The sequence below is a fragment of the Paenirhodobacter sp. CAU 1674 genome (assembly GCF_029222945.1).
Lineage (GTDB): Bacteria > Pseudomonadota > Alphaproteobacteria > Rhodobacterales > Rhodobacteraceae > Rhodobacter.
Genome location: NZ_JARHUH010000002.1, coordinates 223,135 through 279,591, shown reverse-complemented (window position 1 = coordinate 279,591; position 56,457 = coordinate 223,135). Strand labels below are relative to the sequence as shown.

Here is a 56,457-nt window from a genome sequence, read left to right as displayed (position 1 = left end):
GATCGACTCGGCCACCAGTTGCGCGTCCAGCTCGGGCTTGCGCACTTCAACGATGTTGAGGTGCAGTTCCGAATCAGTGAAGTTCGCCAGTTTCTTGCGCAGGGTTTCGATATCGGCGCCTTTTTTGCCGATGATCACACCCGGACGCGCAGCGTGAATGGTCACGCGGCACTTCTTGTGCGGACGCTCGATGATCACGCGCGACACACCGGCCTGCTTGGCTTCGGTGTGGATGAAATCGCGCATTTTCAGGTCTTCGAGCAGCAGGTTACCGTAGTCTTTGCTGTCGGCATACCAGCGGCTGTCCCAGGTGCGGTTGACCTGGAGACGCATCCCAATGGGGTTAACCTTCTGTCCCATTACGCACGCTCCTCGACTTGACGCACCTTGATGGTGATTTCCGAAAACGGCTTCATGATCTTGCCGAACCGGCCACGAGCGCGCGGACGACCGCGTTTCATGACAAGGTTTTTGCCAACCCAGGCTTCGGCGACGACAAGCGCGTCGACGTCCAGGCCGTGGTTGTTTTCAGCGTTGGCGATCGCCGACTGCAGGCACTTCTTCACGTCGTCAGCGATCCGCTTCTTCGAGAAGGTCAGATCGGCCAGAGCCTTGTCGACCTTCTTGCCACGGATCATCGCGGCAACGAGATTGAGTTTCTGCGGCGAGGTGCGAAGCATTTTGGTCTTGGCCATCGCTTCGTTATCCGCCACGCGGCGCGGATTCTGTTCCTTACCCATGGCGATTACTTCCTCTTGGCTTTCTTGTCGGCGGCGTGACCGTAATAGGTCCGGGTCGGCGAATATTCACCGAACTTCTGACCGATCATCTCTTCGGTAACACTCACCGGGATGTGTTTCTGACCGTTGTAGACCCCAAAGGTGAGGCCCACGAATTGCGGCAGGATGGTGGAACGACGCGACCAGATCTTGATCACTTCGCCTTTGCCCGACGCGCGCGCTTTTTCCGCTTTCTTCAGCAGATAGGCGTCAACGAACGGGCCTTTCCAAACAGAACGTGCCATGTCTTAACGACCCTTCTTAGCGTTGCGCGAACGGAGAATGTACTTGTCCGTCTTCTTGTTCGAGCGGGTCTTGTTGCCCTTGGTCCCTTTACCCCACGGGGTAACCGGGTGACGACCACCCGAGGTCCGGCCTTCACCACCACCATGCGGGTGGTCGATCGGGTTCATCGCAACACCGCGAACGGTCGGGCGCACGCCCATGTGACGTTTACGACCGGCTTTACCCAGGTTCTGGTTCGAGTGGTCGGCGTTCGACACGGCACCGATGGTCGCCATGCATTCCTGACGCACCAGACGCAGCTCGCCCGAGGACAGACGGATCTGCGCATAGCCACCGTCACGGCCGACGAACTGGGCGTAGGTGCCCGCGGCGCGTGCCAGCTGACCGCCCTTGCCCGGCTTCAGCTCGACGTTGTGCACGATCGTACCGATCGGCATGCCCGAGAACGGCATCGCGTTGCCCGGCTTGATGTCGGCTTTCGCCGAAGCGATGACCTTGTCACCGATCGCCAGACGCTGCGGGGCCAGGATATAGGCCAGCTCGCCATCTTCGTATTTGATCAGCGCGATGAAGGCGGTGCGGTTCGGATCGTATTCGATCCGCTCGACCGTCGCGGCCACATCGAACTTGCGGCGTTTGAAATCGACAATGCGGTACAGACGCTTCGCGCCGCCGCCCTTGTGCCACATCGTGACGCGCCCGGTATTGTTCCGGCCACCCGTCTTGGTCAGACCCTCGGTGAGGGCTTTGACGGGGCGGCCTTTCCAAAGCTCCGAACGGTCGATCAGAACCAGCCCACGCTGGCCCGGCGTCGTCGGTTTATACGACTTGAGTGCCATGCTCTCTGTCTTCCGTTGCTTTGGACCAAAGGTCCGTTTCGTATGGGGCGCCGTAGCTCCCCGCTCACGTTTCAGTTGCCTGAAAAGATAAAGCTCAACGGGCCCGAAGACTCGGGCCCGCGAGATTTGTAGCGGCTTCTATCAGAGGCCGGTGGAGACGTCGATAGTCATTCCGTCTTCCAGCGTGACATAGGCTTTCTTCACGTCCGAGCGCACGCCGGGGCGGCCACGGAAGCGTTTGGTCTTGCCCTTGGTCACGACGGTGTTCACCGCCTTGACCTTCACGCCGAACAGCGCCTCGACCGCTTCCTTGATCAGCGGCTTGGTCGCGGTGTTCGCCACCTGGAAGACCACCGCGCCGTTTTCGGACGCCATCGTGGCTTTCTCGGTGATGATCGGCTTGACGATCACGTCGTAGTGTTCAGCTTTCGCGCTCATTTCAGACGAGCCTCCAGAGCTTCGACACCCGCCTTCGTGATCACCAGGGTGTCACGCTTGAGGATGTCATACACGTTGGCACCCATCGTCGGCAGAACATCGATACCTTCGATGTTGCGCGCGGCGCGGGCGAAGTTCTCGTTCACGTCGGCGCCGTCGATGATCAGAACGCGCTTCCACCCCAGCTCCTTCGCCGCTTTGGCGAGGATCGCGGTTTTGGCTTCGGTCATTTCGGCAGCTTCCAGCACCACGAGGTTGCCGGTCGCGGCTTTCGACGACAGCGCATGCTTCAGACCCAGAGCCCGGAACTTCTTGGGCAGGTCATGGGCGTGCGACCGCGGGGTCGGGCCTTTGTAAACGCCACCGTGACGGAAGATCGGGGCCTTCTTGGAACCGTGACGTGCGCCGCCGGTGCCCTTCTGGCGATAGATCTTCTTGGTCGAGTAGCTGACTTCCGACTTGCCCAGCGTCGAGTGGGTGCCGGCCTGTGCTTTCGCACGCTGCCAGCGCACCACACGGTGCAGGATGTCCGCGCGGGGCTCCAGACCGAAGATGTCATCGGCCAGATCGATCGAACCGGCCTTGCCGGCGTCGAGCTTGATCACATCGAGTTTCATGCTTCACCCCCTTCGACCGAAACTTCTTCGGCCGGAGCAGCGGCAGCCGCCGCCGATTTCAGAGCGGCAGGCATCGGCACGTCGGCGGGCAGCGGTTTCTTGACCGCGTCCTTGATCGTGACCCAGCCGCCTTTGGCGCCCGGAACCGAACCCTTGACCATGATCAGACCACGGTCGGCATCGGTCTTCACCACTTGGATGTTTTGCGTGGTCACACGCACGGCACCCAGATGGCCAGCCATTTTCTTGCCCTTGAACACCTTGCCCGGGTCCTGACACTGACCGGTCGAACCGTGCGAACGGTGCGAGATCGACACACCGTGCGAAGCGCGCAGACCACCGAAGTTGTGACGCTTCATCGCACCGGCAAAGCCTTTACCGATCGAGGTGCCGGCAACGTCCACGAACTGACCGGCATTGTAGTGCTCGGCCGAGATCTCGGCGCCGACTTCGATCAGGTTTTCGGGCGACACGCGGAACTCCGCGACCTTGCGCTTGGGCGCCACGTTCGCTTTCGCGAAGTGACCACGCATGGCAGCGGTGGTGCGCTTGGCCTTGGCAGTGCCCGCGCCGAGCTGAACGGCGGTGTAGCCGTCTTTTTCGGCGGTGCGCTGCGCGACCACTTGCAGGTTGTCGAGCTGAAGAACGGTAACCGGAACTTGTTTGCCGTCTTCGAGGAACAGCCGGGTCATGCCCAGCTTCTTGGCGATAACACCAGAACGCATCATGCCCCTCCTCAGACTTTGATTTCGACGTCAACGCCAGCGGCGAGGTCGAGCTTCATCAGCGCGTCCACGGTCTGCGGGGTCGGATCGACGATGTCGAGAAGACGCTTGTGCGTGCGGATCTCCCACTGGTCGCGCGACTTCTTGTCGATGTGCGGACCACGAAGAACCGTGAATTTCTCGATTTTGTTCGGCAGCGGAATCGGGCCGCGAACGGTGGCACCGGTGCGCTTGGCGGTGTTCACGATTTCCTGGGTGCTGGCGTCCAGCACGCGGTAATCGAACGCCTTGAGCCGGATGCGAATATTTTGACCAGACATGGTATTCCCTTATCGCAGGGCTTCCAGGTTGAGAGGCAGACACCGCCGCATGCGACGCCTGCATCGAACCGTAATCTCTTGGAGATCAGGGGGGCTCCCTACGGGCTGGCCCTGAGTCTGTCAAGAGCAAATGGCGCGCCTTTCGGCGCACCATTCAATTTCACAGCACTTGCGGTCCGACGGGCCCCGAAAGGCCCGCCTAACGCCGATCACTCGATGATTTTCGAGACGACGCCAGCGCCGACGGTGCGGCCGCCTTCGCGGATGGCGAAGCGCAGTTTTTCTTCCATCGCGATCGGGGCGATCAGTTCGACTTCGAACTTCAGGTTGTCGCCCGGCATCACCATCTCGGTGCCTTCCGGCAGTTTCACGGTCCCGGTCACGTCGGTCGTGCGGAAGTAGAACTGCGGACGGTAGTTCGCGAAGAACGGCGTGTGACGACCACCTTCCTCTTTGGTGAGGATGTAGGCTTCAGCTTCGAACTTCGTGTGCGGCTTCACCGAACCCGGCTTGCACAGAACCTGACCACGCTCAACGCCGTCACGGTCGACACCGCGCAGCAGCGCGCCGATGTTGTCGCCCGCTTCACCGCGATCCAGCAGCTTGCGGAACATCTCGACGCCCGTGCAGGTCGTCTTCTTGGTCGCGCGGATACCCACGATTTCCAGTTCGTCGCCCACGTTCACAGCGCCACGCTCCACACGGCCGGTCACAACCGTGCCGCGGCCCGAGATCGAGAACACGTCTTCGATCGGCATCAGGAACGGCTGGTCGACAGCGCGCTCGGGGGTCGGGATGTATTCGTCGACAGCGGCCAGCAGCGCGCGGATCGAGTTCTCGCCGATTTCCGGGTCACGGCCTTCCAGAGCGGCCAGAGCCGAGCCCTTGATGATCGGAATGTCGTCGCCGGGGTAGTCGTAGGACGACAGCAGTTCGCGGATTTCCATCTCGACCAGTTCGAGCAGCTCTTCGTCGTCAACCTGGTCGACCTTGTTCATGTACACGACCATGTAGGGGATGCCGACCTGACGGCCGAGCAGGATGTGCTCGCGCGTCTGCGGCATCGGGCCGTCGGCCGCGTTCACAACCAGGATCGCGCCGTCCATCTGCGCCGCACCCGTGATCATGTTCTTCACATAGTCCGCGTGGCCGGGGCAGTCGACGTGCGCGTAGTGACGGTTCGCCGTCTCGTATTCAACGTGCGCGGTCGAGATCGTGATCCCGCGCGCTTTCTCTTCCGGCGCACCGTCAATCTGGTCGTAGGCTTTGAACTCACCAAAATACTTGGTGATCGCTGCCGTCAGAGTGGTCTTCCCGTGGTCAACGTGGCCAATCGTGCCGATGTTGACGTGCGGTTTGTTCCGTTCAAACTTTGCCTTTGCCATAATGGCCTCCTGTATCGTGTGATCGCGAAGGAGGCGCCGGGGTTTCCCCCGACGCCCGTATCCTTACGCGTATTTCTTCTGGATCTCGTCCGAGATGTTCTGCGGCACGGCGTCGTAATGGTCGAAGCTCATCGAGAACACGGCGCGGCCCGAGGACATCGAGCGCAGGTTGTTGATGTAGCCGAACATGTTGGCCAGCGGCACCATGGCCGAGATCACGTTGGCGTTGCCGCGCGTGTCCTGACCCTGAACCATGCCCCGACGCGAGGTCAGGTCGCCGATGATGCCACCGGTGTATTCTTCCGGGGTCACCACTTCGACTTTCATGATCGGCTCGAGCAGCTTCGCGCCGGCCTTTTTCAGACCTTCACGCATCGCCGCACGGGCCGCGATTTCGAACGCCAGCACCGACGAGTCGACGTCATGGAAGGCACCGTCGATCAGAGCGACCTTGAAGTCGATAACCGGGAAGCCAGCCAGCGGGCCCGAGTCCATGACGGACTTGATGCCTTTTTCGACGCCGGGGATGTATTCCTTCGGAACCGCACCGCCCACGATCTTCGATTCGAACGAATAGCCTTCGCCCACTTCGGTCGGGGTGATGATCAGCTTCACGCGCGCGAACTGGCCGGTACCACCCGACTGTTTCTTGTGCGTGTAGTCGATTTCGGCTTCACGCGAGATGGTCTCGCGGTAGGCCACCTGCGGCGCACCGATGTTCGCCTCGACCTTGAACTCGCGCTTCATGCGGTCGACCAGGATGTCGAGGTGAAGTTCGCCCATGCCCTTCATGATGGTCTGGCCCGATTCGAAATCGGTTTCGACGCGGAACGACGGGTCTTCGGCCGAGAGACGAGCAAGCGCGAGGCCCATCTTCTCTTGGTCGGCTTTCGACTTCGGCTCCACGGCGATCTCGATCACCGGCTCGGGGAAGGTCATCGTTTCCAGAACGACCGGCTTGGCCACGTCGCACAGGGTGTCGCCGGTGGTGGTCTCTTTCAGACCGGCCAGCGCGATGATGTCGCCCGCATAGGCTTCTTCGATCTCTTCGCGGTTGATCGAGTGCATCATCATCATACGACCGACGCGCTCTTTCTTGCCTTTGGTTGCGTTGAGGATCTGGTCACCTTTTTTCACCACGCCCGAATAGATCCGGGTGAAGGTCAGCGAGCCGACGAAGGGGTCGTTCATGATCTTGAACGCCAGAGCCGAGAAGGGCTCTTCGTCCGAGGCATGACGCTCGATGTTACGGGTTTCCGTCTCATCGCCCGGGGCGAAACCGACATAGGCCGGCACGTCCAGCGGGCTCGGCAGATAGTCGATCACGGCGTTCAGCAGCGGCTGCACGCCCTTGTTTTTGAACGCCGAACCGGCGGTCACCGGCACGAAGGCCATCGCCAGCGTGCCCTTGCGGATCAGCTTGTGCAGCGTTTCCACGTCGGGTTCGTTGCCTTCAAGGTAGGCTTCCATCGCCGCATCGTCCTGCTCGACGGCAAGCTCGACAAGGTTGGCGCGCCACTCGTTGGCAACGTCCTGAAGTTCGGCGCGGATCGGTTGACGGACCCACGAGGCACCCAGGTCTTCGCCCTGGTAGACCCATTCTTCCATGGTCACGAGGTCAACGATACCTTCCAGCTTGTCCTCGGCACCGATCGGCAGGGCGATCGGGCACGGGGTCGCGCCGGTGCGGTCCTTGATCATCTTCACACAGTTGAAGAAGTCAGCGCCGATCTTGTCCATCTTGTTGACGAACACGATCCGCGGCACCTTGTAGCGGTCAGCCTGACGCCACACGGTTTCGGTCTGCGGCTCGACGCCGGCGTTGGCGTCCAGCAGACAGACGGCACCGTCGAGCACCGCGAGCGAGCGTTCGACTTCGATGGTGAAGTCGACGTGGCCGGGGGTGTCGATGATGTTGAAGCGGAACTTCGTGTCCGAAGTGCCCTCGGCGGTCGGATCTTCCTGGCGCTGCCAGAAAGTGGTCGTCGCGGCCGAGGTGATGGTGATCCCGCGTTCCTGTTCCTGCTCCATCCAGTCCATCGTCGCGGCGCCGTCGTGGACTTCGCCGATCTTGTGGGACTTGCCGGTGTAGTAGAGGATGCGTTCGGTCGTCGTGGTCTTGCCCGCGTCGATGTGGGCCATGATGCCGAAGTTGCGATAGCGGGTCAGCGGATAGGCGCGTGCCATTTCGTGGGCTCCTGTTACCAGCGGTAATGGCTGAACGCTTTGTTCGCGTCGGCCATCTTGTGGGTGTCTTCGCGCTTCTTCACAGCCGAACCGCGCGAGTTCACGGCGTCAAGCAGCTCGCCGGCGAGACGCTCTTCCATCGTGTTTTCGTTGCGGTTCTTCGCGGCGGTGATCAGCCAGCGGATCGCCAGGGCTTCGCGACGGGTCGGACGAACCTCGACCGGCACCTGGTAGGTGGCACCACCCACACGACGCGAACGCACTTCGACCGAAGGCTTCACGTTGTCGAGGGCTTCGTGGAACACTTCGATCGGCTCGCGCTTCAGCTTGCCCTCGACGCGCTCCAGCGCGCTGTAGACGATGCGTTCGGCGGCCGATTTCTTGCCGTCGATCATCAGGTTGTTCATGAATTTGGTCAGAACGCGGTCACCGAACTTGGCGTCCGGCAGAACTTCGCGTTTCTCAGCGGCGTGACGACGAGACATCTGTCGATCTCCTTATTTCGGACGCTTCGCGCCGTATTTCGAACGGCGTTGACGACGATCTTTAACACCTTGGGTATCCAGCACACCGCGCAGGATGTGGTAACGGACACCCGGAAGGTCTTTCACCCGGCCGCCACGGATCAGAACCACGGAGTGTTCCTGAAGGTTGTGCTTTTCGCCCGGGATGTAGGAGATGACCTCGAAGCCATTGGTCAGGCGCACTTTGGCGACCTTACGCATAGCCGAGTTCGGTTTCTTCGGAGTCGTCGTGTAGACGCGCGTGCACACGCCACGTTTTTGCGGGCACGACTGAAGGTGCTGCGACTTGGAGCGCTGCACCTTGGGCTGCCGCGGCTTGCGGATCAGCTGTTGGATGGTAGGCATACCGGTTCCCCGTATTTGCTCTGTCAATACTCGCACCCAATAGCCCGGGTGCGCCACTTCTCGACGGCGCCTTGCGCCTATCGCAAAACGCCAAACCGCATTGCACCCCCTCCGAAAAGGCGGCGAATGCGTTGAAATCCAGAGGATCGAGGCTATAGGGCCCGGATCGTGACCACTGAAGTTCGGCTACCCTGCGGACACACTGCGCCCGTCGGGTAGCGGCGCTATAGGGGGAGTCGCGGGGCTTGTCAACTGCGCCGCCCCGTCAGCCCCCGCCCCCGCGCAAGCCATGGTGCCAGCTGACCCGCGAAGATCGCGTGCAGCGCCCAGGCCAGGGTCAGCATGAACAGCGCCGCAAAGACAGCGTCCGAGGCGAAATGGCGCCCGGTGCCGACCCGCTGCACGATGACGAAGACCGGGATGAACACGGCCACGACCCGCCCGTAGATTACCAGCCACCGGGCCAGCCGGGCGCGCCAGAAGCTCAGCGCCAGCCACAGGCAGATGCCCAGAACCACCGCCGCCGCCACCTCCCCCGAGACGAAGGAACAGTTCGCGCTGCACTGATCGGCGAATTGTCCGGCGGGGGTAAACAACCGGTCGCCCCCGAATTCGGTCACATTGGCCGGACGCGCCCGGCCCGACTGCGCCTTCAGGAACCCGTTCACCAGCAAAAGCGGCCCCAGCAGATACAACGTGAAGACAAACCCCCAGACCCGCGCAGGCAGATCCAGCACCGGGCGATTGCGGGCAAGCGCGCGCCACAGCGCGAAAGGTGTGGCCAGGAATACGAGGATCGACACATCCCAAAGCCGCTGGCGCAGGAATTCCCACATCCAGCGGTCTGCCAGCGGCGAAAACCCCGCTTCGGGTCCATGCCAGAACAGCCCGGTGATCGCCAGATCAACGCCCGGCGCGCCACGAAACAGCGCCAGCGCCACCAGCCATCCGGCGATCAGCCAGCGCCCGGTCATCTGATAGTCAATCTGCGGCATCCAGACACTCCGCCTCAATCACATAGGGGGTCAGGCCCTTGCCCGCCCAGGTTCCCGTGCCGTTCAACACCCCCGCGGGCGGCACCGGCCCGGTCCCGCAATCGACCGGCGCCGTCGCGATCAGCAGAAGCTTGCCGCTGAACCCTGCAGGCAGCGCGAAATTCTGCGCATAGTAATGCTCGGGCCGCCCCTCGGGACGCGCCGCATAGATCGGCACGCCGCTTTCGCGCCCTGTATAGAACAGATCGGCCAGCACATCCCGGTTGTCGCTCAGCACCGGCAGGCCTTCGGCCCGGGCCAGCGCCAGGATCTGTTCGCTCATCGCTGTGCGTCCCAGATAACGGTGCAGCAGGGTCTGCCCGTTCACCTCGGGCCAGGGCGCCAGAACCGTCAGCACCGGCAGCGCCACCGCGACCAGCAGGTTGACCGCCAGCGCCAGCCAGCGCCAGCGCGCGCCCATCACCCAGACCGCCAGAACCGTGCCCGCAAAATAGGTCGCCACCGCCCAGTTGGCATAGGCCTTGCCCAGCAGCGATTGCACCAGAACCACCGCCAGGGGCGGCACCGCAAACACCGCCAGCGCGCGCAAGGCCGCAGTGCGCGCCCGCACCAGCCCCCACAGGAAGGCAGCCATGGTCAGCGGACCGAAAACAATGAACTGACTGGCCAGGAACTCGGCCATCGCACCGGGGCGGAGATTGGCGCCGGTGCGCACCCAGCCGACATTGTCCATCGTATGCTCGACCGTGGTCAGATCATGCGTCAGGTTCCAGGCCACATTGGGTGCGATCACCAGACCGAACCCCAAGGCCATCAGCAGTGCATTGCGCCAGCCGGGCCGCAGAGCGGGCGCCACCAGCACCGCCAGAACCGCGCCCGGAATCAGATAGACGGCGGCATATTTCGCCATGAACGCCGCCCCCGCACAAATCCCTGCGGCGAAGGCATCGCCTGCGCGCCCGCCCTGCCCCGCGCGCACAAAGAACAGCAGCGCCCCGGCATAGAACGGCGCCATCACCGTGTCGGTCGAGATCAGCAATGACCCCAGTGCCACGAAGGGCAGCGTGACATAGATCGCCGCCGTCCACAGCGCCACCCGGGCATCCGCCAGCCGCGCCGCCAGTGCCGCCAGAATCAACGCCGTAATCCCGTGCAGCACCGCGCCCGGCATGCGCACCCAGAACGGCGCATCCGACCCGGCCAGATCGGTGACCGCCCGCAGCAGCCAGCCGATCAGCGGCGGCTTCGAATAATAGCCGAAGTCGAAATTCTGGCCCCAGAACCAGTATTGCGCCTCGTCGACGAACAGATCGGTGCGGTTGAACGCCAGCGCCACCAGCCGCAGCCCGGTCACCGCCGCAACGACGGCAATCGCAGGCGCGAGCCAGCCGCGCTCAGAACTCGCGGCGGCGCTTGGCATAGATCAGCCACAGGTTGCGGACGTAGATGAACACGCCCAGACCCTGCCCCAGAATGAATACCGGGTCCTGACGATAGATCGCATAGCTGAGCAGCATCACCCCGCCCGCCAGCGAGAAATACCAGAACACCACCGGCACCACGGAATCCCGGGCGCGCTCGGATGCGATCCATTGCACCAGGAAGCGCCCGGTGAACATGCCCTGCGCGGCAAAGCCGAAGATCACCCACCACAGTTCGGTCGTGCTGTCGACCTTCAGAACCGTCATCAGCCAATGCATGACTTACTCCGCTTTTTCAGAGGCGAAAACTTCGATCGGACGCGATTTCTTGCGCCGCTTCAACAGCCATGCGACCCCGGCCAGATCGACAATGCCGACCAGCCCGCGCTGCAGATTGGAATAGTGCGAGCGCCCGCCGCCGCGCGCGCGGTGGCTGACATCGACATGCGCGACCTGCCAGCCATCGCGCGCAAACAGCGCGGGCAGATAGCGGTGCATATGGTCGAAATACGGCAGCGCCAGAAAGGCCTCGCGCCGGAACGCCTTGAGCCCGCAACCGGTATCGCGCGTGCCATCCTTCAAGATCCGCGCACGCAGCCCGTTGGCGAATTTCGAGGCGAGTTTCTTTGACAGCGTATCCTGCCGGCCGACACGTTGCCCGGCCACCAGCCCCACGTCACCAGACCCCGCGACCCGAAGCGGCGCCATCAGCTTGGGCAGCTCTTCGGGCGGGTTCTGGCCATCGCCATCCAGCGTGCAGATGATCCCGCCGCGCGCCACGCGCACGCCCGAATGCACCGCTGCCGACTGACCGCCCGAACGGTCGTGGCGCAGCACGCGCAACCGCGGCGCCTGCGCCATACGGGCGCGCAAGATCGCCTCCATCCCGTCGTCCGAGGCGTCATCGACCACGATCACCTCGTAATCGCAGACCGGCGCGCAGGCGGCATCAATGCCATCCAGCAGCGCCTCGATGTTCGACGCCTCGTTGCGCGCCGGGATCACAATGGAAACTTCCGTCATAGCACCTTCACCGCAGCCGCCCGGACCGGGCCCCTTCTCTTACCCGCAGGTCCAGTTGATGTAAACTCGCAGGGCCGCACGATGGCGGCACCGCCGGTGCCCGCAAGAATTCAACCGAATTTGGCGAAAAGCTTGGAATAGGCCGGTTTCAACCCGCCGCGCGCGGCCAGCGTTGCCGCAACGTCGCCCGCCTCTGCCGCAGCCAGAAACGCCTCGACCGAGGCGACAAAACCCGCCATCAGCGGCGCATATTCTGCGGCGTCCGCCTCGGGCGCCGGATGGGTCAGGATCTGCGTCGCCAGATAATCAAGCAACCTCGCATCGGCCAGAAGCTGCGCCGCGGCCCCTGCCCCGGACACGCTGTACTCGGTTGTCAGCACCTTCTCCATCGCGGCGTGGTAGTCATTCATCCGGTCCGAAAACCCGATCAGACCATTGCGGGCATGCAGTGCGGCGACCTCATCGCGCACTGCTTCCAGCGTTTCATGCGCCGCCGCCAGATCGCCCGCCGCGGCCTGCGCCGTCGCGCTTTCAATCAACCCGTCCACGGTCTGAAACGTCAGCGGCAGCCCGGCGTCGTCGGCATATTGCGGCGGCGGGGTCTGGCCCCAGCCCGCAGCCAGCCCGTCCCAGGCGGCGTTGAACTTTTCCAGTGCGGACAGGGTTTCCGGGCCTTTGCCCTGATTGCTCAGAAACAGGGCCGCGCGATAGGCGCCATAGGCCCCGCGCAGCTGCGCCTCCGCCTCGGTGAAGGGGCTGGCCGCTACGGGCAGGGCCAGCGTCACCGCCACAAACGCGACAACAGAGCCGGAAAAAGAGCGCATTGTAAAATCCTCCTGGTGCCGGGACAGGGGCGCGATGACCGGCCGCCATCCCCCGACTATCCCTCGCCGCAACAGGCCCGGCAACGGCAAAATGAAAACCCCGCGCGATCGCTCGCGCGGGGTCATGGCCTGAACCGTCAGGCGAAGATCAGTCGCGGCTTTCCGGCGTTTCGACCGCGCCGAGATCGGCATCGTCGAAGCCCGAAGCAACCGGCGCGGCCAGGGCCGCGGCCGCTTCGGCCTCGGCACGACGGGCCTCGATAACCACGTTGTCGCGTTCGGCTGCGATCTTGCGCACGCGGGCGGTCGCACCGCCCGTGCCCGCCGGGATCAGACGACCGACGATCACGTTCTCTTTCAGACCGACCAGCTTGTCGCGCTTGCCCTGAACCGAAGCTTCGGTCAGCACCCGCGTGGTTTCCTGGAACGAGGCCGCCGAGATGAACGAGCGGGTCTGCAGCGAGGCCTTGGTGATGCCCAGCAGAACCGGTTCGCCCACGGCCGGACGCCCACCGCGCGCCTCGACCTTGGCATTCTCTTCCTCGAACTCGGCCTTGTCGACGTTCTCGCCTTTCAGCAGCGTCGAATCGCCCGAATCCAGGATCTCGATCTTCTGCAGCATCTGGCGAACGATCACCTCGATGTGCTTGTCGTTGATCTTCACGCCCTGCAGTCGATAGACGTCCTGCACCTCGTCGATGAGGTAGTCGGCCAAAGCCTCGATCCCCATGATGCGCAGGATGTCGTGCGGCGCCGGGTTGCCGTCCATGATGTAGTCACCCTTCTGCACGAAGTCGCCTTCCTGCACCGGGATGTGCTTGCCTTTCGGCACCATGTATTCAACCGGCTCCAGCCCCTCTTGCGAGGGCTCGATGGTGATGCGGCGCTTGTTCTTGTAGTCCTTGCCAAAGCGCACATAGCCGTCGATTTCCGCGATGATCGCGTGATCCTTCGGACGACGGGCCTCGAACAGTTCCGCCACGCGGGGCAGACCCCCGGTGATGTCCTTGGTCTTGGCACCTTCGCGCGGGATACGCGCCACAACGTCACCGGCCTTCACCTCTTGCCCGTCCTCGACCGACAGAATCGCGTCGACCGACATCGGATAGGTGACCGGGTTGCCCGCCTCGTTGCGCACCGGCTCGCCATCGGCATCGACGATGATGATCTCCGGCTTCAGATCGTTGCCTTTCGGCGCCGAGCGCCAATCGGTCACGATCTTCTGCGTCATGCCGGTGGCTTCGTCCGTCTCTTCGCGCACCGCGATACCCGAAACGAGGTCGACGAATTTCGCCACACCGGCCTTTTCGGCGATGATCGGCAGGGTGTAGGGGTCCCATTCGTAAAGCTTGGCGCCGCGTTTGACCGCCTCGCCTTCCTTCACGAAGATCTTCGACCCGTAGCTCAGCTTGTGGCTGGCCCGCTCTTCGCCCTGATCGTCCACGATCACGACCTGCATGTTCCGACCCATGACGATTTGCTCGCCATTGTCGTTGATCAGCAGGTTCGGGTTGCGGAACTCGATCTTGCCTTCCTGGCTGGCTTCCTGGAACGACTGCGAGCCACCCTGCGCGATACCGCCGATGTGGAAGGTCCGCATCGTCAGCTGCGTGCCGGGTTCCCCGATCGACTGCGCCGCGATGATGCCCACGGCTTCGCCCTGGTTCACCAGCGTGCCGCGCGCCAGATCGCGACCGTAGCACAGCGCGCAAACGCCCTCTTCGGCCTCGCAGGTCAGCGCCGAGCGGATCCGCACCGACTGGATGCCCGATTGCTCGATCAGGTCGGCCTTGCGTTCGTCGATCAGCTCGTTCTTGCGCACCAGCACCTCGTCGGTGCCCGGAACCAGCACGTCATCGGCCGCGACACGGCCCAGAACGCGCTCGCCCAGCGGCGCCACGACTTCACCGTCGTTTACGGCCGCCGAAGCGGTGATCGCGCGCTCGGTGCCGCAATCGTGCGAGCGCACGATGCAGTCCTGCGCCACGTCGACCAGACGACGGGTCAGGTAACCCGAGTTCGCCGTTTTCAGTGCGGTATCGGCCAGACCCTTACGGGCGCCGTGGGTGGAGTTGAAGTACTCCAACACGGTCAGGCCTTCCTTAAAGTTCGAGATGATCGGCGTTTCGATGATCTCGCCCGACGGCTTGGCCATCAGGCCCCGCATCCCGCCCAGCTGCTTCATCTGTGCCGGCGAACCCCGCGCACCGGAGTGCGACATCATGTAGACCGAGTTCGGTTCTTTCTCCATGCCCGCGTCATCGACGCGCACAGCGGAGATTTCCTTCATCATCTCGGCCGCGACGGCATCCGAGCACTTCGACCAGGCATCGACAACTTTGTTATACTTCTCGCCCTGGGTAATCAGGCCGTCCATATACTGCTGTTCGAATTCCTTCACCTGATCGCGCACGCCGTTCACGATGTCCCACTTGGTGTCGGGGATCACCATGTCGTCCTTGCCGAACGAGATGCCGGCCTTGAACGCCTCGCGGAAGCCCATGCCCATGATCTGGTCACAGAAGATGACCGACTCTTTCTGACCGCAGTAGCGATAGACGGTGTCGATGACGTTTTGCACGTCTTTCTTCCGCAGCAGACGGTTCACCAGATCGAACGGCGCCTTGGCGTTCAGCGGCAAGAGCGCGCCCAGACGCAGACGACCGGGGGTCGTTTCATAGCGTTTGAACACTTCGTTGCCGGTTTCGTCGATCTGCTTGACGCGCGCCTGGATCTTGGCGTGCAGATGCACGACCTTGGCGTTCAGCGCGTGTTCCACTTCCTCGACCGAACCGAAGACCATGCCTTCGCCCGGCATGCCCTTGCGCTCCATCGTGGTGTAGTAGAGGCCAAGGATCATGTCCTGCGACGGAACGATGATCGGCGCGCCGTTGGCGGGCGACAGAACGTTGTTCGTCGACATCATCAGGACGCGCGCTTCCAGCTGGGCTTCCAGCGAGAGCGGAACGTGAACGGCCATCTGGTCACCGTCGAAGTCGGCGTTGAAGGCCGAACACACCAGCGGGTGCAGCTGAATAGCCTTGCCTTCGATCAGGATCGGCTCGAACGCCTGGATGCCCAGACGGTGCAGCGTCGGCGCGCGGTTCAGCAGAACCGGATGCTCGCGGATCACCTCGTCCAGGATATCCCAAACTTCGGGGCGTTCCTTCTCGACCAGTTTCTTGGCCTGTTTCACCGTCGAGCTGAGGCCCTTGGCCTCCAGCCGCGAATAGATGAAGGGCTTGAACAGTTCGAGCGCCATCTTCTTTGGCAGACCGCACTGGTGCAGTTTCAGCTCCGGCCCGGTCACGATGACCGAACGACCCGAGAAGTCGACGCGTTTACCCAGAAGGTTCTGACGGAAGCGACCCTGCTTGCCTTTCAGCATGTCCGACAGCGACTTCAGCGGGCGCTTGTTGGTGCCCGTGATAACGCGGCCGCGACGGCCGTTGTCGAACAGCGCATCGACCGATTCCTGCAGCATCCGCTTTTCGTTGCGCACGATGATATCGGGCGCGCGCAGTTCGATCAGACGCTTCAGACGGTTGTTCCGGTTGATGACGCGGCGATACAGATCGTTCAGATCCGAGGTCGCGAAACGGCCACCATCCAGCGGCACCAGCGGGCGCAGTTCCGGCGGAATGACCGGCAGCACCGTCAGCACCATCCATTCCGGGCGGTTGCCCGATTCCAGGAAGGATTCGACGATCTTCAGACGCTTGATGATCTTTTTCGGCTTCAGCTCGCCGGTGGCTTCCTTCAGCTCCTCGCGCAGTTGCTCTGCGGTCGCCTCGAGGTCGATCGCGGCCAGCATCTCACGAATGGCTTCGGCGCCGATATTGGCGGTGAAGGCGTCGGCACCGTATTGGTCCTGCGCATCCAGATATTCGTCTTCGGTCAGCAGCTGACCATAGCTCAGGTCGGTCAGACCCGGCTCGAGGACGACATAGTTTTCGAAATAGAGGATGCGCTCCAGATCGCGCAGCGTCATGTCCAGCATCAGGCCGATACGCGAGGGCAGCGACTTGAGGAACCAGATATGCGCGACGGGCGAGGCCAGCTCGATATGGCCCATGCGCTCGCGACGGACCTTCTGCAGCGTGACTTCGACACCGCATTTTTCGCAGACGACGCCGCGATATTTCATGCGTTTGTATTTGCCGCACAGGCATTCGTAATCTTTGATCGGGCCAAAGATACGGGCGCAGAACAGACCGTCACGCTCCGGTTTGAAGGTCCGGTAGTTGATGGTTTCCGGCTTTTTGATCTCGCCATACGACCACGACAGGATACGCTCGGGCGAAGCCAGCGAGATCTTGATCTCGTCGAACTGCTTGGGCGCGGCCAGCGGGTTGAACGGGTTTTGAGTGAGTTCCTGGTTCATCTGTTATTCCTTGAATGAGGGCAGAGGGGAGGGAATGAGGGCCGAAGCCCTCACTCGTCATCCTCCGCATCCAGGAGTTCCATGTTGAGGCCGAGGCCCCGGACCTCTTTGACAAGAACGTTGAACGATTCCGGCACGCCGGCTTCGAAGTTGTCCTCGCCCTTGACGATCGATTCATAGACCTTGGTCCGGCCCGCCACGTCATCCGACTTCACCGTCAGCATTTCCTGCAGGGTGTAGGCGGCGCCGTAAGCTTCCAGCGCCCAGACCTCCATCTCACCCAGACGCTGACCACCGAACTGCGCCTTACCACCCAGCGGCTGCTGCGTGACGAGCGAGTACGGCCCGGTCGAACGGGCGTGCATCTTGTCGTCGACAAGGTGATGCAGCTTCAGGAAGTATTTCACGCCCACGGTGACCGGACGCGCGAACTGGTCGCCCGTACGGCCGTCGAACACGATCGACTGACCCGACTTGTCGAAGCCCGCGCGCAGCAGGGCGTCGTTCACGTCGGCTTCCTTGGCGCCGTCGAAGACCGGGGTCGCGATCGGCACGCCGGTGCGGACATGCTCGGCGCATTCCACGAAGCGGTCCTGCTCCATCGCGGCGAAGGTCTCTTCGTAGGTCTCGTCGCCATAGCCGTGACGCATCGCCTCACGCACCGGGGTCAGGTCGCCCGAACGACGGTATTCCTTCAGCGCCTCGTCGATCTGGATACCCAGACCGCGCGATGCCCACCCCATGTGGGTTTCCAGAATCTGACCGACGTTCATCCGCGACGGCACGCCCAGCGGGTTCAGCACCAGGTCGACCGGGGTGCCATCGGCAAGGAACGGCATGTCCTCCATCGGCACGACTTTCGACACGACACCTTTGTTCCCGTGACGACCGGCCATCTTGTCGCCCGCTTGCAGCTTGCGCTTCACGGCGACGAAGACCTTGACCATCTTCATCACGCCCGGAGGCAGATCGTCGCCCTGACGGACTTTCTCGACCTTGTCTTCGAAACGGTGCTCAAGGGCGCGTTTCTGCGCGTCGAACTGATCGTTCAGCGCTTCGACTTCCTTGGCATCGCCTTCGTTTTCCAGCGCCAGCTGCCACCACTGACCACGGCTCAGCGTGCCCAGCAGTTCGTCGTTGATCTCGGACCCCGGCTTGATGCCTTTCGGGCCTTTGACGGCAACCTTGCCCAGGATCAGCGTTTTCAGGCGCGCGTAGATGTTGCGCTCCAGAATCGCCAGCTCGTCGTCGCGGTCGCGGGCCAGACGTTCGACTTCTTCACGCTCAATCTGCAGCGCGCGTTCGTCCTTGTCGACGCCGTGACGGTTGAACACCCGCACTTCGACGATCGTGCCATAGGCCCCCGGCGGCAGACGCAGCGAGGTATCGCGCACGTCGGACGCCTTTTCCCCGAAGATGGCGCGCAGAAGTTTTTCTTCCGGCGTCATCGGGCTTTCGCCCTTGGGGGTGATCTTGCCAACCAGAATATCGCCCGGGCCGACCTCGGCACCGATATAGACGATGCCCGCCTCGTCGAGGTTGCGCAGCGCTTCCTCGCCGACGTTCGGGATGTCGCGGGTGATCTCTTCCGGCCCCAGTTTCGTGTCGCGCGCCGCCACTTCGTATTCGTCGATATGGATCGAGGTGAACACGTCGTCGCGGTGGATGCGTTCCGAAATCAGGATCGAGTCTTCGTAGTTGTAACCGTTCCACGGCATGAACGCGACGACCACGTTGCGCCCGATCGCCAGTTCGCCCTGATCGGTCGAGGGACCGTCAGCGATGACCTGACCGGTGGCAACCGTATCGCCCACCTTCACCAGCGGGCGCTGGTTGATGGTCGAGGACTGGTTCGAGCGTTTGAACTTGCGCAGACGATAGATGTCGACGCCCGCATCGCCCATGCCCAGGCCTTCGGTCGCGCGCACAACGATACGCTGCGCATCGACCTGGTCGATGATGCCGCCGCGGCGCGCCATGATCGCCGCCCCGGAGTCACGCGCCACGACCGCTTCCATCCCGGTGCCGACGAAGGGCGCCTCGGAACGCAGCAGCGGAACCGCCTGACGTTGCATGTTCGACCCCATCAGAGCGCGGTTGGCGTCGTCGTTTTCCAGGAACGGGATCAGCGCGGCCGCGACCGACACCAGCTGCTTGGGCGACACGTCGATCAGATCGACGACATCGACAGGATTCAGCATGAATTCGCCCGACTGACGGGTCGAGACCAGATCGTTGACGAACTTGCCGTCTGCATCCAGCTCGGCGTTGGCCTGCGCGACGGTGTGGCGCATCTCTTCGGTGGCCGACATATAGACGACCTCGTCGGTCACCTTGCCGTCTTCAACCTTGCGATACGGGGTCTCGATGAAGCCATACTTGTTCACGCGGGCGAAGGTGGCCAGCGAGTTGATCAGACCGATGTTCTGACCTTCCGGCGTTTCAATCGGGCACATCCGTCCATAGTGGGTCGGGTGAACGTCGCGCACCTCGAAGCCCGCGCGTTCGCGGGTCAGACCGCCCGGCCCAAGCGCCGACAGACGCCGCTTGTGGGTGACTTCCGACAGCGGGTTGGTCTGGTCCATGAACTGCGACAGCTGCGAGGAGCCGAAGAATTCACGAACCGCAGCCGCAGCCGGTTTCGCGTTGATCAGGTCCTGCGGCATCACCGTGTCGATCTCGACCGAGGACATGCGTTCCTTGATCGCGCGCTCCATGCGCAGCAGGCCGACGCGATACTGGTTTTCCATCAGCTCGCCGACCGAACGCACCCGGCGGTTGCCCAGGTGGTCGATGTCGTCGATCTCGCCCTTGCCGTCACGCAGTTCGACCAGGCCCTTGATGCAGGCGATGATGTCGTCGCGACGCAGGGTCCGCTGGGTGTCCGGCGCATCCAGGTTCAGACGCATGTTCATCTTGACGCGACCCACGGCCGACAGGTCGTAGCGCTCGCTGTCGAAGAACAGCGTGTCGAACAGGGCCGAGGCGGCCTCGACGGTCGGCGGCTCGCCCGGACGCATGACGCGATAGATATCCATCAGCGCCTGATCGCGGTTCATGTTCTTGTCCGCGGCCATCGTGTTGCGAATGTAGGGACCGACGTTGATGTTGTCGATGTCCAGCACCGGGATATCGGTGATGCCGTTGTCCATCAGCACCTTGACCGACCCGCCGACCAGCTGACCTTCCTTGTCATACTCGGCCGTCAGCTCGTCGCCCGCTTCGATATAGATGAAGCCGGTGTCCTCGTTGATGATGTCCTTGGCGCAGAAGCGGCCGAGGATGTGTTCGAACGGCACCAGCAGTTCGGTGACCTTCGCCTCGTCGATCAGCTTCTTGACCATGCGCGGGGTCATCTTGTCGCCGGCCTTGCAGATCACTTCGCCGGTGGCGGCGTCGATCAGGTCATAGGTCGGACGGGTGCCGCGCACACGCTCGGGGAAGAATTTCGTGACCCAGCCGCGCTTGCCCTCGGCGCGGTAGTTCACGGTGGTGTAATAGGCATCCATGATGCCTTCCTGGTCCAGCCCCAGCGCATAAAGCAGCGTGGTCACCGGCAGTTTGCGGCGACGGTCGATGCGCGCGAACACCAGGTCCTTGGCGTCGAATTCGAAATCCAGCCAGCTGCCGCGATAGGGAATGATGCGGCAGGCGAACAGCAGCTTGCCCGAGGAGTGCGTCTTGCCGCGGTCATGGTCGAAGAACACGCCCGGGCTACGGTGCATCTGGCTCACGATGACCCGCTCGGTGCCGTTCACGATGAACGTGCCGTTCGACGTCATGAGCGGCATGTCGCCCATGAACACGTCCTGTTCCTTGATGTCCTTGACCGACCGCGCGCCGGTGGTTTCATCGACATCGAACACGATCAGACGCAGCGTCACCTTCAGCGGCGCGGCATAGGTCATGTCGCGGGCCTGGCATTCGTCGACGTCGTATTTCGGTTTTTCCAGCTCGTATTTCACGAACTCGAGGATGGCATTGTCGTTGAAATCCTTGATCGGGAAAACCGACTGGAAAACGCCCTGGATACCTTCGCCGTCCTGCGGCTTGTCGGCATCGCCAGAGCGCAGGAACAGATCATAGGAAGATTTCTGAACCTCGATGAGGTTCGGCATTTCAAGAACTTCGCGGATTTTGCCATAGTAACGGCGGATACGCTTCTGACCAACGTAAGCTTGAGCCATGCTCGTCGTGACCTTTCGTCTTTTCGCAGGCGCGCACACCGTCGGGGCCCGGTGCGCGGCGCGTGGCGATCAAGGGGTCGGCCCCATACTTGCCCCCCGTCCCACCGGAAGGCTCCCGAGCCGTGAACACCGCCTTGGAAAACACTTTCGCGAAAGCGCTCTCCAAGACAGGTTCGGCTGGGCCCGGGGTTGCCCCGGACCCAGCCCTTTTCAGTAGATCGGATGCACGCGCATCCGGTCTGATTACTTGAGCTCGACTTTCGCGCCAGCTGCTTCCAGCTTGCCCTTGATGTCTTCGGCTTCGGCTTTCGCCGCGCCTTCTTTGACTTTGCCGCCAGCTTCCACCAGGTCCTTGGCTTCTTTCAGGCCCAGGCCGGTGATCGCGCGAACTTCTTTGATCACGTTGATCTTGTTCGCACCGGCTTCGACGAGAACGACGTCGAATTCGGTTTTTTCTTCGACGGCTTCGGCAGCAGCGGCCGGGCCGGCCATCATGACGGCGCCACCGGCAGCCGGCTCGATGCCGTATTCGTCTTTCAGGATGGTTTTCAGTTCTTGCGCCTGCAGCAGCGTGAGGTTCACGATTTGCTCGGCGAGTGCTTTAAGATCGGCCATTTTTCCGTTCCATTCTCATATAGGGTTTTCCAACGTCGGGCTTTTCCCAACGAAGGCAAAAGATTGCGTCAGGCGGCTTCCCGCTCCTCAAGAGTCTTGAGGATGCCCGCGATGTTGGAAGCAGGCGCGCCAATGGCACCGGCGATGTTCGAAGCCGGGGCACCGATGCACGACACGATCTGAGCGATAAGCTCTTCACGCGACGGCATAGCAGCCACAACTTTGACACCGGCCGGATCCAGAGCGTCTTTGCCCATGGCACCGCCAAGGATGGCGAACTTCTCGTTCACCTTGGCATAGTCCACCGCGACCTTGGCCGCAGCGACCGGGTCCTCGGAATAGGCAAAAACGGTCATACCCGAAAGAAGTTTGGCCATGCTGTCGCAGGGCTTGCCTTCCAGGGCGATCTTGGCGAGCGTGTTCTTGGCAACGCGAACGGACCCACCCACGTCACGCATGCGCGTGCGAAGGTCCTGCATCTGTGCAACCGTCATGCCTTCGTAGTGGGCAACCACCACGACGCCAGAGCTTTCAAAGATCTGGCCGAGTTCCTCGACCACTTTCTCTTTCTGGGCTCTATCCACAGTTTCACTCCAAGTTTGGGGGTTTCCCCCCGGCTCTCATTGTCCCCGGCCGAAACCGGGGTTCGGGTCCAAGTGGTTCCCGAGAGATCGCCCGAGGCTTGCCCCGGAAATTCTCGTTCCCCATCTCAGGAAGGATATTAAGCCGGTGAACCGGCCCCCTCCGTCTCGGACAGGACGGGGCGTTTCCGCCCCGTCATTCGCCGGGCCGAAGCCCGGCAAATTCTCAGTTGGCGGTCGCCGACGCGAGGTCGAGCGAAACGCCCGGGCCCATGGTCGAGCTGAGCGACACCTTCTTCAGGTAGGTGCCTTTCGCGCCCGCGGGCTTGGCTTTCGACACGGCTTCGACGAAGGCGCGGACGTTCTGCGCCAGCGCTTCTTCGGTGAAGGACACCTTGCCGATACCGCCGTGGATCACGCCGGCTTTTTCGACCTTGAACTGCACTTCGCCGCCTTTCGCCGCTTCGACAGCCGCTTTCACGTCCATCGTCACGGTGCCGACTTTCGGGTTCGGCATCAGGTTGCGCGGGCCCAGGATCTTGCCCAGACGGCCGACCAGCGGCATCATGTCCGGGGTCGCGATGCAGCGATCGAATTCGATCTTGCCCGACTGGATGGTTTCCATCAGGTCTTCGGCGCCGACGATATCCGCACCGGCGGCCTTGGCTTCGTCAGCCTTGGCGCCACGCGCGAACACGGCCACGCGCACCACCTTGCCGGTGCCGTTGGGCAGCTGGACCACGCCGCGGACCATCTGGTCGGCGTGACGCGGGTCGACACCCAGGTTCATCGCGATTTCCAGCGTCTCGTCGAATTTCGCCGAGGCAGCCGATTTGATCAGTTTGACGGCTTCTTCAACAGTGATGTTGTCTTTGCCTTCGAAAGCGGCGCGCGCAGCGGCCGTGCGTTTAGCGAGCTTGGCCATGGCTTACCCTTTCACCTCGATACCGATCGAACGTGCCGAGCCGAGGATGATCTGCATCGCGGCTTCGACGTCGTTCGCCGACAGGTCCTTCATTTTCGCTTCGGCGATCTGACGCACCTGCGCGGCGGTCACGGTGCCCGCGACTTCACGGCCCGGCTTGGTCGAGCCTTTCGGACGGTTCCGCTTGCCGACCGGCTTCAGGCCAGCGGCTTTTTTCAGCAGGAACGAGGCCGGCGAGGTCTTCGTTTCGAAGGTGAAGGATTTGTCGGCGTAATAGGTAATCACGACCGGAACCGGCGAACCGGCTTCCATTTCCTGCGTCTTGGCGTTGAACGCCTTGCAGAATTCCATGATGTTGATGCCGCGCTGACCCAGCGCCGGACCAACCGGCGGGGAAGGGTTGGCCTGCCCCGCTTTGATTTGCAGCTTCAGCTGCCCGATGACTTTCTTGGCCATGTGGCCTCTCCTTTATCACTGTCACACCCTGCGGCGCGAAGTTTAGTGGTGCGGTCCGGGCGCCTTGTCAGACCCCCTCGCCTCCCACGGCTCCCACTCAGGCGGCTTTCGACACCTGGGTGAATTCCAGTTCGACCGGCGTCGGCCGACCAAAGATCGACACCGTGACCTTCAGGCGGCCCGCGGCGTCGTCGACCTCTTCGACCATGCCCGAGAAGCCCTCGAACGGGCCGTCGGTCACGTTCACATTCTCACCCACCTCGAAGCGGATCAGGCTGCGCGGCGCGGCGGCCTCGCCCGATTCATCGACGCGGTTCAGGATCTGGTTCACCTCGGCATCGCGCATTGGCATCGGCCGACCCTGCGGGCCCAGGAACCCGGTCACCCGGTTGATCGAGGTAATCAGGTGATACCCCTTGTCCGTCATGTCCATCCGCACGAGCACATAGCCCGGCATGAAGCGGCGCTCCGACGTGACCTTCTTGCCACGGCGAATCTCGATCACCTCTTCGGTGGGCACGAGAACTTCTTCGATCTCGTCCTCAAGGCCCTTTTCCACGACGGCCTGCTTGATCTGCTCGGCAACTTTCTTCTCGAAATTCGAGAGAACGCTTACCGAATACCACCGCTTCGCCATGCTCTGCCTTGCCTTCTTCCACCGACGGTAACCGCCGAAAATTCCATTACATCAACGGGTTACCCCGCCCGACCCGAACAAAAAACAGCGCGCATCATCCGAATCGATGCGCGCCCGTTGTCCAGAGTTCCGCCCCTTTACCCCCCAAAGCCTTTGATTTCAAGCCCGTTAACGGGCCGAACCGGCATTACGGCGCTGCGGGCGGGCCGCGCTCAGCCGATGATCTGGGCGACGCCGAACCGGATCACCCAATCCACCAGCGAGAAGAACAGCGCCGTCAGCGCCGCCATGACAAAGACCATGCCCGTGGTCAGCAGCACTTCGCGGCGCGTCGGCCACGAGATCTTGCCCACTTCCGAGCGGACCTGGCTCAGAAACTGAAGAGGGTTTGCCATGCGTCTTATCCTTGTTCTGGCGTGCATGACCCCAAGCCATGCGACCGCGCCCAGATACGCGGTTGCGCGGGCGGTTTCAAGCACTTTGGCGCGACACGTCGCAGCGAGATCATGCAGATTTCGGGAAGGACGGCTTGGCAGGGGCTGGGGGACTCGAACCCACGACCCTCGGTTTTGGAGACCGATGCTCTACCAACTGAGCTAAACCCCTGTGCCGTGAGGGGCGTGCTAAAGAAGCCTGCGACGGAAATCAAGAGCGATTTGCAGCAAACTGCGCGTGAACTGTAACCTTGCGCGATTTCATGTGCAGCGGCCCTGACCTGCCCCACCCCGAAGCCGCAGCATGGAGGGACGAAATCCCGTCCGGGCCGGGCAAAACGCCAGAGCGGGCGGAAAGATCGCCCCCACGCATGACGGCGGCAAAATGCAAAAGGGCCGCCCGAAGGCGGCCCTTCCGTCACGATGTGATCGAAATCACTCGATGATTTTCGAGACGACGCCAGCGCCGACGGTGCGGCCGCCTTCGCGGATGGCGAAGCGCAGTTTTTCTTCCATCGCGATCGGGGCGATCAGTTCGACTTCGAACTTCAGGTTGTCGCCCGGCATCACCATCTCGGTGCCTTCCGGCAGTTTCACGGTCCCGGTCACGTCGGTCGTGCGGAAGTAGAACTGCGGACGGTAGTTCGCGAAGAACGGCGTGTGACGACCACCTTCCTCTTTGGTGAGGATGTAGGCTTCAGCTTCGAACTTCGTGTGCGGCTTCACCGAACCCGGCTTGCACAGAACCTGACCACGCTCAACGCCGTCACGGTCGACACCGCGCAGCAGCGCGCCGATGTTGTCGCCCGCTTCACCGCGATCCAGCAGCTTGCGGAACATCTCGACGCCCGTGCAGGTCGTCTTCTTGGTCGCGCGGATACCCACGATTTCCAGTTCGTCGCCCACGTTCACAGCGCCACGCTCCACACGGCCGGTCACAACCGTGCCGCGGCCCGAGATCGAGAACACGTCTTCGATCGGCATCAGGAACGGCTGGTCGACAGCGCGCTCGGGGGTCGGGATGTATTCGTCGACAGCGGCCAGCAGCGCGCGGATCGAGTTCTCGCCGATTTCCGGGTCACGGCCTTCCAGAGCGGCCAGAGCCGAGCCCTTGATGATCGGAATGTCGTCGCCGGGGTAGTCGTAGGACGACAGCAGTTCGCGGATTTCCATCTCGACCAGTTCGAGCAGCTCTTCGTCGTCAACCTGGTCGACCTTGTTCATGTACACGACCATGTAGGGGATGCCGACCTGACGGCCGAGCAGGATGTGCTCGCGCGTCTGCGGCATCGGGCCGTCGGCCGCGTTCACAACCAGGATCGCGCCGTCCATCTGCGCCGCACCCGTGATCATGTTCTTCACATAGTCCGCGTGGCCGGGGCAGTCGACGTGCGCGTAGTGACGGTTCGCCGTCTCGTATTCAACGTGCGCGGTCGAGATCGTGATCCCGCGCGCTTTCTCTTCCGGCGCACCGTCAATCTGGTCGTAGGCTTTGAACTCACCAAAATACTTGGTGATCGCTGCCGTCAGAGTGGTCTTCCCGTGGTCAACGTGGCCAATCGTGCCGATGTTGACGTGCGGTTTGTTCCGTTCAAACTTTGCCTTTGCCATGTCGCGGGCGCCTCTGGTTCGGGGGCCGGAATTGGCCCGAGTCAATATCGCGCGCTACCTATTGCCCCGAAGGAGAAAAATCAAGCCCGCTTCGTGCATTCCCCGCCAGCGCGGCGCAATGCGCCACGCGCCTGTGGCCAGCGCACCATGGCATCGCGGCCGCGCCCGTGCGACGCGGCCGCGGCATCGGCCAAAGACCGGGCTTGCGCCCGGCCCCGTCAGCAGAAGCGATTGTCCCGCGGGAAACCGCGCGGCGCCATCCGGCCGGCGCTGGCCCGCTTGGCCAGCCATTCGCCTAGGTCCGTCTCGGACCGGGTGCGCCCCGCCGGATCTTTCCAGCTCAGCCCGTCTGCAAGCGCGAAAGTGATCGCGTCCGACAGCCCGCCATCCTTGTATTTCTGCAACCTGACGCCTTTGCCGCGGGCCATTTCCGGCAGTTCGTCCAGCGCGAAGACCAGCATCTTGCGATTTTCGCCGACACACGCGACATGATCGCCCACAACCGGGCGGCAAACCTGCGTGCGCGCGCCTTCGCGCATGTTCAGCACCTGTTTGCCCGCGCGGGTCTGCGCCACCAGCTCTTCGCCCGGCACCACGAACCCGTCGCCGTCCGAAGAGGCCAGCAGATATTTCTCGCCGGCTTTGGGAATGACCAGATGGGTGATCTCGGCCTCGTTCGGCAGATCGACGATCAGCCGCAGCGGCTCGCCCATGCCGCGCCCGCCGGGCAGGTTGGCGCCCAGCACGGTGAACGCCCGCCCGTTCGACCCCAGCGCCACGATCCGGTCGGTGGTTTCGGCATGCAGCGCAAACAGCGGCCCGTCGCCATCCTTGAACTTGACCTCGGCATCCAGCGGCTGATGCCCCTTGAGTGCCCGCACCCAGCCCATCTTCGACAGGATCACGGTGATCGGCTCGCGCTCGATCATCGCCTCGATCGGCACATCCTCGACCTCGGCCGCATCCCCGAAACTGGTGCGCCGCGCGCCCATCGCGGTGGCCTTGCCGAACTGCTTTTGCACTTCTTTCAGCTGTGCGGTGATCCGTTTCCACTGCTCGCGCTCCGAGGCCAGCAGCCCCTGCAGATCGGCGCGCTCGGCCATCAGCGCATCGCGTTCGTTGCGCAACTCCATCTCTTCAAGCTTGCGCAGGCTGCGCAGGCGCATGTTCAGGATCGCCTCGGCCTGCACCTCGGTCAGGAAGGCGCGCTCGCCATCCACCACCGCCCAGTTTTCCGCCATCAGCGCGGGCTTGGGCTCGTCCTCGGTGCGGATGATTTCGATCACCCGATCCAGATTCAGATAGGCGATGATATAGCCGTTCAGCACCTCGAGTCGGTGCGCGATCTTGTCCAGCCGATGCTCGGACCGGCGGCACAGCACGTCGCGGCGATGGTCCAGAAACGCGCGCAGCACCTCTTTCAGGCTGCAGACCTTCGGCACCCGCCCGTCGATCAGCACGTTCATGTTCATGTTGAACCGCAGTTCCAGATCCGAGCTGCGGAACAGCATGCCCATCAGTTGCGCGGGTTCGACCGTGCGGGTGCGCGGTTCCAGCACGATGCGCACATCCTCGGCGCTTTCGTCGCGCACATCGGCCAGCGCGGGCACCTTCTTGGTCTGGATCAGTTCGGCCAGCCGCTCGATCAGCTTGGATTTCTGCACCTGATAGGGGATCTCGGTGACCACGATCTGCCACATGCCGCGGCCCAGATCCTCGACCTCCCAACGGGCGCGCAACCGGAACGCGCCCCGCCCGCTGCGGTAATTCTCCAGAATGCTCTCGCGCGGTTCGACCAGCACGCCGCCGGTCGGGAAATCCGGCCCCGGCACCAGTTCGACCAGCGCCTCATCCGACAGATCCGGGGTCTTGATCAGCGCGAAACAGCCGTCGATCAGCTCATGCAGGTTATGCGGCGGAATGTTCGTCGCCATCCCGACCGCGATCCCGGACGAGCCATTGGCCAGCAGGTTCGGGAAGGCCGCAGGCAAGACCACCGGCTCTTCCAGCGTGCCGTCATAGTTCGGGCGGAAATCGACGGCGTTTTCGGCCAGCCCCTCCAGCAATGCCTCGGACGGGTGCGCCAGGCGGGCCTCGGTATAACGGCTGGCGGCAGGGTTGTCGCCGTCGATATTACCGAAGTTGCCCTGCCCGTCGACCAGCGGGTAGCGCATCGCGAAATCCTGCGCCAGACGCGCCATCGCATCATAGATCGCGGCATCGCCATGCGGGTGATAGTTCCCCATCACGTCGCCCGAAATCTTGGCCGATTTGCGGAAGCCCCCGGTTGGCGACAACTTCAACTCGCGCATCGCATAGAGGATGCGGCGATGCACGGGCTTCAACCCGTCGCGCGCATCGGGCAGCGCCCGGTGCATGATCGTCGACAGCGCATAGGTCAGATAGCGCTCGCCAATCGCGCGGCTCAGCGGCTCGGAGGTCAGGGAAACGGGCAGGTCGTCATCATTTTCGCTCATGCCCCCGGGTGTAAAGCGCGCCACGCGCCCGGTCCAGACGGAAACTTTTTTCCCTTGGCGGAACAAATCGGCGGCCCAAGGGTTCCGTCAAGGAAACCGACCAAAAAATATGCTAAAATGAAAAAGTAGTGAGTCTCGGGGGTAGTCAGATGTTCAAGATGACGTTTTACACGTTGATTGCGATATTCTTGGTGCAGTTGATCGCAGGACGTGACGGCGAAGAGGGCGCGCGGATCATGGCGCAAGGCCCCGCGGAAAGTGCTGCGCCCGAAATCGTGCAGGCGTCCGTTGCCAGCCCTGAAACGATCAGCCTCAGCCAATCCGACCCGGTGCCTGCGCCGCTGGTCACACCGGCACGCTTGGTGCGCATGCCCGGCCCCGCGTTGCGCCCCTCCCCCGAACATGCACAGAAGGCTGCCTTGACCGAGGCTTCCGCCGCCGCCTCCCTTTGGGTCGTCACCGCCAACCGGTTGAATGTGCGTTCCGGCCCTTCGACCGGCAATCCGGTGGTCGACCGGATCAGCCGCGGCGAAGAGGTTCTGGTGGTCTCCGACAGCAGCGCGCCCTGGGTCAGGATTCGGATCGAAGGCTGGGTTTCGCGCAAGCTGCTGGCCCCCGCAAACTGAGCGGGCACACCAGTCGCCCGGATCGCCTTGCACAGTTGCACCGCGCCCCCTATCCCGGTTGCAACGATCATTGCGGGGCGCCAGACCATGACCAAGACAATCCTGATTACCGGCTGTTCTTCGGGCATCGGTTATGATGCCGCGCATGGGCTCAAGGCCGCGGGCTGGAAAGTTCTGGCCACCTGCCGGCGCGAGGAAGATTGCGCCCGGCTGCGCGCAGAGGGGCTGATCTCGTTTCCGCTCGACGTTGCCGATCCGGCCTCGATCGAGGCGGGCTTCAACGAAGCGCTGGCCCGGGCGGGCGGACGGCTTGACGCGCTTTACAACAACGCGGCCTACGCCTGCCCCGGCGCGCTCGAAGACCTGCCCGCCGGCGCGCTGCGCGAGATTTTCGAAACCAACCTTTTCGGCCTGCACGACCTGACCACCCGCGCGATCAAGGTGATGCGTGCCCAGGGCCACGGCCGCATCCTGCAGTGTTCCTCGGTGCTGGGACTGGTGGGCATCCGCTGGCGCGGCGCCTATGTCGCGACGAAATTCGCGCTGGAAGGGCTGACCGATGTGCTGCGCCTGGAAATGCGCGACACCAATATCAAGATCGTGCTGATCAACCCCGGCCCGATCCCGACCCGCTTCCGCCTGAATGCGATTCCCCATTTCGAACGCTGGATCGACTGGCGCAATTCGGCCCGGCGCGACCAATATGAAACCTCGCTGCTCAAGCGCCTTTATGAACCCTCGGGCAAGAAGGACACGTTCGAACTCCCGCCCTCGGCCGTCACCCAGGCGATCCTGACAGCACTGACCGTGCCGAACCCGCGCGGCCATTACTATGTGACCAAGGCCACCTGGATTGCCGCCCTTGCCCGCCGCCTGCTGCCCGGCCGTGTGCTGGATTGGCTGATGGCGAAGGCCTGATCGGATAAACCTCTCGATTTTCCTCGCCCGCCCGCTACTGTGGGACCGAACAGGGAGGACAGATGCGCAACGATCCGCTTTTCTACGTCGTTGCCGCCGCAAGCTTTGCCGTGCTGATCATTCTGATGATCGGCATTGGCGGTTTTGCCAGGGGCGGCGATTTCAACCGCAAGCACGCCAACAAGCTGATGCGACTGCGGATCGCGGCCCAGGCGGTTGCGATCTGTCTGATTTTGCTGTTTGTCTGGCTCCGAAAAGGAGGCTGATCCATGGTCGTTCTCAATCGTATCTATACCAAAACCGGTGATGCCGGACAGACCGCACTGGCCGATGGCTCGCGCGTGGCCAAGCACGATCTGCGTGTCGCGGCCTATGGCACCGTGGACGAGTTGAACGCGACTCTGGGGCTGGCCCGGCTGCATGCGGATGACGACACCAACGCCGCGCTGGCACGCATCCAGAACGATCTGTTCGACCTGGGCGCCGATCTGGCCCGCCCGGCAATGGAAAAAGACGCCGAAGCCGGATACCCCGTGCTGCGCGTGATCGAGACCCAGTTGACCAGGCTGGAATCCGAAATCGACGCGATGGTTGCCCGGCTCGAACCGCTGCGCAGCTTCATCCTGCCCGGCGGCACCCCGCTGGCCGCGCATCTGCACCTGTGCCGCACCGTCGCGCGCCGCGCCGAACGCGAGGCAACCGCACTGGCCGCCACCGATACCGCCAATCCCTTGGCGGTGAAATATCTCAACCGGCTGTCCGACTGGTTCTTCTGCGCCGCGCGCATTGCCAATGACGAAGGGCGCGCCGATGTGCTTTGGGTGCCGGGGGGCAACCGCTAGGCCCGCCCGCCTGCCACCCAAACCGGCACAGATTGCGCAAACGGCCTGCGACGTGACGTTGCGACAGGGGATTGCGTCGATTTTATACTGTCCCTCGCTGTTTTGGTCTTGTAACAAAATTGCCGAGAGCTTGTGGCCCGCCCTGTGCGGGCGGAATCAAAGGTAGGGAGACACTCGCCCATGAAGGTACTGGTGCCTGTGAAGCGCGTGATCGACTATAACGTGAAGGTTCGCGTGAAGGCGGACGGTAGCGGTGTCGATCTTGCGAACGTAAAGATGTCGATGAACCCGTTCGACGAGATTGCCGTTGAAGAGGCGATCCGTCTGAAAGAGAAGGGCGCCGCGTCCGAGATCGTGGTGGTTTCGGTGGGCGTGAAGCAGGCGCAGGAAACGCTGCGCACGGCGCTGGCGATGGGCGCGGACCGGGCGATCCTGGTGGTGGCTGCCGACGACGTGCATCAGGATATCGAGCCGCTGGCGGTGGCCAAGATCCTGGCGAAAGTGGTGGCCGACGAGGCCCCCGGCCTGGTGATCGCGGGCAAGCAGGCGATCGACAACGACATGAACGCGACGGGCCAGATGCTGGCGGCGCTGCTGGGCTGGGGTCAGGCGACCTTTGCCTCCGAGGTCGAGATTGCCGGCGACAGCGCGAAAGTGACGCGCGAGGTCGATGGCGGTCTGCAGACGATCTCGGTCAAGCTGCCGGCGATCGTGACGGCCGACCTGCGCCTGAACGAGCCGCGCTATGCCTCGCTGCCCAACATCATGAAAGCCAAGAAGAAACCGCTCGATGAAAAGACCGCGGCCGATTACGGCGTCGATGTCACGCCGCGCCTCAGCGTCGTGAAGACCGCCGAACCGGCGGGCCGTTCGGCTGGTATCAAGGTGGGCTCGGTCGACGAGCTGGTGGCGAAACTGAAAGACGCGGGGGTTCTGTGATGTCGGTTCTTCTGATTGCTGAAGTGAACAGCCTCGACGCGACCGCCAAGGCGCTGAGCGCGGCCAAGAAGATGGGCCCGGTGACGGTGCTGGTGGCCGGTGCGGGCGTCGATGCGGCGCCGTTCGCGGCGCTCGATGGCGTGGCCAAGGTGCTGACCGCCGATGACGCGGCTTATGCGCATGGCCTGGCCGAGCCGCTGGCCGATCTGGTCGTGTCGCTCGCCGGTGGCTTCACCCATATCGTCGCCCCGGCGACGGCCGATGCCAAGAACCTGCTGCCGCGCGTGGCCGCGCTCTTGGATGTAATGGTGATCTCGGATGTGATCGGCGTGGTCGATGCCGACACGTTCGAGCGCCCGATCTACGCGGGCAACGCGATCCAGACGGTGAAATCCTCGGACAAGATCAAGGTTGCCACGATCCGCGCGACGGCTTTCGAGGCGGCGGGCGCGGGCGGTTCGGCCCCGGTCGAGGCCGCGGCTGCGGTCGGCGACAAGGGCCTGAGCACTTGGGTCGAGGACAAGGTGGCGGCCTCCGACCGCCCGGAACTGACCTCGGCGAAGATCGTGGTCTCGGGCGGCCGCGGCGTCGGCAGCGAGGCCGATTTCGCACTGATCGCGGGCCTGGCCGACAAGCTCGGCGCCGCTGTCGGCGCGTCGCGCGCGGCGGTGGATTCGGGCTTTGCACCGAACGACTGGCAGGTCGGGCAGACCGGCAAGGTCGTGGCGCCGGAGCTCTACATCGCCTGCGGCATCTCGGGCGCGATCCAGCACCTTGCGGGGATGAAGGACAGCAAGATCATCGTCGCCATCAACAAGGACGAAGAAGCCCCGATCTTCCAGGTCGCAGACTACGGACTCGTCGCAGACCTGTTCCAGGCTGTGCCGGAATTGACCAGCAAGCTGTGACGCACCAGCCGGGGGCCCTGCCCCCGGACCCCCGAGATATTTCGGGCCAAGATGAAAAGCCACGTCTTTTTCTTGGCAAAAATACTCCCGCCGGAGGCGAAATCGGAAAGCCCCGCCACTCTGGCGGGGCTTTTGCATATGCCGCGCGCCCCGCTTACAGCAACCCCGCCAGCACCGGCGCCAGCGCCGCAGCCACCTCTTCATGCACCATCGGTCCCGGCATCGTGGCCGCCGCGGGTTCTTCCATCGGGCCGAAATGCATCCCGGCAGAGCCCGAACTGCGCGCCGTCAGCGAGGGGTCGACCCTGACCACCGCATCGGCCAGCGGCCGCAGCCGATCCACCATCTCGGACGTTACCAGCAGCGGCTCGCAACCCAGAGCGTCGCGCAACGACGGATCGCGGTAATCGCCCAGCCAGAGCAACACCTTGCGCCCTTCGATCTTGTCCAGCATCGCCGTCATCCGCGCGATCCAGGCCGCCTGCAATTCCGCAACCAGCGGCCCGAAGCGATCCGGTGCCCGTTCGCGCAAAGCCAGCAGAAGATGGCGCGTAAAGTTGAATTCGGTGAAGTCGATCTCGCTGAATACTGCGCGCATCAGGTTCGACGCCCGCAGGAAACGATCATTCCGCCGCGGATGCACAGCGTAGAACCGGTTCGAGACGTTCTGCGCCCCCATCAACTGAATCACCGTCACACGGGCCAGGCGCGACATCTCGCCCACCTGGGGTTCGTTGGCGAAAACGTCGATCCCCGCGTTGAGATAGCCGAAATTGACGACCGGCATCTGCAACTTGTCTTCCAGCAGCGCAGGCCAGGGCTCTGCCACGAATTTTCCATAGGTCTCGGACCCGCCCAGTGCCGCCACGAAAGGCCGCGCAAGATCGCGGCGCGGCCCGCGAAACAGCAGTTTCGATCTGCCATAGCGACACGGAAAATAGTCCAGGGCGCCATCGCCCGCATATTCGAAAGCCATAATCCCACCTCAGTTTTCGACTCACCCAAGGTGGAGATTGCGCGCCAAGCCTTTCGAAAGGGATAAAGCGAAAATACGACACAATCCCTTAAGTGTTCTGTGCCATCGTCCCGGAAAGCCTTGCGCGCTGCACTGCAGCATGCGTATGGTCGAGACGCAATCACATGAGGTGAAGAAATGGCGATTGAAACGGTAGGGATCGTTGGCGCAGGGCAGATGGGCAACGGGATCGCCCATGTTTTCGCGCTGGCCGGTTACAACGTTCTGATGAATGACATCGCGCAAGAGAGCCTGGACAAGGCCCTTGCCGTGATCGAGAAAAACATGGCGCGGCAGGTGTCGCGCGGCAAGATTTCCGAAGCGGACAAGACCGCCGCGCAAGCCCGCATCAAGACCACGCTGACGCTGACCGATCTTGGGCAGACCGATCTGGTGATCGAGGCCGCGACCGAACGTGAATCGGTCAAGGACACGATTTTCGCGACGCTGGTGCCGCATCTGAAACCGACGACGCTGCTGGCCTCGAACACCTCGTCGATCTCGATCACGCGTCTGGCCTCGAAAACCGACCGCCCCGAGAAATTCATCGGCATGCACTTCATGAACCCGGTGCCGGTGATGCAACTGGTCGAACTGATCCGCGGCATCGCCACCGACGACGAAACCTATCAGATCATGCTCGACGTGATCGCCCGGATCGGCAAGACCTCGGCTTCGGCCGAAGACTTCCCGGCCTTCATCGTCAACCGGATTCTGGTGCCGATGATCAACGAGGCAGTCTATACGCTGTATGAAGGCGTCGGCAACGTCCGCTCGATCGACGAGTCGATGAAACTGGGCGCGAACCATCCGATGGGCCCGCTGGAACTGGCCGATTTCATCGGCCTCGATACCTGCCTGGCGATCATGCATGTGCTGCACGACGGGCTGGCGGATACGAAATACCGCCCCTGCCCGCTTCTGACGAAATATGTCGAGGCTGGCTGGCTCGGGCGCAAGACCGGGCGCGGGTTCTACGACTATCGCGGCGAAACCCCAGTTCCGACGCGCTGATCGCCCCCGAAACGCAACAAGAACCCCGCCAGTGGCGGGGTTCTTCGTATCCAACATCCCGTTTCAGGGCCTCAGTCGCGCAGATTGAGCGTGTGATGGCGCAGATCGGCCAGCCATTGCCGCGGGTTCTTCAGCGGTTCACGCAAGTCTTCCGGGCTCAGCGCGTGGCCGATTACCGGCGCCTGCGGCTTGTTCAGCGCCGCCTTGATCTCGTGCAACAGCAACCCCTGCCGCAACGTGGCACTCAGCTTGTTGGCGATCTGATAGAGCCGCGTGTTGTGCCCGGGGAAATAGATCGGCAGCACCGACGCACCGGAGCGCGCCACCATCTTGGCCGAGAACGGGTTCCATTCGCCCTCGATCGCGGGGCCGAAGAAGGTTTCGGAATGTGCCACGGCCCCCGCCGGGAACAGTACGATCACCCCGCCCGCCTTCAGCGTTGCCATGCATTCCGCGCGCATTTTCAGGCTTTCGGCCTGCGCGTTTTCCTCATGCGGAAAAGGAACCGGCAGCATGAATTCGGCGATTTCGGGAATGCCGGTCAGCAACGAGCGCGTCAGGATCTTGTAATCGGTGCGCACCTGCCCGATCAGATGGGCCAGCACCATGCCGTCGACCAGCCCGTGCGGGTGATTGGCCATGACGACCAGCGGGCCGGTGGGCGGAATGCGGGCGATCTGCTCTGCCGGGGTCTTGACGTCGATCCCCATGATCTCGAGCGCCTGCGGCCAGAACGCCTGCCCCACAGGGGCACCGCGACGTTCAAACTTGCGGATCAGGCTCAGCAGCTTGAGCTTCGCTGTTGCCCATTCGATGGTGCGGATCGTCGCCACCTTCCAGGGGTTGGTAAAGGTGCCCGCATATGACAGGCGTCGCTTGTCGTAAGGCTTGGCAACCGTGCCCGCCGTTATCTGTTCGTCCACTGCCGGACCCTCTTGTTGCGCAGGCTCAGTTATCCTCGCCGAAGCGATCGGCCACAAGAGCCTCCAGCGCCGCGGCCAGTTCTTCTGCCTGCGGGCCGCTGGTGCGCACCGCAATCGACGTGCCGCGCGAGGCGGCCAGCATCAGCAGGCCCATGATCGAATCCCCGGAAACGGACATGCCGTCCTTCTCGACTTCGGCGCGGGCGTCATGCGCCTCGACCACTTCGACGAAACGGGCAGAGGCACGCGCATGCAGCCCCTTCACGTTGACGATCTGCAAAACCTTGGAAACCATTACTTCGTTTCAGTCCCGTAAGCCGAATAGCTGTTGATGTATTTGCGCCCCGCATCCAGCGCAGCCTCGACCGCGGCATGCACGTTCAGACTGCGCGATTTCGCCAGTTTGATCAGCAAAGGCAGGTTGGCGCCATAGATGATTTCGCGTTCACAGGATTCGCAGGCCAGCAAACTCAGGTTCGAGGGCGAGCCGCCGAACATGTCGGTCACCACCACCACCCCGTCGCCACTGTCGACCGCATCGGCGGCGGCGCGGATCTCGGCCTGTTTCAGGCTGCGGTCATGGTCGTCCTCGATGGTAATCGCGCGGATGCCGGCTTGCGGCCCCACGACATGCTCGACCGCGGCGAGGTATTCGCGCGCCAACCCACCATGTGCCACGATCACGATCCCGATCACGCGTCGCTTCCTGTCTTCACCCCCGGCATGGCCTGCGCCCGCCGTTCCAATTCCCTATGCCGTTTAGACACCTGCCACCCAGCCTCTGCAAGCGCTTTGGCCATGGCTTCCGTTACGGCAACCGACCTGTGCTGACCGCCGGTGCAACCGAAGCCGACCGACAGATGACTCTTGCCTTCCTCGACATGCGCGGGCAGCAAGAACAGCAGCAATTCCTTGAGTTTTCCGACGAATTCCGCATAGCGCGGATCGGCCGCGACATAGGCCGCCACCGCCGCATCCTGCCCGTTGAGCGGCCGCAGCGCGGGCTCCCAATGCGGGTTGTTCAGAAACCGGCAGTCAAACATCATATCCAGCCCGCGCGGCACCCCGCGCTTGTAGCTGAAGCTGTGCAGCGACAGGGACAGCCGCGCGATCGCCCCCATGTCGAACCAGCGCGCCACTTCGGCGCGCAGATCATGCGGCGTCATCGCCGAGGTGTCGATCAGAACGTCGGCACGCATCTTGATCGGCGCCAGAATGTCGATCTCCTGCAAGATCCCCTCTTGTGGCGCATCGGCGGGAGCCAGCGGGTGGCGCCGGCGCGTCTCGGAATAGCGCCGCAGCAGCACATCGCTCGTGGCATCCAGGTACAGCACCTCCAGCTGCAGATCGGGCGCACGCGTCAGCCGGTCGATCGCCTCGATCAGCGCATTGGCCGAAAAGTCGCGGTTGCGTACATCAATGCCCAACGCCAGCGGCTGCATCAACGGCCCGTCCAGCAGCCGGGGGATCAGGCTCAGCGGCAGGTTGTCGATGGTTTCATAGCCAAGGTCTTCAAGCGCGGCGATCGCGGTCGAGCGCCCGGCACCGGACGGCCCCGTGACCAGCACGACGCGGCGGCCCTCCTGACCCTCGGCTTTTCTTCCCTGACTCACGCGACTCGCCCACCTTTCAGCCATTGCAGGACTGCCGCATCAAGATGACCATGTTGCACGCGCAGCACAAGAGGCACGGACCTGCCTAAAAGGTCATGTTTACGCTGTGGAGGCAGGCGTTCGGGCTCTTCCCGGCCCAGATCGACCACCAGAGCGATCCGCGCCGCAGGCAGCGCCGCAGCGCCCAGCAGGCCCACACCGCGCGCTTCGATCATTCCGCTCAGCGCCTCGGGCGCGCGTGCCCAGACCTCCGCGCCCTCGGCCCACAGATCAACCCGATCATCGGCCACGAGCCGCGCACCCAGTGCCATCAGGCGCAACGCCAGCAACGACTTTCCCGCGCCCGACGGCCCCAGGATCAAGACCCCGCGCGTCGCATCCAGCGCAACAGCCGTGCCGTGGATGTTGGAAACGGGCGGCCCGGACATCACAGGCCGCCCCGCTCAGATCGGCAGACCGACGACGAAGCGCGCACCCAGCGGCTCCGAGGTAATGTCGGCATCCGTCGGACGAATGTTCTCGGCCCAGATCACCCCGCCGTGCGCTTCGACGATCTGCTTCGAGATCGCCAGCCCCAGCCCGGAATGATCCCCGAACTGCCCGGCCGGACGTTCGGAATAGAACCGTTTGAACACCTTGGTCAGCGCCTCCTCGGGGATGCCGGGGCCGGTATCCTCGACCACGACCAGCACGCGATTGTCGCGCCGCCGGGCCCAGACCCGCACCGCGTCGCCTTCGTCGCAGAAAGAGATCGCATTGGTAATCAGGTTCACAAAGACCTGCGCAAGCCGCCCCTCAAGCCCGGTGATCATGATCGGCTGCGGCGGCAGATCGGTGATGAACTCGACCCCTTTTTGCGCCGCTTGCGCGCCCAGATGCTCGGCCAGGTTTCCGACCATCTTCAGCAGATCGAAGCTCTCTTCCTCTTCCTTCACCAACTCGCTGTCGAGCCGCGAGGCGTTGGAGATATCGCTCACCAGCCGGTCGAGGCGGCGCACATCGTGGTCGATCACGTCCAACAGCTTGGTACGCTGGTCATCTCGCTTGACCATGTGCAGCGAGGCCACGGCCGAGCGCAGGCTGGCCAGCGGGTTCTTGATTTCATGGGCCACATCGGCGGCGAATTGTTCGTTCGCGTCGATCCGGTCATAAAGGGCCGCCACCATGCCCCGCATCGCCCCCGACAGCCGCCCGATTTCATCGGGCCGCGCCGTCAGGTCGGGGATACGCACCCGCCCCGGGCTCATCTTGCGGGCATTCTTGTCGCGCCCGATTTCCGCGGCCGCCGCCAGATCGCTGAGCGGGTTGGCAATGGTCGAGGCCAGAACCAGACTCAGGCCGATCGAGACGATGATCGCGATCACGAACATCTGCAGCACCTGCTCGCGCTCGACCCGCACCAGGTGGTCGATCTCGCCGGCGGCAGAAGTCATCGCCATCATGCCGACCATCTGATCCTTCTGATAGATCCCGGTCGCCACAGAGAAGGTCGTCGCCCCCTGCGGGTCGCGACTGGTGGCCATCCGCGTGTGCCCAGGGGTCACCGTCGGCACCAGCGCCTCGGCCGCAGCCCGCGCATCGTAGCCCTGCGGGTTGTTGTCGGTGCTATGGGTCAGCGCCGCCACCCAGTCCCAGCCCCGGTTCAACAGGTCGGTAATCACCGTCGAGCGCTGATCGACACCGAAACCGCTGACCTCTTCGCGCTCGGCCGTCGCCACCTCTTCCGAAGACATCAGCAGATTGCCGCGCATGTCGAAGACATAGACCCGCGCACCCTCGGGCAGTTCGATCCCGGCGAATGTGTCGGCCAGATCAATCCCGTCACCCGCCGCCAGATTGACCGGGGCATCCTTGGGCAGACGCGCCTCGAAGACATCGGCGATCAGCTCGGCCTCGCTGACGATCGCGCTTTCACGCTGGAACACCAGACTGTCGCGGAACGGGTTGAGATACAGCACCCCCGCGACCATCACCACCATCGCCAGCAGGTTGAAGGTGATGATCTTGCGCGCCAGCGGCGAGCGGTTCAGCGCGATCATCCCGCGCCGCGCCCGGCCACGCGCCAGATCCTGGTCGACGACCCCTTCGGGGGCAACCCAGTCCTCGCCCAGAAGCACGTCCGGCTCCACGCTTTTGGACTGACCCAATCCTATCCGCACCGCGATGCTCATTCTTCGTTATAGCGATAGCCGATGCCATAGAGCGTCTCGATCGCCGAGAACTCGTCATCCGCAGACCGCATCTTCTTGCGCAAGCGTTTGATATGGCTGTCAATCGTGCGATCGTCGACATAGACTTGATCGTCATAGGCCACATCCATCAGCTGATCGCGCGACTTCACGAAACCGGGCCGCAGCGCCAGTGCCTGCAACAGCAGGAACTCGGTCACCGTCAGGGTCACCTCCTGCCCCTTCCAGGTCACCGAATGGCGCAGCGGGTCCATCGTCAGCGGCCCGCGTACGATCACCTTGGTCTCTTCGGTGACGGCCACCTCGCCAGTGGAAATCGCATCCTGGCGCCGCAGCAGGGCACGGATGCGTTCGACCAGAAGGCGCTGGCTGAACGGCTTCTTCACATAGTCATCTGCGCCCATGCGCAGGCCCAGAACCTCGTCGATCTCGTCGTCTTTCGAGGTCAGGAAGATCACCGGCATCGTGGTTTTCTGACGCAGCCGCTGCAACAGGTCCATGCCATCCATGCGCGGCATCTTGATGTCCAGCACCGCCATGTCCGGCAGCCGCTTATTGAAGGCGTCCAGCGCCGCCTGCCCGTCATTGTAGGTTTCGACTTCGAAGCCTTCGGCCTCCAGTGTCATCGAAACAGACGTAAGAATATTGCGATCGTCGTCGACCAGCGCGATCCTGGACATGCCCGTCACCCTTTAACTGCTCATTTCATTTTTATTTCCGGCATCTTCCGCTTTCCGGGCCTCAGAATCAACTCCGATATGCGAATCACTCGCCATTCCCGAATCATCAAAGACTAAAAAACCGAAGGTTTGACTAATTTGCCTCACCTTTTCGGCATGGTTGCGCTAAACCGGCGATGGTTGCGCTAACTGCGTCAAACCTTCCTGTTCCATCACCAAACCGTCATGTTATAGGGGCCACATCTGGTGGGCAGGGCCCGCCGGATCGGTATTCCCATGGCCCGGGGTGCCGGTAGGAACCCAACGAACCGCCGCGCGACGGCATCGGGAGCAACAGATGATCATCGGACGTGTGAACCCGGCGAAACGCCTGGAAGATCAAGGCATCACTGGTCTGGGCAATGTCTATTACAACCTGCTGGAGCCGGCGCTGATCGAAGCGGCGATCAAGCGCGGCGAGGGCACGCTGGGCAAGGGCGGTGCATTCTACTGCTCGACCGGCGCGCATACCGGCCGTTCGCCGAAAGACAAATTCGTCGTGCGCACCCCCGGCGTCGAAGACACGATCTGGTGGGAAAACAACAAGCCGATGGACCCGGCCAAGTTCGACGTCCTTTACGCCGACATGCTCGAGCACATGAAGGGCAAGGATTATTTCGTCGAGGATCTGTTCGGCGGCGCCGACCCCGAACATCGCCTGGACGTGCGTCTGGTGGCCGAACTCGCCTGGCATGGCCTGTTCCTGCGCACCATGCTGCGCCGCCCCGAGCGCGCCGAGCTGGACACCTTCACGCCGGAATGGACGATCATCAACTGCCCCTCGTTCAAGGCCGACCCCGAGCGTCACGGCTGCCGTTCGGAAACCGTCATCGCGCTGAACTTCGACAAGAAGGTCATCCTGATCGGCAACACCGCCTATGCCGGTGAAAACAAGAAGGGCGTGTTCACGCTGCTGAACTACATCCTGCCCGGCAAAGGCATCATGGCGATGCACTGCTCGGCCAACCACGCCATCGGCAACCCCGATGACGCGGCAGTGTTCTTCGGGCTTTCGGGTACCGGCAAGACCACGCTCTCGGCCGATCCGTCGCGCACCCTGATCGGCGATGACGAACACGGCTGGTCGGACAAGGGCATCTTCAACTTCGAAGGTGGCTGCTACGCGAAAACCATCAACCTGTCGAAAGAGGCCGAGCCGGAAATCTACGCCACCTGCTCGATGTTCGGCACCGTGGTCGAAAACATGGTCTTCGACGAGGAAACCCTCGAACTCGATTTCTTCGACAACTCGCTGACCGACAACATGCGCTGCGCCTATCCGCTGCATTACATCTCGAATGCCTCGGAAAACTCGCTGGGTGGCGCGCCGAAAAACGTCATCATGCTGACCTGCGACGCCTATGGCGTGCTGCCGCCGATCGCGCGGCTGACGCCCGCTCAGGCGATGTATCACTTCCTGTCGGGCTTCACCTCGAAGACCCCGGGCACCGAAGTGGGCGTGACCGAGCCGCTGCCGACCTTCTCGACCTGCTTCGGCGCGCCCTTCATGCCGCGCCGCCCCGAGGTCTATGGCAAGCTGCTGCAGGAAAAAATCGCGGCAGAGGGTTCGTCGTGCTGGCTGGTGAACACCGGCTGGACCGGCGGCGCCTTCGGCACCGGCAAGCGGATGCCGATCAAGGCCACCCGCGCGCTGCTGACCGCCGCGCTTGACGGCTCGCTCCATGACGTCGAGTTCCGCAAGGACCCGAACTTCGGCTTCGAAGTGCCGGTCGAGGTGCATGACGTCGACACCAAGCTGCTGAACCCGCGCGACACCTGGGCCGACAAAGACGCCTTCGACGCGCAGGCCGCCAAGCTGGTCAAGATGTTCTCCGAGAACTTCGCCCAGTATCTGCCCTTCATCGACGAAGACGTGAAGGCGGCGGCCATCGGCTGACCCTGACGGACAGTGAACAGCAAGGGGCCGGGTCATTCCCGGCCCCTTTTGCATTGCCCCTTCCCCCATCCCTGCGCTTGTGGCCATAGTGGGCCATGCATCTGTTCCACCCCCTGCTTGTGCTTGGCATCCTGGCCCTGACGGCGCTGGCCGCGGCCGGGCTGACACTGGCCATCGCGCGGATCAGCCATCCGCGCCCGCGCGGCCCGCACCCGCCCAGCACCGCCCTGCCCGCCCCGGCGGGGGGCCGGATTGCCACTGCGCTGGCGGCACGGCTTGCCGCGCATCCCGGCCTGAATGCCCTGCAACTGCTGGGCGATCCGATCACCGCCCTTGCCGCGCGGCTGGCCCTGATCGAGACCGCACAAAGCAGTGTCGATCTGCAATATTACATCTGGCAGAACGACACTGCGGGCGCGCTGATGCTCGACGCGCTGCGCACCGCAGCCAATCGCGGGCTGCGGGTACGCCTGCTGCTGGATGACAACGGAACCGCCGGCCTGGACGAGACCCTGGCCGTCTTCGCCGCCCATCCCAATGTCGAGGTGCGGCTGTTCAACCCCTTCCCGATCCGCCGGGCCCGGGTGCTGGGCTATCTGTCGGATTTCGCGCGCCTGAACCGGCGGATGCACAACAAGGCGATGGTGGTCGATGGCAGCGCCGCGATCCTGGGCGGGCGCAATATCGCGGACGACTACTTCAACCGCTTTGCCCCCGGCGGGCTCTATATGGATCTGGACGTGGCGGTGGCCGGGCCGGTGGTGCCCGAGGTCGCCGCACAGTTCGACCTGTATTGGAATTCGGCGTCCTCGATCCCCGCGCCGCTTCTGTTGCCCCCGGTCAGCCCCGACCGGATCGCCGCGCTGACCGCACAGACCCTTGCCCGCCTGTCGCAGCCCGATGCGACAAGCTATGTCGCGGCGTTGCGCATGGCCAGCACCGCGCCGCCGCTGCTGGCCCCCGATGCCCCGCTGACCTTCGCGCCGGCGCGGCTGCTGTTCGATCCGCCCGAAAAGATCACCGGGCTGTTGCAGGGCAAGAAGATGCTGTGGCGCCACCTGGTCGAGGCCCTGGGCCAGCCGCAATCCGAATTGCTTCTGATTTCGCCCTATCTGGTGCCGACCCGGGTCGGGGTGCAGGCCTTGGGGCGTTTCGCGGAAAGCGGGGTGCGCACGCGCATCCTGACCAACAGCTTCGCCGCCAGCGACGTGCCATTGGTGCATTCGGGCTATGCGCACCGCCGCCGTCCACTGCTGCGGTGCGGTGTCGAACTGTTCGAATACGCCCCCGATGCCGACCCCGTGCATGAACCCGAAGGCCCCAGCGCCTTCCTGGCCGAGTTTGTCGGCCGCCGTATCAAGGGCACCTCGCCGTTTTCGCGCAACAAACTGCACGCCAAGGTCTTTGCCGTGGACCGCACCCGTGTTTTCATCGGGTCGTTCAACTTCGACCCGCGCTCGATGCGGCTGAATACCGAGCTGGGCCTGCTGATCGAGGCCCCCGATATTGCGCAGGGCATTTCCGATGCCTTCGAAACCTATTTTCCAACGCGTGCCTGGCGGGTGACACTCGGTCCTACACACCGCCTGCGCTGGTCACGCCCCGGAAAACCGGATCTGCACCACGAGCCCGGCACCAGCCTGCGCAGCCGTGTGGCCCTGGGCATCGCCCAGCGGCTGCCGATCGAATGGATGCTGTAGCCCTATTTGCGGGTGCGCTTGACCTTGCGGGCAATGCCCCGTTCGCGGGCCTTGAAAGCCGCCGGTTTACGCCCGCGCCGCGGCCCCTTGCCGCCGCCGCGCCCCCCGGCCGGAAGTGCCGCGCCCTCCAGCTCCAGCAGTTCCAGCATCAGCCCCCCGGTCATCGGGATCGCCTCGGCCAGCCGCACCAGAACCCGCTGGCCCACGGAAATCGTCAGCCCGGTATCGGCGCCCATCAGGGTCTGGCTGTCGCGGTCGTAGTGGAAGAACTCGCGCCCGATCTCGCGCACCGGGATCAACCCGTCCGCGCCGGTTTCGTCCAGCTTCACGAAGGCGCCGAATTTCTGCACGCCGCTGATCCGCCCGGTGAATTCCGATCCCACCCGGTCGCTCAGATAGGCGGCCAGATAGCGATCGGTCGTATCCCGCTCGGCCATCATGCTGCGCCGTTCGGTGTCGGAAATCTGTTGGGCGGTTTCTTCCAGCATCTCGATATCCTGCGCCGACAGCCCGTCCTTGCCCCAGCCATGCCCGGCGATCAGCGCGCGATGCACGATCAGGTCGGAATAGCGCCGGATCGGCGAGGTGAAATGCGCATAGGATCGCAGCGCCAGCCCGAAATGGCCCAGGTTCTGCGGGTGGTAATAGGCCTGCGTCATCGACCGCAGCGTGCTGATGTTCAGCAATTCGTCAAACTCGGTGCCCTCGGCCTGCGCCAGCAAGCGGTTCAGATGCGCGGTCTTCAGCACCTGCCCCTTGGCCAGCGTGAACCCCGAGGCCTGCGCCACTTCGCGCAGCGCATCGAGCTTTTCCGGGCTCGGTTCTTCGTGCACCCGATACAGCAGCGGGCGGCGCAGCCGCTCCAGCTCCTCGGCGGCGGCGACATTGGCCAGCACCATGAATTCCTCGATCAGGCGGTGCGCATCCAGACGGTCCTTGAACCGGACCGAGGTCACCTTGCCTTCCTCGCTGATGACGATCTGCCGTTCCGGCAGATCCAGATCAAGCGGCTGGCGCGCCGCCCGCGCCCGGGCCAGCGCGTGATAACAGGCAAACAGCGGTTCGATGATCTCGGCCACCAAGGGCGCGGTCTTGGCATCGGGCGCGCCGTCATGCGCGGCCTGCACCTGCCCGTATTCCAGCGAGCCGACCGAATTGATCACGCCGCGCGTGAACCGATGGCTCAGCTTGTTGCCCGCGCTGTCGATCTTCATGCGCACCGCCAACACCGCGCGCGGCACATGTTCATGCAAGCTGCACAGATCGCCCGACAGGCGGTCGGGCAGCATCGGCACCACGCGGTCGGGGAAATAGGTCGAATTGCCCCGCTTGCGCGCCTCGCGATCCAACGCCGAACCCGGCGTGACGTAATGCGCGACATCGGCAATCGCGACCCACAGGATATGCCCGCCCTCGTTGGCCGGGTCGTCGTCGGGCATGGCCAGACAGGCATCGTCGCGGTCGCGCGCATCGGCGGGGTCGATGGTGACGAAGGGCAGATCGGTCAGATCCTCGCGCCCCTCGAACCCGGCGGGCACGGCCGCATCAGCCTCGGCCACCACCGCGTCGGGGAAATCGTCGGGGATGCCGTGCTGGTGAATCGCGATCAGCGACACGGCGCGCGGCGCGCTCGGGTCGCCCAGCCGCTCGATCACCCGGGCGCGGGGCAGGCCCATGCGGCCCTTCGGGCCCATCTGTTCAGCCTCGACCAGCTCGCCGTCGCGGGCGTCGAAGGTCGCGCCCGGCGGCACCAGCCAGTCCTTGTCGGCGCCCTTGTCGATCGGCGTGATCCGCCCGCCCTCGGCCGATTTTCGGAAGATCCCCACAACGCGATGCGCGGCCACGCCGATCTTGCGGATCAGCCGGGCTTCGTAATCATGCGCCTCGCCTGAAACCTCGGCGATCCGGGCCAGAATCCGGTCGCCTTCGGCCAGCGCCACATCGGCGGCACGCGGCACGAACAGGATGCGCGGTTCGGGACCCTCGCCATTCCATTCCACGGCCCGCGCCCATTGGTCGCCCGCATCATCGGGCGCCAGGATCTGCAGCACCGACACCGGCGGCAGCTTGGCGGCATCGTGATAGGTGCTGCGCCGCCGTTCCAGCGTGCCTTCGGCTGCCATTTCCTTCAGCAGGCGCTTCAGCTCGATCCGGGCAGAGCCCTTGATCCCGAAGGCCTTGGCAATGTCACGTTTCGCCCCGGCGCCGGGATGATCGGCAAGCCAGGCAAGGATTTGGTCTTTGGTCGGGATCTGGGTCATGGCCCTGCCTATCATGGCCTGCGCGGGGCGTCACGCGGGGAAAGCGGGGGCCAGCCCCCGCCCCCCCGGAGTATTTGCACCAACAAGAAGATCAGAGGGGTTTCTCCATGTCACGGTGCGGGATGCCCGCATCGTCATAGACCGGACCACAGACGGTGAAGCCCAGCTTTTCATAGAACGGGATCGCGTGGACCTGCGCGCCGAGCTTGGCACTGGTGCAGCCAAGCGCCCTGAGCCGGGTGCAGCCTTCGGCGATCAGTGCCGCGCCAAGCCCGGTGCCGCGCGCGGGTTTCAGCACGCAGACCCGGCCGATCTTGCCGATATCGCCCCGATGCAACAGCCGCGCGGTGCCAACCGCCCGGCCCGCATCCAGCGCCAGCAGATGCACCGCTTCGCCATCCAGATCGTCCCATTCGTCGGCCTCGGGCACGCCCTGTTCGTCGATGAAAACCGCCCGGCGCAGCGCATGGCAGGCCGCCAGATCCGTCGTTTCGATGATTTCGGTCACGCGAAATACTCCTGCAGGATGCGGGCGTAGATGGATTTCAACTGGGTGATCTGTTCGACCGGAACACGTTCGTCCACCTGATGCATCGTCCGCCCGACAAGGCCGAATTCCAGCACCGGGCAGTGATCCTTGACGAAACGCGCGTCCGACGTGCCGCCCGAGGTCGAGAGTTCGGGTTTGATCCCGGTTTCGGCCTCGACCGCGCGGGCGACGAGCGCCACAAAATCGCCCGGCGGGGTCAGGAAGCTTTCGCCCGAGACCTCGGTCGTCAGGGTGAAGGTGACACCGGTTTCGGCTTCGACCCCGGTGATCAGGGTTTTCGCCCAAGCCTCGATGTTAGCGCTGGTGTGGGCGTCGTTGAAACGGATGTTGACGGTGGCAGTTGCGCGCGCCGGGATCACGTTATTGGCCGGATTGCCACAATCAATCGTGGTGATCTGCAACGTGCTGGCGTCGAAATGATCGGTGCCGTGGTCCAGCGGTTCGGCCGTCATCCGGCCCAGCAGATCGACCAGCGCATGCAGCGGGTTCTTGGCGCGGTGCGGATAGGCGGAATGGCCCTGCACGCCCGCCGCCTCGAGGTAGAAGGTCATCGAGCCGCGGCGCCCGATCTTCATCATCTGGCCCATCGTGTCGGGGCAGGTCGGCTCCCCAACCAGGCAGACCGACATCGCCTCGCCCTCGGCATCCATCCAGTCCAGCAGCGCGCGGGTGCCATCGCGGCCCGCGCCTTCCTCGTCGCCGGTGATGGTCAGCACGATCGCCCCCGCAGGCGGGGTGGCGGTCACGAAATCCACCGCCGCCGCGACGAAGGCCGCAACGCCCGATTTCATATCGGTCGCACCGCGCCCCCACAGCTCGCCACCGTGAATTTCGCCGCCGAAGGGATCATGGGTCCAGGCCTTGCCATCCCCCACCGGCACCACATCGGTATGGCCGTTGAAGCCGAAGGTATTCACCCCCTTGTCGCCCCAGCGGGCAAACAGGTTGGGGATGCCGTTGCGATCGACCCGCGTGCAGGAGAACCCCGCCGCCGAGAGCACCCCTTCCAGCAACTGCAATGCCCCGCCTTCAGAGGGCGTCACCGAGGGGCAACGGATCAGCTCGGCGGTGAGTTTGACGGGATCGAGGCTCATGGCGGCTCCTTGTGATGGATGCTCAAGGCTTAGCTCCGGGCGCAGGGCGACACAACAGAGGTGTTGCCCCGGGAGCACCCTGACCGGCCCCGCGCGCCAATCGTGAACAAAACGGTTCCCTCAGGGCGTAAATGCTGCATAGTATTGAGAAAAATAAAGTCCCGAGGCAGGGCAACACGAGCAGGGTCAACGCACCCACATTAAACCAGAGGCCAGGATCGGCAGATCCTGTAGCAGTGTTTGCACTGCCTCCAACATATGGAGGCGGACGTGCCCACAGCGCGTGAGTTGACCTATAACACGAACGCCTCGGCCATGCAGATGGCCGAAACGATTTTCGGTGATGGCGTCACTGTCGTGGGGGCGTCCTATACCGGCGACAGCCGGTCCTCGGCGATCTATTCCAATGGCGATGCGCTCTCGCCCGATGCGACGCCGGGCGACACCGGGGTGATCCTGTCGACCGGCTATGCGACCAGCTTTACCAACTCGCGCGGCGATGTGAACACATCGGCCAGCACCTCGACCAATACCGCCGGGGTAAACAACAACGCCGATTTCAATGCCGTCGCGGGCGCCAGCACCTATGACGCGGCCTGGCTGGATGTGGATTTCATCCCCACCGGCGATACGATGACGATCTCGTTCACCTTCGCCTCGGACGAATATCCCGAATACATCAACTCGATCTACAACGATGTCGTCGGCGTCTGGGTCAACGGGTCGTTTGTCGAGCTGGGCGTGGGCAACGGCAACACCTCGGTCCTCAACGTCAACAGTCAGAACAACGAAAACCTCTACGTCTCGAATACGGGCGATGCCTATAACACCGAGATGGACGGTTTCACCGTGACCATGTCGCTCACCTTCCCGGTCAATCCGGGCGAGGTGAACTCGATCCGCATCGGCATCGCCGACACCTCGGATTCGAACTATGACTCGAACCTGCTGATTGCCGCCGACAGCGTGCAGACCGTGCTGATCGCCAATGACGATACGGTGCGCATCGACCCGGGCAGCAGCCGCACGGTGGATGTGCTGAGCAACGATTCGAACGCGACCGGCGGCGCCCTGACCATCACCCATATCAACGGTGTCGCGGTCAGCGCGGGCGATACCGTCGCCCTGGCCTCGGGCGAGCGGGTCACGCTCAACGCCGATGGCACGCTGACGGTGCAGACCGACGCCGAGGAAGAAACCGTCAACTTCACCTACGAGGTGCAAAGCGCGGATGGCCACACCGATATCGGTTTCGTCACGGTCGAGGTGGTGCCCTGCTTCACCGCGGGCACCCGGATCGCCACGCCGGACGGGTTGCGTGCCGTCGAGACCCTGCGCCCCGGCGATCTGGTTCTGACGCAGGACGACGGGCCGCAGCCCCTGCGCTGGATCGGGCGGCGGCAAGTGGCGGCTGAAGGGGCGCTGGCGCCGGTGCGTATTCAGGCCGGGGCGTTTGGGGCGCATGGCGATCTGCTGGTTTCGGCGCAGCACCGTGTGCTCGTGCGCGATCCGCTGGCCGAACTGCTGTTCGGCGAGCCGGAAATCCTGGTCGCGGCCAAGGATCTGGTCAATGGCCGCACGGTCCAGATCGCGGCGGGCGGCACGGTGGAGTATGTCCACATCCTGTTCGACCGCCATCAGGTGGTGTTTTCCGAGGGGCTCGCCACTGAAAGCTTCCTGCCCGGGCCGCATGTTCTGGGCGCGATGGAGGCTGCGGTGCAGGCCGAGATCTGTGCGATTTTCCCCGAGATCGACCCGAAGACCGGCGCGGGCTACAGCCCGGCGGCGCGGCGCATGTTGCGCAGCTTCGAGGCTCGGCTCTGGTCCGAACTCTCGGCTGCGGCATAGGGGGGCGGATGCAGACTCAGCCACAACCCCACGCCGGATGGTTTGCCGCGCATCTGCCGGATGAAGGCGCGCTGACGCTGGCCCCGCGCGCCCTGCCCGCCCTGTTGCCACAGGGCAGCCTGATGCTCGAATTCACGCTGATGCGTGGCGAGGCCGAGTTGCCGCCGCTGCTCCATCTGGCGCGGGCGGGCACGCAGCCGCGCTTCTTTTCGCTGGGTTTTACCGGACAGGGGCACATCAGCCTGCTGCAACGCCACGGGGCAGAGTTTCACGCGATTTCGCTGGATGCGACGGATGCGTTGGCGGCAGGCGGCCGGATGCGGCTCAGCTGGCGTTGGGACGCAGTGCGGGGCGAAAGCCTGCTGACGCTGGAATCGCTGGATGCGGGCACCCTGCGGCAACGGGCGGGCACCGACCCGCTGCCGATGCCGCGCGACGATCTGCTGGCGCTGTGCGCGGGCGAAGGCCCGGGGGGCGACGCGCGGATCGGACCGCGGGTCGACTGGCTGGCCCTGGGCGATCATCTGCACCCGCTGGGCCCCGCCGCCTGCTTTGCGCCTTCCACGCCGCTGCAAACGCCCCAGGGCCTGCGCCCGGCAGGCAGCCTGCGTGCGGGCGACTGGGTCGAAACCGTCGATGCCGGGCCGCAGCAGGTGCTCTGGTCGGGCCGCGTCAGCCTGCCTGCGCTTGGCAATCTGCGCCCGGTGCGGCTCAGCGCACCGTCCTTCGGCGAAACCCACGATCTGTGGCTGCTGCCGCAGCATCGCGTGGCCCTGTCCGGCCCGGCCGTCGAATATATCTTCGGCGAGGATGAGGTGCTGGTCGAGGCCCGCCATCTGGTCGACGGGTGCAGCGCGTTGCAACCCGACCGCCCGAACGTGCTGGGCTGGCACGGTATCTTGCTGGCCGATCACCACCTGCTGATCGCCGACGGCTGCCGCATAGAAAGCCTGAACACCGGGCGGCTGGCGCGCCAGCCTGCATTGGCCGCAACAACGGCGCTTGCGGATCTGGCGCGCACGGGCACCCTGCCCGAACACCGCCACCCCGCGCGGCGCGTGCTGTCGGGCTACGAGACGATGACGCTGGCAGCGGTTCGCGCCCAAGGCCGTGGTCCCGTGGCGGCCTGAGCCGCAGGCGCCAAATTCCTGCGACACATTCGATCCGGCAGCGGCAGTCTCACGAATTTTTATTGCGCTGCGGGTGCAAAGTGCCTAAGCACGGTGCAACCGAAAAAGGAACCGATTCATGGCGCATGATGGGGCTGATATGACCAAGACCGTTCTTCTGACCGACCTGCTGGCCTTGACCGAGGCCGCCCTGCCCGAAGTGGCCAAACTGACCGCCGATGCCACCGAAGCGCTGCGCGCGCTGGTCACTGTCAACGGCAAGATTTCCGCCGCGGCGCTGGAAGCGAACCAGTTCGCCGCCCATGCCCTGTCCTGGCTGACCACCTATAACCAGTCGCTGATCCAGCTGCGCGGCTGGGCCGGTCGGCTGGCCGAAACCGGCCAGTTCGGCGAGATGGAAAGCCTGATCCTGCAAATCGGTTTTGGTGAATATCTGGCGCAGATCCAGGGCGGCATTCCGATGTCGCAGGGCGAAACCGCCCGTCTGGCCGATCTGGGCGTCAGCTGGACCCCGGGCGCCGAAGCCGCCGCCCTGATCGCTGGCGGCAACACGCAGGCCGCGCGGATGGCGCTGGTCGCGCAGATGCAGGACAATCAGGGCCGTGCGCTGTTCGGCGCCTCGGGTCTGGACGAAGAGCTGGAAATGATCCGCGATCAGTTCCACCGCTATGCGGAAGAACGCGTCATCCCCTTCGCCCATGAATGGCACCTGAAGGACGAGCTGATCCCGATGGAAACCATCGAGGAACTGGCCGAACTGGGCGTCTTCGGCCTGACGATCCCGGAAGAATACGGCGGGCTTGGCCTGTCCAAGGCCTCGATGGTGGTGGTGACCGAGGAACTGTCGCGCGGCTATATCGGCGTGGGCAGCCTTGGCACCCGCAGCGAAATCGCGGCGGAACTGATCCTGTGCGGCGGCACCGAGGAACAGAAACAGAAATGGCTGCCGGGTCTGGCCTCGGGCGAGATCCTGTCGACCGCGGTCTTCACCGAACCGAACACCGGCTCGGACCTTGGCAGCCTGCGCACCCGCGCGGTCAAGGATGGCGACGACTGGGTCGTGACCGGCAACAAGACCTGGATCACCCACGCACAGCGCACCCATGTGATGACGCTGCTGGCGCGCACCGACCCGAACACCACCGATTACCGCGGGCTGTCGATGTTCCTGGCCGAAAAGACGCCCGGCACCGACGACAACCCGTTCCCGACGCCCGGCATGACCGGCGGCGAGATCGAGGTTCTGGGCTATCGCGGCATGAAGGAATACGAGCTGGGCTTCGACGGTTTCCGCGTGAAGGGCGAAAACCTGCTGGGCGGCGAAGAGGGCAAGGGCTTCAAACAGCTGATGGAGACCTTCGAGTCGGCCCGCATCCAGACCGCCGCGCGCGCCGTTGGCGTGGCCCAGGCCGCCTGCGAGATCGGCATGCAATATGCCATCGACCGCAAGCAATTCGGCAAATCGCTGATCGAATTCCCGCGCGTCGGCGGCAAGCTGGCGATGATGGCGGTGGAAATCATGATCGCGCGGCAGCTGACCTATTTCTCGGCCTGGGAAAAAGACCACGGTCACCGCTGCGATCTGGAGGCCGGCATGGCGAAACTGCTGGGCGCCCGCGTGGCCTGGGCTGCGGCCGACAACGCGCTGCAGATCCACGGCGGCAACGGCTTCGCGCTGGAATACGCGATTTCGCGCATCCTGTGCGACGCGCGCATCCTCAATATCTTTGAAGGTGCAGCCGAAATTCAGGCGCAGGTCATCGCCCGCCGCCTGCTGGGCTGATCCTGAAGCAAACGACGCGAAAACGGGGCCTTCGGGTCCCGTTTTCCATTGCGCCCGCCCCGCGTTCAGGAAATCTTGCCCGAAAACAGGAGAGCGCCATGATCCGCCCAGCCACCCCCGCAGATGCCCCGGAACTTGCCGCGATCTATAATGACGCGGTGCGCAACACGACCGCGATCTGGAACGAGGTCGAGATCGACGCCCAGAACCGCATCGACTGGATCGCGGCGCGGCAAGGCGCCGGTCTGCCGGTGCTGGTGCTGGTCGAGGCGGGCGCCGTGGTGGGCTATGCCAGCTATGGCCCGTTTCGCGCCTTCGACGGCTATCGCGGCACCGTCGAGCATTCGGTTTATATCCGGTCGGATCTGCGCGGCGGCGGGCGCGGGCGCGCGCTGATGCAGGCGCTGATCGCCGAGGCGCGCGCGGCGGGGTTTCATGTGCTGGTCGGCGCCATCGAAGCGGGCAATGCGGCCTCGATCGCGCTGCATGAAAAGCTGGGCTTCACCCATGTCGGGCAGATGCCGCAGGTCGGCCAGAAGTTCGGCAAATGGCTGGATCTGGCACTGATGCAACTGATGCTGGACAATCGGCCCGCGCCCTGATCAGCCCAGCCGGGCAATCCCGTCAATCAGCCGGTTGCGGGCCTCTGGCAGGGCGCGGTGGCTGTGCTCGGCGGCGAAGCGTTCCAGAAAATGCCCGGAAATCCGCAGCCCCTGCCCGATTTCGACCAGTGTCGCGGGCCCCTGCCCCAGCAGACAGGGCGGCAAGGGCAGCAGGCGCGGCGCCCAGTCGCCTGCCCCCGCACGGCTGACCGCGCGGCCCGTTTTCGGGCTGACGAAGGCCAGATCGTCGCGCGTGCCGGTCACCGCGCAGCGGCTCAGGTCAAGCCCGACCCCCAACTCGTCCAAGAGCGCAATTTCCCAGTGCAGGTAGTCGACGATCCAGCCGGGATGGGCCGCCGCGATCACCTCGAACAGCGGTTCGGTCGCGGCATAAAGCGCGGGGTGCGGCGCGCGTTCGGGCAATGCGAAGGCCAGCAGCGCACAGACCGCATTCAGCCCCAGCAGCGCCATCCGGTCCGACATCGCCCCCGCGCGCGAGCGCAGCGGCTCGACCATGTAGGTGCCGAGCTGGTCATGCAATCTGGCGCGCCAGACAACCGCGACATGGCTGCCCGGCTGCAACGCCGCCGCCATCTTGCGCGAGGCACCGCCGCGCACCACCCCGGCATGACGGCCGTGGCCTTCGGTGAACACCTCGATGATCGCCGAGGTTTCGCCATGCGGGCGCAGCGAAAGAATTGTGCCGTGATCTTGCCAGTCCATGCCTTGCCCGGGTGGTGAGGCCGGGGGTTTTGCACCCCCGGACCCCCGCAGGATATTTGGACCAGAAAGAAAGGGGAAGCTCAGTCGTTCAGACCGTCTTCGTCCAGAAGGGTGCGGCCGTCGCGACTTTCGACCTCGATCACCCAGAGATCGGGGTCGAAGCCCCGCTGGCGGCGGATCGAGGCATCGACCTCGGGCTCCGCACCTTGCGACTGCAGCGTCCAGCGGTGGCTGTCGGATTGCCAGTCGAAACCGCGGCTCCACAAGCTGGCCTGACCGTCGAGCGTGGCGCATTTCACCATGACCGCGCCGGAATCCGGTTGGCCGCGCGCCACGACGTAGCCGGGAATCGCGTTCATTTCCAACCGCTTGAGATAAGCGCGCACCCAGAATTCGGTGCGCAGCCGCTCAGTCACCATCTTTGAAATCGAGGCCCATTTCCGAATAGCGCTCGGCCTCTTCCAGCCAGTTCGGGCGCACCTTGACCTGCAGGAACAGATGCACCGGACGGCCCAGGAATTCGGACAGCTCGGCGCGCGCGGCGGTCGAGATCGCCTTGATCGTCTCGCCACCCTTGCCCAAAACGATGCCCTTGTGGCCGTCGCGCATCACATAGATCAGCTGGTCGATCCGGGTCGATCCGTCGGGACGGTCTTCCCATTTCTCGGTTTCCACCGTCAGCTGATAGGGCAGTTCCTCGTGCAGGCGCAGGGTCAGCTTCTCGCGCGTGACCTCGGCGGCGATCTGGCGCATCGGCAGATCGGCGATCTGGTCCTCGGGGTAGAACCACGGCCCGTTCGGCAATTCCCCGGCCAGCCATTCGCGCAGATCGTCGACGCCATGCCCGCGCTCGGCCGAGATCATAAAGGTCTTGGCGAAGGGGTATTCCGCATTCATCCGCTGCGCCAGATCCAGCAGCACCTCGGCCTTGACGCGGTCGATCTTGTTGATCGCCAGCGCGACTGGTTGCTCGCCGCCGCGTTCCTTCAGCGCGGCGATGATCGCCTTCACGCCATCGGTCAGGCCGCGATGCGCCTCGATCAGCAGAACGATGATGTCGGCATCCGAGGCCCCGCCCCAGGCCGCGGTGACCATCGCCCTGTCCAGGCGACGACGCGGGCGAAAGATGCCGGGCGTGTCGACGAAAACGATCTGGGCTTGGCCTTCCATGCACACGCCGCGGATGCGGGCGCGCGTGGTTTGCACCTTATGCGTCACGATCGACACCTTGGCGCCGACCATCCGGTTCAGAAGGGTGGATTTTCCGGCGTTCGGTTCGCCGATCAGGGCCACGAAGCCCGCTTTTGTCTCGGTCATCAGGAGCCCTCCATACGGCTCAGAAGTGCCTTGGCGGCGGCCTGCTCGGCCTGCCGTTTGGCCCCCGCGGTGGCGCGTTCGGCCTCGCCCGAGGCAAGCTGTGCCTCGATGGTGAAGACGGGGGCATGATCGGGCCCTTCGCGGGTGATTGTCACATATTTCGGCGGCGGCAGGCCGCGCGCCTGCGCCCATTCCTGCAGGCTGGTTTTGGCATCGCGTGCGTCTTCCTCGACCGCGTCGATCCGGCGACCCCACAGCCGCAGGATCAGCGCCCGCGCGGTTTCGAACCCGGCATCCAGATAGACGGCGGCGATCACCGCCTCCATCGCATCGCCCAGCAATGCCTCTTTGCGGCGCCCGCCGGTCATCATTTCCGACCGGCCGAGTTTGAGCACCGCGCCCAGGTCGATCTGGCGCGCCACATCAGCGCAGGCTTCCTTGCGCACCAGCGCATTGAAGCGCGGCGCGAGTTGTCCCTCGGAGGCGGATTTGTCGGCCGAGAACAGCGCCTCTGCCATGGTCAGGCCCAGCACCCGGTCGCCCAGAAACTCCAGCCGCTGGTTGTCGGGCCGCGACGGTGTCGAGATCGACGAATGGGTCAGCGCGCGCAACAACAGTTCAGGGCGGCTGAACTCGTGCCCCAGACGGCCCATGAAGGCCTGTATATCGCCGGAAATCTTCACTCGATCCCCTTGAAGAAACGCTCCGGGCGCCAGGTCCAGAAGAAGAACAGCGACCGCCCCGCCGCCGAGAACATCACCCGGTCTGCCCGCCCGATCAGGAACTCGGCCGGCACAAACCCGAGCCCGCCCGACGCCGCCGGGAACCGGCTGTCTTCGGAGTTGTCGCGGTTGTCGCCCATGAAGAAATA

The 56,457-nt window shown here is 63.8% G+C and carries 56 protein-coding genes and 1 tRNA gene (2 of these 57 cut by a window edge); 13 read left to right on the top strand and 44 right to left on the bottom strand.

The genetic code is table 11. The features are described 5' to 3' along the window. The 28 genes from rpsC to parC form a co-directional block, all read right to left on the bottom strand. Positions 1-360: the 5' portion of a 30S ribosomal protein S3 gene (gene rpsC, locus P2G62_RS03510; protein WP_275733484.1), read on the bottom strand. The gene continues 351 nt to the left of window position 1, outside the view; the window shows 360 of its 711 coding nt (coding positions 1-360); it begins with the start codon at positions 358-360; its stop codon lies off the left edge, out of view. Next, complete coding sequence (gene rplV / locus P2G62_RS03505) at positions 360-740, bottom strand: 50S ribosomal protein L22 (protein ID WP_275733483.1); 381 nt, start codon at positions 738-740, stop codon at positions 360-362. Before rplV ends, rpsC begins: the two co-directional genes overlap by 1 nt. A gap of 5 nt (positions 741-745) precedes the next feature. Beyond that, positions 746-1,024, bottom strand: a complete 279-nt coding sequence (gene rpsS, locus P2G62_RS03500; protein ID WP_275733482.1) for a 30S ribosomal protein S19 — start codon at positions 1,022-1,024, stop codon at positions 746-748. Positions 1,025-1,027: 3 nt separating this feature from the next. Further along, a complete protein-coding gene (rplB, locus tag P2G62_RS03495) occupies positions 1,028-1,864 on the bottom strand; it encodes a 50S ribosomal protein L2 (RefSeq protein ID WP_275733481.1) in 837 nt (278 codons plus the stop codon). 141 nt (positions 1,865-2,005) lie between these two features. Further along, entirely contained in the window at positions 2,006-2,302 is a 297-nt protein-coding gene (locus P2G62_RS03490) for a 50S ribosomal protein L23 (RefSeq protein ID WP_275733480.1), read from the bottom strand. Beyond that, positions 2,299-2,919 carry a 50S ribosomal protein L4 gene (rplD, locus tag P2G62_RS03485; RefSeq protein WP_275733479.1) on the bottom strand — a complete coding sequence of 207 codons (621 nt, stop codon included), beginning with the start codon at positions 2,917-2,919 and terminating at the stop codon, positions 2,299-2,301. The genes P2G62_RS03490 and rplD overlap by 4 nt, the downstream gene beginning before the upstream one ends. Continuing rightward, a complete protein-coding gene (gene rplC, locus P2G62_RS03480; RefSeq protein ID WP_275733478.1) occupies positions 2,916-3,647 on the bottom strand; it encodes a 50S ribosomal protein L3 in 732 nt (243 codons plus the stop codon). The genes rplD and rplC overlap by 4 nt, the downstream gene beginning before the upstream one ends. 8 nt (positions 3,648-3,655) lie before the next feature. Further along, a complete protein-coding gene (rpsJ, locus tag P2G62_RS03475) occupies positions 3,656-3,964 on the bottom strand; it encodes a 30S ribosomal protein S10 (RefSeq protein ID WP_275733477.1) in 309 nt (102 codons plus the stop codon). A 209-nt stretch (positions 3,965-4,173) separates the two neighbouring features. Further along, on the bottom strand, positions 4,174-5,349 hold the full coding sequence (gene tuf / locus P2G62_RS03470; RefSeq protein WP_275733459.1) for an elongation factor Tu: 1,176 nt from the start codon (positions 5,347-5,349) through the stop codon (positions 4,174-4,176). 63 nt (positions 5,350-5,412) lie between these two features. Beyond that, a complete protein-coding gene (gene fusA, locus P2G62_RS03465; protein ID WP_275733476.1) occupies positions 5,413-7,536 on the bottom strand; it encodes an elongation factor G in 2,124 nt (707 codons plus the stop codon). Between the two features lie 14 nt (positions 7,537-7,550). Next, positions 7,551-8,021, bottom strand: a complete 471-nt coding sequence (gene rpsG, locus P2G62_RS03460) for a 30S ribosomal protein S7 (protein WP_275733475.1) — start codon at positions 8,019-8,021, stop codon at positions 7,551-7,553. Positions 8,022-8,033: 12 nt separating this feature from the next. Further along, positions 8,034-8,405, bottom strand: a complete 372-nt coding sequence (gene rpsL, locus P2G62_RS03455) for a 30S ribosomal protein S12 (RefSeq protein ID WP_010399029.1) — start codon at positions 8,403-8,405, stop codon at positions 8,034-8,036. A 248-nt stretch (positions 8,406-8,653) separates the two neighbouring features. Continuing rightward, complete coding sequence (locus P2G62_RS03450) at positions 8,654-9,400, bottom strand: phosphatase PAP2 family protein (protein ID WP_275733472.1); 747 nt, start codon at positions 9,398-9,400, stop codon at positions 8,654-8,656. Further along, positions 9,387-10,820: a glycosyltransferase family 39 protein gene (locus tag P2G62_RS03445; protein WP_275733471.1), complete on the bottom strand. Its 1,434-nt coding sequence runs from the start codon at positions 10,818-10,820 to the stop codon at positions 9,387-9,389. The genes P2G62_RS03450 and P2G62_RS03445 overlap by 14 nt, the downstream gene beginning before the upstream one ends. Then, complete coding sequence (locus tag P2G62_RS03440; RefSeq protein WP_275733470.1) at positions 10,795-11,100, bottom strand: lipid-A-disaccharide synthase N-terminal domain-containing protein; 306 nt, start codon at positions 11,098-11,100, stop codon at positions 10,795-10,797. The genes P2G62_RS03445 and P2G62_RS03440 overlap by 26 nt, the downstream gene beginning before the upstream one ends. A 3-nt stretch (positions 11,101-11,103) precedes the next feature. Continuing rightward, complete coding sequence (locus P2G62_RS03435; RefSeq protein ID WP_275733469.1) at positions 11,104-11,844, bottom strand: glycosyltransferase family 2 protein; 741 nt, start codon at positions 11,842-11,844, stop codon at positions 11,104-11,106. 110 nt (positions 11,845-11,954) lie between these two features. Further along, positions 11,955-12,668, bottom strand: coding sequence for a hypothetical protein (locus P2G62_RS03430; protein ID WP_275733468.1), 714 nt, complete (start codon positions 12,666-12,668; stop codon positions 11,955-11,957). Positions 12,669-12,816: 148 nt separating this feature from the next. Then, complete coding sequence (rpoC, locus tag P2G62_RS03425) at positions 12,817-17,052, bottom strand: DNA-directed RNA polymerase subunit beta' (RefSeq protein WP_275733467.1); 4,236 nt, start codon at positions 17,050-17,052, stop codon at positions 12,817-12,819. Between the two features lie 50 nt (positions 17,053-17,102). Beyond that, a complete protein-coding gene (gene rpoB / locus P2G62_RS03420; RefSeq protein WP_275733466.1) occupies positions 17,103-21,239 on the bottom strand; it encodes a DNA-directed RNA polymerase subunit beta in 4,137 nt (1,378 codons plus the stop codon). A 243-nt stretch (positions 21,240-21,482) separates the two neighbouring features. Next, positions 21,483-21,854: a 50S ribosomal protein L7/L12 gene (gene rplL / locus P2G62_RS03415; protein WP_275733465.1), complete on the bottom strand. Its 372-nt coding sequence runs from the start codon at positions 21,852-21,854 to the stop codon at positions 21,483-21,485. 68 nt (positions 21,855-21,922) lie between these two features. Continuing rightward, positions 21,923-22,438: a 50S ribosomal protein L10 gene (rplJ, locus tag P2G62_RS03410; protein WP_275733464.1), complete on the bottom strand. Its 516-nt coding sequence runs from the start codon at positions 22,436-22,438 to the stop codon at positions 21,923-21,925. A 223-nt stretch (positions 22,439-22,661) separates the two neighbouring features. Then, positions 22,662-23,360: a 50S ribosomal protein L1 gene (rplA, locus tag P2G62_RS03405; RefSeq protein ID WP_275733463.1), complete on the bottom strand. Its 699-nt coding sequence runs from the start codon at positions 23,358-23,360 to the stop codon at positions 22,662-22,664. 3 nt (positions 23,361-23,363) lie between these two features. After that, positions 23,364-23,816 carry a 50S ribosomal protein L11 gene (gene rplK, locus P2G62_RS03400; protein ID WP_275733462.1) on the bottom strand — a complete coding sequence of 151 codons (453 nt, stop codon included), beginning with the start codon at positions 23,814-23,816 and terminating at the stop codon, positions 23,364-23,366. 97 nt (positions 23,817-23,913) lie between these two features. Further along, positions 23,914-24,453 carry a transcription termination/antitermination protein NusG gene (gene nusG / locus P2G62_RS03395; protein ID WP_275733461.1) on the bottom strand — a complete coding sequence of 180 codons (540 nt, stop codon included), beginning with the start codon at positions 24,451-24,453 and terminating at the stop codon, positions 23,914-23,916. A gap of 212 nt (positions 24,454-24,665) precedes the next feature. Next, positions 24,666-24,848 carry a preprotein translocase subunit SecE gene (gene secE, locus P2G62_RS03390; RefSeq protein ID WP_275733460.1) on the bottom strand — a complete coding sequence of 61 codons (183 nt, stop codon included), beginning with the start codon at positions 24,846-24,848 and terminating at the stop codon, positions 24,666-24,668. Between the two features lie 135 nt (positions 24,849-24,983). Then, a tRNA-Trp gene (locus P2G62_RS03385) sits at positions 24,984-25,059 on the bottom strand. 263 nt (positions 25,060-25,322) lie between these two features. Continuing rightward, the gene (gene tuf, locus P2G62_RS03380) at positions 25,323-26,498 is read right to left on the bottom strand and encodes an elongation factor Tu (protein ID WP_275733459.1); all 1,176 of its coding nucleotides are present in this window, start codon (positions 26,496-26,498) and stop codon (positions 25,323-25,325) included. 218 nt (positions 26,499-26,716) lie between these two features. Further along, entirely contained in the window at positions 26,717-28,975 is a 2,259-nt protein-coding gene (gene parC, locus P2G62_RS03375) for a DNA topoisomerase IV subunit A (RefSeq protein WP_275733458.1), read from the bottom strand. A 149-nt stretch (positions 28,976-29,124) separates the two neighbouring features. Between parC and P2G62_RS03370 the strand changes: the two genes are divergently transcribed. The 6 genes from P2G62_RS03370 (at position 29,125) to P2G62_RS03345 (ending at position 33,208) form a co-directional block, all read left to right on the top strand. After that, entirely contained in the window at positions 29,125-29,601 is a 477-nt protein-coding gene (locus P2G62_RS03370; protein ID WP_275733457.1) for an SH3 domain-containing protein, read from the top strand. A gap of 87 nt (positions 29,602-29,688) precedes the next feature. Further along, positions 29,689-30,519, top strand: a complete 831-nt coding sequence (locus tag P2G62_RS03365; protein WP_275733456.1) for an SDR family NAD(P)-dependent oxidoreductase — start codon at positions 29,689-29,691, stop codon at positions 30,517-30,519. A gap of 62 nt (positions 30,520-30,581) precedes the next feature. Next, entirely contained in the window at positions 30,582-30,785 is a 204-nt protein-coding gene (locus tag P2G62_RS03360) for a twin transmembrane helix small protein (protein WP_275733455.1), read from the top strand. Between the two features lie 3 nt (positions 30,786-30,788). Beyond that, positions 30,789-31,361, top strand: a complete 573-nt coding sequence (locus P2G62_RS03355) for a cob(I)yrinic acid a,c-diamide adenosyltransferase (RefSeq protein ID WP_275733454.1) — start codon at positions 30,789-30,791, stop codon at positions 31,359-31,361. Positions 31,362-31,541: 180 nt separating this feature from the next. Next, positions 31,542-32,300, top strand: a complete 759-nt coding sequence (locus P2G62_RS03350) for an electron transfer flavoprotein subunit beta/FixA family protein (RefSeq protein WP_275733453.1) — start codon at positions 31,542-31,544, stop codon at positions 32,298-32,300. Then, positions 32,300-33,208: an FAD-binding protein gene (locus P2G62_RS03345; RefSeq protein ID WP_275733452.1), complete on the top strand. Its 909-nt coding sequence runs from the start codon at positions 32,300-32,302 to the stop codon at positions 33,206-33,208. The genes P2G62_RS03350 and P2G62_RS03345 overlap by 1 nt, the downstream gene beginning before the upstream one ends. Positions 33,209-33,362: 154 nt before the next feature. Here P2G62_RS03345 and P2G62_RS03340 read toward each other — a convergent pair whose 3' ends face one another. Next, the gene (locus P2G62_RS03340; protein WP_275733451.1) at positions 33,363-34,184 is read right to left on the bottom strand and encodes a DUF6473 family protein; all 822 of its coding nucleotides are present in this window, start codon (positions 34,182-34,184) and stop codon (positions 33,363-33,365) included. A gap of 177 nt (positions 34,185-34,361) precedes the next feature. Between P2G62_RS03340 and P2G62_RS03335 the strand changes: the two genes are divergently transcribed. After that, positions 34,362-35,237, top strand: a complete 876-nt coding sequence (locus tag P2G62_RS03335) for a 3-hydroxybutyryl-CoA dehydrogenase (protein ID WP_275733450.1) — start codon at positions 34,362-34,364, stop codon at positions 35,235-35,237. Positions 35,238-35,308: 71 nt separating this feature from the next. Here P2G62_RS03335 and P2G62_RS03330 read toward each other — a convergent pair whose 3' ends face one another. Genes P2G62_RS03330 through P2G62_RS03300 form a run of 7 tightly spaced genes read right to left on the bottom strand, consistent with a single transcriptional unit; the run spans position 35,309 to position 40,642 of the window. Next, positions 35,309-36,160: a lysophospholipid acyltransferase family protein gene (locus tag P2G62_RS03330; protein ID WP_275733449.1), complete on the bottom strand. Its 852-nt coding sequence runs from the start codon at positions 36,158-36,160 to the stop codon at positions 35,309-35,311. A 25-nt stretch (positions 36,161-36,185) separates the two neighbouring features. After that, positions 36,186-36,455, bottom strand: coding sequence for an HPr family phosphocarrier protein (locus P2G62_RS03325; protein ID WP_275733448.1), 270 nt, complete (start codon positions 36,453-36,455; stop codon positions 36,186-36,188). After that, on the bottom strand, positions 36,455-36,856 hold the full coding sequence (locus P2G62_RS03320) for a PTS fructose transporter subunit IIA (RefSeq protein WP_275733447.1): 402 nt from the start codon (positions 36,854-36,856) through the stop codon (positions 36,455-36,457). The genes P2G62_RS03325 and P2G62_RS03320 overlap by 1 nt, the downstream gene beginning before the upstream one ends. Further along, entirely contained in the window at positions 36,853-37,773 is a 921-nt protein-coding gene (gene rapZ / locus P2G62_RS03315) for an RNase adapter RapZ (protein ID WP_275733446.1), read from the bottom strand. Before rapZ ends, P2G62_RS03320 begins: the two co-directional genes overlap by 4 nt. Next, positions 37,770-38,201 (bottom strand): serine kinase, encoded by a 432-nt coding sequence (locus P2G62_RS03310; RefSeq protein ID WP_275733445.1) that lies wholly within the window; start codon positions 38,199-38,201, stop codon positions 37,770-37,772. Before P2G62_RS03310 ends, rapZ begins: the two co-directional genes overlap by 4 nt. Before the next feature lie 15 nt (positions 38,202-38,216). Then, positions 38,217-39,944 carry a sensor histidine kinase gene (locus P2G62_RS03305; protein WP_275733444.1) on the bottom strand — a complete coding sequence of 576 codons (1,728 nt, stop codon included), beginning with the start codon at positions 39,942-39,944 and terminating at the stop codon, positions 38,217-38,219. Next, a complete protein-coding gene (locus tag P2G62_RS03300; protein WP_275733443.1) occupies positions 39,941-40,642 on the bottom strand; it encodes a response regulator transcription factor in 702 nt (233 codons plus the stop codon). The genes P2G62_RS03305 and P2G62_RS03300 overlap by 4 nt, the downstream gene beginning before the upstream one ends. A 337-nt stretch (positions 40,643-40,979) precedes the next feature. On the opposite strand from P2G62_RS03300, the gene P2G62_RS03295 reads away from it, so the two are divergent. Both P2G62_RS03295 and P2G62_RS03290 read left to right on the top strand, forming a co-directional pair. Beyond that, entirely contained in the window at positions 40,980-42,578 is a 1,599-nt protein-coding gene (locus P2G62_RS03295) for a phosphoenolpyruvate carboxykinase (RefSeq protein WP_275733442.1), read from the top strand. A 95-nt stretch (positions 42,579-42,673) separates the two neighbouring features. Next, entirely contained in the window at positions 42,674-44,278 is a 1,605-nt protein-coding gene (locus P2G62_RS03290) for a phospholipase D family protein (RefSeq protein WP_275733441.1), read from the top strand. A gap of 2 nt (positions 44,279-44,280) precedes the next feature. On the opposite strand, the gene rnr is transcribed toward P2G62_RS03290, so the two are convergent. The 3 genes from rnr to dapE form a co-directional block, all read right to left on the bottom strand. Further along, a complete protein-coding gene (rnr, locus tag P2G62_RS03285) occupies positions 44,281-46,539 on the bottom strand; it encodes a ribonuclease R (RefSeq protein WP_275733440.1) in 2,259 nt (752 codons plus the stop codon). Positions 46,540-46,630: 91 nt separating this feature from the next. Beyond that, positions 46,631-47,047: a GNAT family N-acetyltransferase gene (locus P2G62_RS03280; protein WP_275733439.1), complete on the bottom strand. Its 417-nt coding sequence runs from the start codon at positions 47,045-47,047 to the stop codon at positions 46,631-46,633. Next, positions 47,044-48,183, bottom strand: coding sequence for a succinyl-diaminopimelate desuccinylase (gene dapE, locus P2G62_RS03275; RefSeq protein WP_275733438.1), 1,140 nt, complete (start codon positions 48,181-48,183; stop codon positions 47,044-47,046). Before dapE ends, P2G62_RS03280 begins: the two co-directional genes overlap by 4 nt. A 321-nt stretch (positions 48,184-48,504) precedes the next feature. Here dapE and P2G62_RS03270 point away from each other — a divergent pair, with 321 nt between their 5' ends. The 4 genes from P2G62_RS03270 (at position 48,505) to P2G62_RS03255 (ending at position 53,546) form a co-directional block, all read left to right on the top strand. Beyond that, positions 48,505-50,031, top strand: a complete 1,527-nt coding sequence (locus P2G62_RS03270) for a Hint domain-containing protein (protein WP_275733651.1) — start codon at positions 48,505-48,507, stop codon at positions 50,029-50,031. A gap of 8 nt (positions 50,032-50,039) precedes the next feature. Continuing rightward, the gene (locus P2G62_RS03265) at positions 50,040-51,161 is read left to right on the top strand and encodes a Hint domain-containing protein (RefSeq protein ID WP_275733437.1); all 1,122 of its coding nucleotides are present in this window, start codon (positions 50,040-50,042) and stop codon (positions 51,159-51,161) included. 118 nt (positions 51,162-51,279) lie between these two features. Then, positions 51,280-52,944: an acyl-CoA dehydrogenase family protein gene (locus tag P2G62_RS03260; RefSeq protein ID WP_275733436.1), complete on the top strand. Its 1,665-nt coding sequence runs from the start codon at positions 51,280-51,282 to the stop codon at positions 52,942-52,944. A 98-nt stretch (positions 52,945-53,042) separates the two neighbouring features. Then, positions 53,043-53,546: a GNAT family N-acetyltransferase gene (locus tag P2G62_RS03255; protein WP_275733435.1), complete on the top strand. Its 504-nt coding sequence runs from the start codon at positions 53,043-53,045 to the stop codon at positions 53,544-53,546. Here P2G62_RS03255 and recO read toward each other — a convergent pair whose 3' ends face one another. The 5 genes from recO to lepB all read right to left on the bottom strand — a co-directional run. Then, positions 53,547-54,269 (bottom strand): DNA repair protein RecO, encoded by a 723-nt coding sequence (gene recO / locus P2G62_RS03250; protein WP_275733434.1) that lies wholly within the window; start codon positions 54,267-54,269, stop codon positions 53,547-53,549. A gap of 80 nt (positions 54,270-54,349) precedes the next feature. Then, positions 54,350-54,685: a DUF1491 family protein gene (locus tag P2G62_RS03245; RefSeq protein ID WP_275733650.1), complete on the bottom strand. Its 336-nt coding sequence runs from the start codon at positions 54,683-54,685 to the stop codon at positions 54,350-54,352. Beyond that, entirely contained in the window at positions 54,678-55,586 is a 909-nt protein-coding gene (era, locus tag P2G62_RS03240; protein WP_275733433.1) for a GTPase Era, read from the bottom strand. The genes P2G62_RS03245 and era overlap by 8 nt, the downstream gene beginning before the upstream one ends. Continuing rightward, positions 55,586-56,269 carry a ribonuclease III gene (gene rnc, locus P2G62_RS03235; RefSeq protein ID WP_275733432.1) on the bottom strand — a complete coding sequence of 228 codons (684 nt, stop codon included), beginning with the start codon at positions 56,267-56,269 and terminating at the stop codon, positions 55,586-55,588. Before rnc ends, era begins: the two co-directional genes overlap by 1 nt. Continuing rightward, on the bottom strand, positions 56,266-56,457 hold the final stretch of the coding sequence (gene lepB, locus P2G62_RS03230; protein WP_275733431.1) for a signal peptidase I. 591 nt of this gene lie beyond the right edge of the window; only the last 192 of its 783 coding nucleotides appear in the window; its start codon lies beyond the right edge, outside the window; the stop codon is at positions 56,266-56,268. Before lepB ends, rnc begins: the two co-directional genes overlap by 4 nt.

Bases quoted from the DNA above. Each gene is read 5' to 3' on its own strand.
- rplV (WP_275733483.1), bottom strand. From the start codon at position 740: ATGGGTAAGGAACAGAATCCGCGCCGCGTGGCGGATAACGAAGCGATG.
- rpsS (WP_275733482.1), bottom strand. From the start codon at position 1,024: ATGGCACGTTCTGTTTGGAAAGGCCCGTTCGTTGACGCCTATCTGCTG.
- rplB (WP_275733481.1), bottom strand. From the start codon at position 1,864: ATGGCACTCAAGTCGTATAAACCGACGACGCCGGGCCAGCGTGGGCTG.
- P2G62_RS03490 (WP_275733480.1), bottom strand. From the start codon at position 2,302: ATGAGCGCGAAAGCTGAACACTACGACGTGATCGTCAAGCCGATCATC.
- rplD (WP_275733479.1), bottom strand. From the start codon at position 2,919: ATGAAACTCGATGTGATCAAGCTCGACGCCGGCAAGGCCGGTTCGATC.
- rplC (WP_275733478.1), bottom strand. From the start codon at position 3,647: ATGATGCGTTCTGGTGTTATCGCCAAGAAGCTGGGCATGACCCGGCTG.
- rpsJ (WP_275733477.1), bottom strand. From the start codon at position 3,964: ATGTCTGGTCAAAATATTCGCATCCGGCTCAAGGCGTTCGATTACCGC.
- tuf (WP_275733459.1), bottom strand. From the start codon at position 5,349: ATGGCAAAGGCAAAGTTTGAACGGAACAAACCGCACGTCAACATCGGC.
- fusA (WP_275733476.1), bottom strand. From the start codon at position 7,536: ATGGCACGCGCCTATCCGCTGACCCGCTATCGCAACTTCGGCATCATG.
- rpsG (WP_275733475.1), bottom strand. From the start codon at position 8,021: ATGTCTCGTCGTCACGCCGCTGAGAAACGCGAAGTTCTGCCGGACGCC.
- rpsL (WP_010399029.1), bottom strand. From the start codon at position 8,405: ATGCCTACCATCCAACAGCTGATCCGCAAGCCGCGGCAGCCCAAGGTG.
- P2G62_RS03450 (WP_275733472.1), bottom strand. From the start codon at position 9,400: ATGCCGCAGATTGACTATCAGATGACCGGGCGCTGGCTGATCGCCGGA.
- P2G62_RS03445 (WP_275733471.1), bottom strand. From the start codon at position 10,820: ATGCCAAGCGCCGCCGCGAGTTCTGAGCGCGGCTGGCTCGCGCCTGCG.
- P2G62_RS03440 (WP_275733470.1), bottom strand. From the start codon at position 11,100: ATGCATTGGCTGATGACGGTTCTGAAGGTCGACAGCACGACCGAACTG.
- P2G62_RS03435 (WP_275733469.1), bottom strand. From the start codon at position 11,844: ATGACGGAAGTTTCCATTGTGATCCCGGCGCGCAACGAGGCGTCGAAC.
- P2G62_RS03430 (WP_275733468.1), bottom strand. From the start codon at position 12,668: ATGCGCTCTTTTTCCGGCTCTGTTGTCGCGTTTGTGGCGGTGACGCTG.
- rpoC (WP_275733467.1), bottom strand. From the start codon at position 17,052: ATGAACCAGGAACTCACTCAAAACCCGTTCAACCCGCTGGCCGCGCCC.
- rpoB (WP_275733466.1), bottom strand. From the start codon at position 21,239: ATGGCTCAAGCTTACGTTGGTCAGAAGCGTATCCGCCGTTACTATGGC.
- rplL (WP_275733465.1), bottom strand. From the start codon at position 21,854: ATGGCCGATCTTAAAGCACTCGCCGAGCAAATCGTGAACCTCACGCTG.
- rplA (WP_275733463.1), bottom strand. From the start codon at position 23,360: ATGGCCAAGCTCGCTAAACGCACGGCCGCTGCGCGCGCCGCTTTCGAA.
- rplK (WP_275733462.1), bottom strand. From the start codon at position 23,816: ATGGCCAAGAAAGTCATCGGGCAGCTGAAGCTGCAAATCAAAGCGGGG.
- nusG (WP_275733461.1), bottom strand. From the start codon at position 24,453: ATGGCGAAGCGGTGGTATTCGGTAAGCGTTCTCTCGAATTTCGAGAAG.
- secE (WP_275733460.1), bottom strand. From the start codon at position 24,848: ATGGCAAACCCTCTTCAGTTTCTGAGCCAGGTCCGCTCGGAAGTGGGC.
- tuf (WP_275733459.1), bottom strand. From the start codon at position 26,498: ATGGCAAAGGCAAAGTTTGAACGGAACAAACCGCACGTCAACATCGGC.
- parC (WP_275733458.1), bottom strand. From the start codon at position 28,975: ATGAGCGAAAATGATGACGACCTGCCCGTTTCCCTGACCTCCGAGCCG.
- P2G62_RS03370 (WP_275733457.1), top strand. From the start codon at position 29,125: ATGTTCAAGATGACGTTTTACACGTTGATTGCGATATTCTTGGTGCAG.
- P2G62_RS03365 (WP_275733456.1), top strand. From the start codon at position 29,689: ATGACCAAGACAATCCTGATTACCGGCTGTTCTTCGGGCATCGGTTAT.
- P2G62_RS03360 (WP_275733455.1), top strand. From the start codon at position 30,582: ATGCGCAACGATCCGCTTTTCTACGTCGTTGCCGCCGCAAGCTTTGCC.
- P2G62_RS03355 (WP_275733454.1), top strand. From the start codon at position 30,789: ATGGTCGTTCTCAATCGTATCTATACCAAAACCGGTGATGCCGGACAG.
- P2G62_RS03350 (WP_275733453.1), top strand. From the start codon at position 31,542: ATGAAGGTACTGGTGCCTGTGAAGCGCGTGATCGACTATAACGTGAAG.
- P2G62_RS03345 (WP_275733452.1), top strand. From the start codon at position 32,300: ATGTCGGTTCTTCTGATTGCTGAAGTGAACAGCCTCGACGCGACCGCC.
- P2G62_RS03340 (WP_275733451.1), bottom strand. From the start codon at position 34,184: ATGGCTTTCGAATATGCGGGCGATGGCGCCCTGGACTATTTTCCGTGT.
- P2G62_RS03335 (WP_275733450.1), top strand. From the start codon at position 34,362: ATGGCGATTGAAACGGTAGGGATCGTTGGCGCAGGGCAGATGGGCAAC.
- P2G62_RS03325 (WP_275733448.1), bottom strand. From the start codon at position 36,455: ATGGTTTCCAAGGTTTTGCAGATCGTCAACGTGAAGGGGCTGCATGCG.
- P2G62_RS03310 (WP_275733445.1), bottom strand. From the start codon at position 38,201: ATGTCCGGGCCGCCCGTTTCCAACATCCACGGCACGGCTGTTGCGCTG.
- P2G62_RS03305 (WP_275733444.1), bottom strand. From the start codon at position 39,944: ATGAGCATCGCGGTGCGGATAGGATTGGGTCAGTCCAAAAGCGTGGAG.
- P2G62_RS03300 (WP_275733443.1), bottom strand. From the start codon at position 40,642: ATGTCCAGGATCGCGCTGGTCGACGACGATCGCAATATTCTTACGTCT.
- P2G62_RS03295 (WP_275733442.1), top strand. From the start codon at position 40,980: ATGATCATCGGACGTGTGAACCCGGCGAAACGCCTGGAAGATCAAGGC.
- P2G62_RS03290 (WP_275733441.1), top strand. From the start codon at position 42,674: ATGCATCTGTTCCACCCCCTGCTTGTGCTTGGCATCCTGGCCCTGACG.
- rnr (WP_275733440.1), bottom strand. From the start codon at position 46,539: ATGACCCAGATCCCGACCAAAGACCAAATCCTTGCCTGGCTTGCCGAT.
- dapE (WP_275733438.1), bottom strand. From the start codon at position 48,183: ATGAGCCTCGATCCCGTCAAACTCACCGCCGAGCTGATCCGTTGCCCC.
- P2G62_RS03270 (WP_275733651.1), top strand. From the start codon at position 48,505: ATGGCCGAAACGATTTTCGGTGATGGCGTCACTGTCGTGGGGGCGTCC.
- P2G62_RS03265 (WP_275733437.1), top strand. From the start codon at position 50,040: ATGCAGACTCAGCCACAACCCCACGCCGGATGGTTTGCCGCGCATCTG.
- P2G62_RS03260 (WP_275733436.1), top strand. From the start codon at position 51,280: ATGGCGCATGATGGGGCTGATATGACCAAGACCGTTCTTCTGACCGAC.
- P2G62_RS03255 (WP_275733435.1), top strand. From the start codon at position 53,043: ATGATCCGCCCAGCCACCCCCGCAGATGCCCCGGAACTTGCCGCGATC.
- recO (WP_275733434.1), bottom strand. From the start codon at position 54,269: ATGGACTGGCAAGATCACGGCACAATTCTTTCGCTGCGCCCGCATGGC.
- era (WP_275733433.1), bottom strand. From the start codon at position 55,586: ATGACCGAGACAAAAGCGGGCTTCGTGGCCCTGATCGGCGAACCGAAC.